The 47330-nt window shown below is 67.1% G+C and carries 40 protein-coding genes and 1 pseudogene; 12 read left to right on the forward strand and 29 right to left on the reverse strand.

Annotation, left to right across the window (positions count from 1 at the left end):
* The first annotated feature begins 29 nt into the window (after nucleotides 1–29).
* Nucleotides 30–830: an IclR family transcriptional regulator gene (locus C9424_RS08440; protein ID WP_116766428.1), complete on the forward strand. Its 801-nt coding sequence runs from the start codon at nucleotides 30–32 to the stop codon at nucleotides 828–830.
* Here C9424_RS08440 and C9424_RS08445 read toward each other — a convergent pair.
* The 3 genes from C9424_RS08445 to C9424_RS08455 are packed head-to-tail and all read right to left on the reverse strand — an operon-like array spanning nucleotide 827 to nucleotide 2834.
* A complete protein-coding gene (locus tag C9424_RS08445; protein ID WP_116766429.1) occupies nucleotides 827–1603 on the reverse strand; it encodes an IclR family transcriptional regulator in 777 nt (258 codons plus the stop codon). The genes C9424_RS08440 and C9424_RS08445 overlap by 4 nt on opposite strands.
* A 32-nt stretch (nucleotides 1604–1635) precedes the next feature.
* On the reverse strand, nucleotides 1636–2388 hold the full coding sequence (locus tag C9424_RS08450; RefSeq protein ID WP_116766430.1) for a cyclase family protein: 753 nt from the start codon (nucleotides 2386–2388) through the stop codon (nucleotides 1636–1638).
* Entirely contained in the window at nucleotides 2385–2834 is a 450-nt protein-coding gene (locus tag C9424_RS08455; protein ID WP_116766431.1) for a hypothetical protein, read from the reverse strand. Before C9424_RS08455 ends, C9424_RS08450 begins: the two co-directional genes overlap by 4 nt.
* A gap of 205 nt (nucleotides 2835–3039) precedes the next feature.
* Here C9424_RS08455 and mmuM point away from each other — a divergent pair, with 205 nt between their 5' ends.
* A complete protein-coding gene (gene mmuM / locus C9424_RS08460) occupies nucleotides 3040–4008 on the forward strand; it encodes a homocysteine S-methyltransferase (protein ID WP_116766432.1) in 969 nt (322 codons plus the stop codon).
* Between the two features lie 25 nt (nucleotides 4009–4033).
* Here the strand turns inward: mmuM and C9424_RS08465 are convergent, their stop codons facing one another.
* From C9424_RS08465 to C9424_RS08495, 7 genes are all read right to left on the reverse strand, one after another.
* Complete coding sequence (locus tag C9424_RS08465) at nucleotides 4034–5542, reverse strand: NAD-dependent succinate-semialdehyde dehydrogenase (RefSeq protein ID WP_116766433.1); 1509 nt, start codon at nucleotides 5540–5542, stop codon at nucleotides 4034–4036.
* A 19-nt stretch (nucleotides 5543–5561) separates the two neighbouring features.
* On the reverse strand, nucleotides 5562–6395 hold the full coding sequence (locus C9424_RS08470) for an HpcH/HpaI aldolase family protein (RefSeq protein WP_202615814.1): 834 nt from the start codon (nucleotides 6393–6395) through the stop codon (nucleotides 5562–5564).
* On the reverse strand, nucleotides 6380–7165 hold the full coding sequence (gene hpaH, locus C9424_RS08475) for a 2-oxo-hept-4-ene-1,7-dioate hydratase (RefSeq protein ID WP_116766434.1): 786 nt from the start codon (nucleotides 7163–7165) through the stop codon (nucleotides 6380–6382). The genes C9424_RS08470 and hpaH overlap by 16 nt, the downstream gene beginning before the upstream one ends.
* Before the next feature lie 104 nt (nucleotides 7166–7269).
* Nucleotides 7270–8358: a 3,4-dihydroxyphenylacetate 2,3-dioxygenase gene (hpaD, locus tag C9424_RS08480; RefSeq protein WP_116766435.1), complete on the reverse strand. Its 1089-nt coding sequence runs from the start codon at nucleotides 8356–8358 to the stop codon at nucleotides 7270–7272.
* Between the two features lie 49 nt (nucleotides 8359–8407).
* Complete coding sequence (gene hpaE / locus C9424_RS08485) at nucleotides 8408–9922, reverse strand: 5-carboxymethyl-2-hydroxymuconate semialdehyde dehydrogenase (protein ID WP_116766436.1); 1515 nt, start codon at nucleotides 9920–9922, stop codon at nucleotides 8408–8410.
* A gap of 12 nt (nucleotides 9923–9934) precedes the next feature.
* The gene (locus C9424_RS08490; protein WP_116766437.1) at nucleotides 9935–10630 is read right to left on the reverse strand and encodes a GntR family transcriptional regulator; all 696 of its coding nucleotides are present in this window, start codon (nucleotides 10628–10630) and stop codon (nucleotides 9935–9937) included.
* Complete coding sequence (locus C9424_RS08495) at nucleotides 10623–12095, reverse strand: fumarylacetoacetate hydrolase family protein (RefSeq protein ID WP_116766438.1); 1473 nt, start codon at nucleotides 12093–12095, stop codon at nucleotides 10623–10625. The genes C9424_RS08490 and C9424_RS08495 overlap by 8 nt, the downstream gene beginning before the upstream one ends.
* Before the next feature lie 225 nt (nucleotides 12096–12320).
* On the opposite strand from C9424_RS08495, the gene C9424_RS08500 reads away from it, so the two are divergent.
* Nucleotides 12321–14231: an FAD-binding monooxygenase gene (locus C9424_RS08500; RefSeq protein WP_116766439.1), complete on the forward strand. Its 1911-nt coding sequence runs from the start codon at nucleotides 12321–12323 to the stop codon at nucleotides 14229–14231.
* Between the two features lie 140 nt (nucleotides 14232–14371).
* On the opposite strand, the gene C9424_RS08505 is transcribed toward C9424_RS08500, so the two are convergent.
* Nucleotides 14372–14833 (reverse strand): hypothetical protein, encoded by a 462-nt coding sequence (locus C9424_RS08505; protein WP_116766440.1) that lies wholly within the window; start codon nucleotides 14831–14833, stop codon nucleotides 14372–14374.
* 392 nt (nucleotides 14834–15225) lie between these two features.
* On the opposite strand from C9424_RS08505, the gene C9424_RS08510 reads away from it, so the two are divergent.
* Nucleotides 15226–16044, forward strand: coding sequence for a GAF domain-containing protein (locus tag C9424_RS08510; RefSeq protein WP_116766441.1), 819 nt, complete (start codon nucleotides 15226–15228; stop codon nucleotides 16042–16044).
* 20 nt (nucleotides 16045–16064) lie between these two features.
* On the opposite strand, the gene C9424_RS08515 is transcribed toward C9424_RS08510, so the two are convergent.
* Nucleotides 16065–16658 carry an NADPH-dependent FMN reductase gene (locus C9424_RS08515; protein WP_116766442.1) on the reverse strand — a complete coding sequence of 198 codons (594 nt, stop codon included), beginning with the start codon at nucleotides 16656–16658 and terminating at the stop codon, nucleotides 16065–16067.
* A gap of 266 nt (nucleotides 16659–16924) precedes the next feature.
* Between C9424_RS08515 and C9424_RS08520 the strand changes: the two genes are divergently transcribed.
* Entirely contained in the window at nucleotides 16925–17404 is a 480-nt protein-coding gene (locus C9424_RS08520; protein WP_116766443.1) for an Hsp20/alpha crystallin family protein, read from the forward strand.
* A gap of 56 nt (nucleotides 17405–17460) precedes the next feature.
* Here the strand turns inward: C9424_RS08520 and C9424_RS08525 are convergent, their stop codons facing one another.
* A complete protein-coding gene (locus C9424_RS08525; protein WP_116766444.1) occupies nucleotides 17461–18510 on the reverse strand; it encodes an acetylxylan esterase in 1050 nt (349 codons plus the stop codon).
* Between the two features lie 188 nt (nucleotides 18511–18698).
* Between C9424_RS08525 and C9424_RS08530 the strand changes: the two genes are divergently transcribed.
* The 3 genes from C9424_RS08530 (at nucleotide 18699) to C9424_RS08540 (ending at nucleotide 23466) form a co-directional block, all read left to right on the forward strand.
* On the forward strand, nucleotides 18699–21662 hold the full coding sequence (locus C9424_RS08530) for an exo-alpha-sialidase (protein WP_116766445.1): 2964 nt from the start codon (nucleotides 18699–18701) through the stop codon (nucleotides 21660–21662).
* 299 nt (nucleotides 21663–21961) lie between these two features.
* Nucleotides 21962–22615 (forward strand): FadR/GntR family transcriptional regulator, encoded by a 654-nt coding sequence (locus tag C9424_RS08535; protein ID WP_237563362.1) that lies wholly within the window; start codon nucleotides 21962–21964, stop codon nucleotides 22613–22615.
* Nucleotides 22616–22683: 68 nt separating this feature from the next.
* Nucleotides 22684–23466: a glucosamine-6-phosphate deaminase gene (locus C9424_RS08540; protein ID WP_116766481.1), complete on the forward strand. Its 783-nt coding sequence runs from the start codon at nucleotides 22684–22686 to the stop codon at nucleotides 23464–23466.
* A 38-nt stretch (nucleotides 23467–23504) separates the two neighbouring features.
* On the opposite strand, the gene C9424_RS08545 is transcribed toward C9424_RS08540, so the two are convergent.
* From C9424_RS08545 to C9424_RS08580, 8 genes are all read right to left on the reverse strand, one after another.
* On the reverse strand, nucleotides 23505–24752 hold the full coding sequence (locus C9424_RS08545; RefSeq protein ID WP_116766446.1) for an N-acetylglucosamine-6-phosphate deacetylase: 1248 nt from the start codon (nucleotides 24750–24752) through the stop codon (nucleotides 23505–23507).
* Nucleotides 24753–24763: 11 nt separating this feature from the next.
* Nucleotides 24764–25450 (reverse strand): N-acetylmannosamine-6-phosphate 2-epimerase, encoded by a 687-nt coding sequence (locus tag C9424_RS08550; protein ID WP_116766447.1) that lies wholly within the window; start codon nucleotides 25448–25450, stop codon nucleotides 24764–24766.
* 52 nt (nucleotides 25451–25502) lie between these two features.
* The gene (locus C9424_RS08555; protein WP_116766448.1) at nucleotides 25503–26441 is read right to left on the reverse strand and encodes an ROK family protein; all 939 of its coding nucleotides are present in this window, start codon (nucleotides 26439–26441) and stop codon (nucleotides 25503–25505) included.
* Nucleotides 26442–26485: 44 nt separating this feature from the next.
* Nucleotides 26486–27415 (reverse strand): dihydrodipicolinate synthase family protein, encoded by a 930-nt coding sequence (locus C9424_RS08560; protein ID WP_116766449.1) that lies wholly within the window; start codon nucleotides 27413–27415, stop codon nucleotides 26486–26488.
* Between the two features lie 46 nt (nucleotides 27416–27461).
* Nucleotides 27462–28268, reverse strand: a complete 807-nt coding sequence (locus C9424_RS08565) for an ATP-binding cassette domain-containing protein (RefSeq protein ID WP_116766450.1) — start codon at nucleotides 28266–28268, stop codon at nucleotides 27462–27464.
* The gene (locus C9424_RS08570) at nucleotides 28265–30379 is read right to left on the reverse strand and encodes a dipeptide/oligopeptide/nickel ABC transporter permease/ATP-binding protein (RefSeq protein WP_116766451.1); all 2115 of its coding nucleotides are present in this window, start codon (nucleotides 30377–30379) and stop codon (nucleotides 28265–28267) included. The genes C9424_RS08565 and C9424_RS08570 overlap by 4 nt, the downstream gene beginning before the upstream one ends.
* A gap of 3 nt (nucleotides 30380–30382) precedes the next feature.
* A complete protein-coding gene (locus C9424_RS08575) occupies nucleotides 30383–31339 on the reverse strand; it encodes an ABC transporter permease (protein ID WP_116766452.1) in 957 nt (318 codons plus the stop codon).
* 111 nt (nucleotides 31340–31450) lie between these two features.
* Nucleotides 31451–33094, reverse strand: coding sequence for an ABC transporter substrate-binding protein (locus tag C9424_RS08580; RefSeq protein ID WP_237563363.1), 1644 nt, complete (start codon nucleotides 33092–33094; stop codon nucleotides 31451–31453).
* 209 nt (nucleotides 33095–33303) lie between these two features.
* On the opposite strand from C9424_RS08580, the gene C9424_RS08585 reads away from it, so the two are divergent.
* Nucleotides 33304–34218, forward strand: coding sequence for a DUF4862 family protein (locus tag C9424_RS08585; RefSeq protein WP_116766454.1), 915 nt, complete (start codon nucleotides 33304–33306; stop codon nucleotides 34216–34218).
* Nucleotides 34219–34315: 97 nt separating this feature from the next.
* Here the strand turns inward: C9424_RS08585 and purU are convergent, their stop codons facing one another.
* From purU to glyA, 7 genes are read right to left on the reverse strand one after another with little or no spacing between them, the layout of a single operon-like run.
* Entirely contained in the window at nucleotides 34316–35188 is an 873-nt protein-coding gene (gene purU / locus C9424_RS08590) for a formyltetrahydrofolate deformylase (RefSeq protein ID WP_116766455.1), read from the reverse strand.
* 3 nt (nucleotides 35189–35191) lie between these two features.
* Nucleotides 35192–36607, reverse strand: coding sequence for an L-serine ammonia-lyase (locus C9424_RS08595; protein ID WP_116766456.1), 1416 nt, complete (start codon nucleotides 36605–36607; stop codon nucleotides 35192–35194).
* Nucleotides 36607–37242 (reverse strand): sarcosine oxidase subunit gamma, encoded by a 636-nt coding sequence (locus C9424_RS08600; RefSeq protein ID WP_116766457.1) that lies wholly within the window; start codon nucleotides 37240–37242, stop codon nucleotides 36607–36609. The genes C9424_RS08595 and C9424_RS08600 overlap by 1 nt, the downstream gene beginning before the upstream one ends.
* On the reverse strand, nucleotides 37235–40177 hold the full coding sequence (locus tag C9424_RS08605) for a sarcosine oxidase subunit alpha family protein (RefSeq protein ID WP_116766458.1): 2943 nt from the start codon (nucleotides 40175–40177) through the stop codon (nucleotides 37235–37237). Before C9424_RS08605 ends, C9424_RS08600 begins: the two co-directional genes overlap by 8 nt.
* Complete coding sequence (locus tag C9424_RS08610; RefSeq protein WP_116766459.1) at nucleotides 40174–40530, reverse strand: sarcosine oxidase subunit delta; 357 nt, start codon at nucleotides 40528–40530, stop codon at nucleotides 40174–40176. Before C9424_RS08610 ends, C9424_RS08605 begins: the two co-directional genes overlap by 4 nt.
* 14 nt (nucleotides 40531–40544) lie before the next feature.
* Nucleotides 40545–41765, reverse strand: coding sequence for a sarcosine oxidase subunit beta family protein (locus C9424_RS08615; RefSeq protein WP_116766460.1), 1221 nt, complete (start codon nucleotides 41763–41765; stop codon nucleotides 40545–40547).
* The gene (glyA, locus tag C9424_RS08620; RefSeq protein ID WP_116766461.1) at nucleotides 41762–43102 is read right to left on the reverse strand and encodes a serine hydroxymethyltransferase; all 1341 of its coding nucleotides are present in this window, start codon (nucleotides 43100–43102) and stop codon (nucleotides 41762–41764) included. The genes C9424_RS08615 and glyA overlap by 4 nt, the downstream gene beginning before the upstream one ends.
* 142 nt (nucleotides 43103–43244) lie before the next feature.
* Here glyA and C9424_RS08625 point away from each other — a divergent pair, with 142 nt between their 5' ends.
* The gene (locus C9424_RS08625) at nucleotides 43245–43916 is read left to right on the forward strand and encodes a GntR family transcriptional regulator (protein ID WP_116766462.1); all 672 of its coding nucleotides are present in this window, start codon (nucleotides 43245–43247) and stop codon (nucleotides 43914–43916) included.
* Here C9424_RS08625 and C9424_RS08630 read toward each other — a convergent pair.
* Nucleotides 43913–45418: a PucR family transcriptional regulator gene (locus tag C9424_RS08630; RefSeq protein WP_116766463.1), complete on the reverse strand. Its 1506-nt coding sequence runs from the start codon at nucleotides 45416–45418 to the stop codon at nucleotides 43913–43915. The two genes, C9424_RS08625 and C9424_RS08630, sit on opposite strands and share 4 nt — an antisense overlap.
* A 153-nt stretch (nucleotides 45419–45571) precedes the next feature.
* On the opposite strand from C9424_RS08630, the gene C9424_RS08635 reads away from it, so the two are divergent.
* Nucleotides 45572–47116: a purine-cytosine permease family protein gene (locus C9424_RS08635; protein WP_116766464.1), complete on the forward strand. Its 1545-nt coding sequence runs from the start codon at nucleotides 45572–45574 to the stop codon at nucleotides 47114–47116.
* A 50-nt stretch (nucleotides 47117–47166) separates the two neighbouring features.
* A pseudogene (locus C9424_RS08640) lies at nucleotides 47167–47330 on the forward strand (creatininase); the annotation flags it as partial.

Raw genomic sequence — 47330 nt, forward strand, 5'->3', positions numbered from 1 at the left:
GTAGTTATCGGGCGGAAGGAGCATGGAGCATGGATTCTTCCTCGGAAGCGTCGTCCATGGCCCAAGGGCTTCGAATAGTTCGGCTGGTCGCAGACCGGGAGAAGTGGGGCAGGCGGCTTCTCGGCGTTTCCCAGCTCGCATCCGAGCTGGACATGGAACAAAGCCGTGTCTCCCGGCTGACGCAGGAATTGTGCGAGCTGGGACTGCTGGAACGTGTCGAACGCGGACCTTTCCGAACCGGCCCGCGCTTTTTCAGCCTTGCCGCAGCGCTGAATGCCGGCTGGGTCCGCGAATCAAGAACCGAACTTGAGGCCTTGGTGGCTTCTTTCGGCCTGAGAGCGAGAGTTTCCGTCCGCGAGGGCTTCCGCGTCATTCTCCTGCGTGCCTCCAGCAATGACGCGGTCCCCGGAAGCTTCGTGAAACCCGGCATGGTGACGCCCGTATGGTGTACCGGGTCCGGCCGGGCGCTGCTGTGGGACGAGCAGCAGCCAGCCGTTCAAGCCCTCCTCCAGGACGTCAACTTCATCGGAGTGGGCGGTCCGGGAGCGGCACATTCGCCCCAGGAAGTCGCCGAACTGATGGACCGCGACAGGGCCCGGGGCTTCATTGTCGCGGAGGAAGAATTCGAGCACGGAGTCTACGAACTCGCTGTGCCGGTCCGCACTGCTGAGGGATCCATTCTTGCCGCGCTCAGCGTCCTGGGCAGCCGGGCTGAGATCGCGTCCGGCATCGATGACATTGTCAAGGCCCTCACGGCCGCGGCCGAACGGCTGGGATCCTGCGAGGGCCGCATCCGGGGCGCCGCGGGCCGGAAGGACCGTGCCGGCTAGAGGTGGTTCTCCGGTACCGCATGGCCTAGCGCCGACTCGAGCCACTTTCCCCAAGACCTGAGAGCTGTGGCGCAGAACTCCCGCTTTGGCTCCAAGCGTGCCTTTGGGCCCACGACCTGAAGGGCTGCCACCACGTCGCCTTTGAAGTCGTGAATCGGAACGGCCAGGGAGTACAGCCCTGGCTCGGCTTCCTCGTCGACAATGGAATACCCCCGGTGCCGCGCACCGCGCAGTCGTGTCAGGAAGTCCTCGACGTCAAGGGGAGTATTGGGGCCATGGCGCACAAAGGGAACGCCGGAGAATATGGTTTGGACCTCGGCGTCCGACGCTTCCCACAGCAGTGCCTGGCCGGCATCACTGCAAAAGGCCGGGTAGGGCCGGCCAAGCCAGGAACCGACCATGTTGCTGCTTTCCGGAACACGCTCACCGATGGTGACCGTACTGTCGCCGCGCAGAATGCCAAGGAAGCATCCCTCATCAGTTTCACCCGCCAGGCCTTCCAGGGCGGTCACACCATCGGTCTGCAGCCGTTGGTCTGTCAATAGCTGTGCGTCTGTCAGCAGCGACCAATCCAGGGTGTAGGACCGGTGGTCTCCGCGTGCCAGAAACCCCTCCTGCTCGGCGGTCCGCAGGCTGCGCGAAACCTGGCTGCGGTCCTTACCCAGGTCGGCTGCTATGTCAGCGACCGTTCCGCCGGGCAGGCCTCCTGCGCTGCGGGCGCCCACCGCTAGGACAGCCATGATTCCCCGGCCCATGCTGGACGTCTTAGACATGGAACCGATTCTAGTCAATGGACGAACGTGTCCTAGTGGATGGCGAAGACCCGGGCCGGAAAACCGCTGCCTTGCAGCGGCTTCGGCCAGCTCGCAACGAGGGCTGCGCCCGCTTCCGGAAGTCCCTCCAGATTTGCCATCAGCTCGATCTGCCACCGGTTCTGCGCCAGGACATACGTCTCCAGGCTGAAATCCTGGCGGGACGTCGCACTCCCCGGGTCCGTGTCCGTCTGTTCATGGCCGACTGCAGTCACCGAGCGCTCCTCGATCAGGAAAGAGAGGACTTCCTGCGACCACCCCGGCGTGTGGCTGACACCCTCATCATCCCTGTTTGCCATGGCGCCAGTGTCGGGCCAACGGTGACTCCACCCTGTCCGCAATGCCACAAAGGACCCGGGCGCGATGGCACCATTGCGGCGCTCCCACGCCTGAACGTCCTCGATCGTGGGGGTGGCGTCCGCATTGGCGGTGACCCGAGAGGTGATGTCCAGGACGACCAGCGGAAGGACCATCTCCTCGACAGGGATCTGGTCCAGGGTTCGTCCCCCGCGGATGAAATGCGAGGGAGGGTCAACGTGTGTTCCCCATTGGCCGATGATCGAATAACGGTGAGCGGTGAACCCGTCGCCCCTGTCCAGATCGAAAACGGTCTCCCGGGTTTCGTCGGGGAATGCCGGGAAATGCGGCTGGCCGGGGTGAAAGGCGTGCGTGAGGTCGGTAAAGGACCTGCCTGCGAGCAGCGACTGCAAGCCGTCCCAAAGTCCGGTCGTTGCTGCTTCAATCATGATGCGGCCTCGCACTCAAGGACTGCCGGAAGGGCAGTGCTGGAGACGCTGATGGGCCCTGCCAGTTCGATGACCGGTACTTCCCAGGGGTGGATCTCCACGATGTGCTCCAGGAACCGTTCCACGGCAGCGTCATCGAGCGCGGCATCGAAATACGTCGTGCAGACAAAGGTAGGCGAAATTGTCCGCTGGCCCACTTGCCCCAAAGTAGGGTTGGCGCCTTCCGTGCAGGTGAATCCCTCGAAACCCAGGCCGGATTCGAAGACATGCCGGTAGTTGCCAAAGTCCCCTAAGTCGGGGGAATCCGACAAAGCCTGTAGCAGGGCCGCGATGCCCGCTTCATCCGTGAATGCTTCCACGTCGCCAGTCGCGAGCCGTGAGAAGGTTTCCGGCGCTATGGGCCAATGCACGCGCAGCTTGCGGACTGATTTCATTTCAATTTTCACGGGAAGCCTCTTCCTGAGCGGGTCGCAAAACGTGTTTGACAGCCATCGTGGCATAGAGTGATGGTCATTACAAGCATTAAAAAATGCTTATTACGCACACTACTCGGACGGAGGTCGCTACCTTGTGCTACGTTTCATTGCCGGACCAAGAGGTGCACGCCCGGCCGGCAGGCAAGAACGACCCGAACCGCTTGGAGCCCTAACGATGCCCACTGATACCAAGCTTTCACGCATGCTCGACGCCGGAGCGAACCTGACGGTGGACGGTGCACTCGCCACCGAGCTTGAAGCGCATGGCTGCGACCTGGGAGACCCCTTGTGGTCGGCGAAAGTCCTTCTGGAGCAACCCCAGCTCATCAAACGCGTACACCGCGATTACTTCCGCGCCGGAGCCGCCGTCGCCATCACGGCGAGCTATCAGGCCACACCCCTGGGTTTTGCACGGCGCGGCATTGGCGAGGAAGAGGCCCTGGAACGGGTGGCATTGAGTGTGCGCCTGGCCGACGAGGCGCGCCGCGAGTATCTGGCCGAAAACCCGGATTCGGGCCCCCTGCTGATTGCAGGATCGGTCGGGCCCTACGGCGCGTACCTCGCGGACGGATCCGAATACCGGGGTGACTACGTTCTCAGCCGAAACGAGTTCCTGGAGTTCCACCGGCCTCGGATCGCGGCGCTGGTGGAGGCGGGAGTGGACCTCCTTGCCTGTGAGACGCTGCCTTCACTGGCTGAGGCCGAGGCCCTGTTGACACTCATAGGGGAGTTCGACGTCGAATCCTGGCTCTCCTTCACGCTCCGGGACGGAGGGCACATCAGCGACGGTACGCCGCTGGCTCACGTGGCAACGCTCTCCCGGGCGCAACCGCTCGTGGCGGCAATCGGCGTGAACTGTGTGCCGCTGGAGCTGGTCTCGCCTTCCTTGGAGGCACTGGGCAAAGCCACCGATACGCCCCTCATCGCCTATCCAAATTCGGGCGAAAGCTACGACGCAGTCACCAAGACATGGCGGCCGGCCGCGACGGCGCACCCCCTAGCGGGACCCGGTAGTAAACAGCCCTCAAGCCTTGCGGAAGGAACCCCCATCTGGCGTGAACTTGGCGCCCGGCTCGTTGGCGGGTGCTGTCGAACTACCCCGGCGGACATTGCCGCCGTGGCCAGGCTGTCAGTAAGTCCCTAAAGGGGCCGGCAATGGCTGCCCCGCGTCATCCCTTGGCAGCCCAGGGGTCGGCGATGCCGATGTATTGGGTGGTGGTGTATTCGGCGATGCCTTCGGAGCCGCCCTCGCGGCCCAGGCCGGATTGTTTGACGCCGCCGAAGGGGGCGGCGGCGTTGGAGATGACGCCGGCGTTGAAGCCAACCATGCCGAATTCGATCTGTTCCGCGACGCGCAGGAGCCGGTTGAAGTCGCGGCTGTAGACGTAGGAGGCCAGTCCGTATTCGGTGGCGTTGGCCAGCCGAATCGCGTCCTCTTCGGTGGCGAAGGTGGTCACGGGGGCGACGGGGCCGAAGATTTCCTGGCGGAGGATTTCGGCGTCGTTGGGGACGTTGGCGAGCACGGTGGGCCGGTAGAAGTAGCCGGGACCGTCCACGGGGGAACCGCCGGTGACCGCTGTGGCCCCGGCGTCGACGGCGGCGGTCACCAGGGCGTGGACGTCGTCGCGGGCGCCGGCGTCGATGAGCGGGCCCACCGTGGTGTCCGGTTCGGTGCCGCGGCCGGTGGTCAGGGCGCCCATGGCGGCGGCGAACTTGCGGGTGAATTCCTGGGCCACGGATGCCTGGACGAGGAAGCGGTTGGCGGCGGTGCAGGCCTCGCCCATGTTGCGCATCTTCGCGGCCATCGCGCCCTCGACCGCGGCGTCGAGGTCGGCGTCCTCGAAGACGATGAACGGGGCGTTGCCGCCGAGCTCCATCGAGGTGCGCAGCACATTTTGGGCGGCGTCGGCCATGAGGCGCTTGCCCACCGGGGTGGAACCGGTGAAGGAGACCTTCCGGAGCCGGGAATCGGCGAGCAGCGGCCCGGAGATCCCGGCGGCGCTGGAGGAGGCCACAACGTTCAGGACCCCGGCGGGCAGGCCGGCGTCGAGCATGGTCTTTGCGAAGAGCTGGGCGGTCAACGGAGTGAGCTTGGCCGGTTTAAGGACCATGGTGCAGCCGGCGGCGACGGCGGGCGCGACCTTGCGGGTGGCCATCGCGAGGGGGAAGTTCCAGGGCGTGATGAGCAGGCACGGCCCCACGGGCTTTTTCTGCACCAGGATCTTGTTCCTGCCTTCGGGGGTGGTGAGGTAGCGGCCGTAGTCGCGGACCGTCTCCTCGGAGAACCAGCGCAGGAACTCGGCGCCGTAGGCCACCTCGCCGCGGGCCTCGGCCAGCGGCTTGCCCATTTCCAGGGTCATGAGCAGGGCGAAGTCCTCGGCGCGCTCGGTCACCAGGTCAAAGGCGCGGCGCAGGATTTCGGCGCGTTCACGGGGTGCCGTCCGGGCCCAGGCGGCCTGGGCCTTGTCGGCGGCGTCGAGCGCGGCGAGGGCGTCCTCGCTCGTCGCGGAGGCGAGCGTGGCGAGGACCTCGCCGGTGGCGGGGTCGTGGACGTCGAACGTGCCGCCGTCGGACGCGTCACGCCACTGGCCGTTAATCAGCAGGCCGGTAGGCACGGAAGCGAGCAGAAATGCCTCGCGCTCGGGTGAGATGGCAGGGGTGATCGCGGAAACAGTCATGAGGAGGTCCTAAAGGGAGTCAGTAGCTGGTCGGGGTTTCGGCAGGGCCAATCACCGGGTCCGGCGGGATGTATTGGGCCGCAAGGGCTTCGGAGCCGCGGGCCAGCAGGGCGACGTCGGCGCCCACCAGCACGAAGGCGGCACCGGCGGCCAGGTAGGCGCGGGCCGTGGGCGGGTTGAAGGCGTTTACGCCGGCGGGTTTTCCGGCCGCTGTGGCGGCGGCAATGCAGTGTTCGACGGCGGCGCGCACCCGGGGGTGTTCCTGCTGGCCGAGCAGTCCCAGGGAGGCGGCGAGGTCGGAGGGGCCCAGGAAGATCGCATCTACGCCGTCCACAGCCAGGATCTCCTCCACGGCCGCGACCGCGGCTTCGGATTCGATCTGCACCGTGAGGCTGACGGTGTCCGAGGCGCGGGCGAGGTAGTCCGGGACCCTGTTCCAGCGCGCGGCCCGGGCCAGGGCGGAGCCGACGCCGCGGACCCCGTGGGGCGGGTAGCGGGTGGCGGCCACGGCGGCTTCGGCGTCGGCGGCCGAGTTCACCATGGGGATCAGCAGGTTCTGCACGCCCAGGTCCAGGTACTGCTTGATGAGGACGGTGTCGTTCACGGGCGGCCGGACCAGGACCTGGACCGGGTAGCCGTGCACGGCCTGCAGCTGGGCGAGGATGGATTCGAGTCCGTTGGGGCTGTGTTCGGCGTCGATGAGGAGCCAGTCCAGGCCGGAGCCGGCGCAGAGTTCGGCCATCAGGGGGCTGCCGGAGCAGACCCACATTCCGGCCAGGGGGCGGCCGGCAGCGCCGGTTTGGTTGCGCAGGGCGTCCCGGAAGGTTTCATCTGGTTTTACTCGAAGCGGCATGTTACGACTCCCAGGGGTCCGTAGTCGGCGTGGACGGTATCTCCCTTGTACACCCAGAGGGGCCGGGTGAAGGAGCCGGCGAGGATGATGTCGCCGGCCTTCATGCCGTCTCCGTGGGCGGCGATCTTGTTGGCCAGCCAGTGCACCCCGTTGGCGGGGTGGTCCAGGACGCCGGCGGCGACGCCGGTTTCCTCGACGGTCTGGTTCTTGTAGAGGATGGCGGAGACCCAGCGGAGGTCGACGGCGTCGGGCTTCACCGGGCGGCCGCCGACCACCATGGCACCCATGGCGGCGTTGTCGGCGATGGTGTCCACGATCGTCCGGCCCTCCATTTCGATCCGGGAGTCCAGGATCTCCAGGGCCGGGACCACGTAGTCGGTGGCGTTCAGGACGTCGAAGATGGTGCAACCGGGGCCGGCGAGGTCCTTCTTCAGCACGAACGCCAGTTCCACTTCCACACGGGGGTGGGTGTAGCGGTCCCAGCCCACGGAGCAGCCGGTTTCCAGGACCATGTCATCGAAGATGGCGCCGTAGTCCGGCTCGGTGATGCCGGTCGCGGCCTGCATGGCTTTGGATGTGAGCCCGATTTTGCGGCCCACGAGCCTGCGCCCGGCGGCCTCGTTGCGGCGCCGCCACAGCTGCTGGACGGCGTAGGAGTCCTCCACCGTCATGCCAGGGTAGCGGGCGGTCAGGCGGGCGACAGGGGTCCGGGACCGGCCGGCTTCCAGCAGTTCGTCAGCGATCGCCTCGATCGTCGCGGGGTCAAGCATTCGGGTGCTCCTCAGGTTCTCGGGCGGTATGGGGGGACGGCCGGGGCCGGTCCCGCGCCTGTCGGAGGCGGGACCGGCCGCGCGGGCCAGGGTTTACAGCCGCGTTAGAGCTGGGCGCCGAGCTTGAACCCGGTCTTCTCCCCGGCGTGGCCGTCCTCGTCCTTGCGGGTGTAGGAGAACCCGTCGGCGCCCACGGTCACGGCCATCTCGCTCTTTTCCTCGCGGACGATGACGGGCTGGGGGTTGCCGTCGAGGTCCAGGACCAGGGAGGCCTCGGTGTACCAGGACGGGACCACGGGGTTGCCCCACCAGTCGCGGCGCTGGTTGTCGTGCACGTCCCAGGTGATGGTGGGGTTGTCCGGGTCGCCGGTGTAGTAGTCCTGGGTGTAGATCTCCACGCGGTGGCCGTCCGGGTCCAGGATGTAGAGGTAGAAGGCGTTGGAGACGCCGTGCCGGCCGGGGCCGCGCTCGATCCTGTCGGAGATGCGCAGGGCGCCCATCTTGTCGCAGATCTGGATGATGTTGTGCTTCTCGTGGGTGGCGAACGCGACGTGGTGCATGCGCGGGCCGTTGCCGCCGGTCAGGGCGGTGTCGTGCACGGTCTGCTTGCGGTGCATCCAGGCGGCGTAGGTGACGCCGTCGGAGTCCTGGATGTCTTCGGAGACGCGGAAGCCGAGGTCCTCGAGGTACTTGCGGCCGCGCGGTACGTCGGGGGTGACCTGGTTGAAGTGGTCCAGGCGCACGAGCTCCCCGGCGGAGTAGAGGTCGTAGCGCTGGGTGAGGCGTTCCACGTGCTCCACCTCGTAAAAGAACTCGTAGGGGAAGCCCAGCGGGTCCTCGACGCGGACGGAGTCGCCGATGCCCTTGGTGAAGCCGTCCTTGCGGCGTTCGGTGCGGCAGCCCAGTTCCTTGTAGTAGGCCTCGGCGGCGTCCACCTCGGCGGGGGACTTCACCCGGTAGGCGAAGGCCGCGACGGCGGCGATGGGTCCCTTGCGGAGCACCAGGTTGTGGTGGATGAACTCCTCAAGCGAACGCAGGTAGATGGCGTTCTCGTCTTCCTCGGTGACGTGCAGGCCAAGGAGGTCCACGTAGAAGGCGCGGGATTTGGCGAGGTCGGTGACGACGATTTCCATATAGGCGCAGCGGACGATGTCCGGTGCCGGGACCGTGGGGGTGGGGACGAAGTTGGTCATGGTGTTCTCTCTTCTTTGAAAGGGGTCTGCTTGGCGCTGGCGTGAAAGCTTAGGCGCCGAATTTCGGGGTATGAACAGGGCCCAGGGTGATGTGGACGGCCTGCTGGTCGGTGTAGAAGTCGATGGAGCGGTAGCCGCCCTCGTGGCCCAGGCCCGAGGCCTTGACGCCGCCGAAGGGAGTGCGGAGGTCGCGGACGTTGTGGCTATTGAGCCAGACCATGCCGGCCTCGACGTTCTGGGAGAAGTTGTGCGCTCGGGTCAGGTTCTGAGTCCAGATGTAGGCCGCGAGCCCGTACCTGGTGTTGTTCGCCAGGGCCAGGGCTTCGTCGTCGGTGTCGAACGGGGTGATGGCGACGACGGGGCCGAAGATCTCCTCCTGGAAGATCCGCGCCTCCGGGGCGACGTCGGCGAACACCGTGGGGGCGATGTAGTTGCCCTCCGGGAGGTGGTCCGGGCGGCCGCCGCCGGCCAGCAGCCGGCCTTCGGACTTGCCGATTTCCACGTAGGAGGCCACCTTGGCGTAGTGCTCCGGGTGGACCAGGGCGCCGACCTCGGTCTTGGGGTCGTGCGGGTCACCGACCACGATGTTCCTGGCGCGGGCCGCGTACTTCTCGCAGAATTCCTCGTACACGGCGCGCTCCACCAGGATGCGGGAGCCGGCAGTGCAGCGTTCCCCGTTGAGCGAGAAGACGCCGAACAGGGCGGAGTCGATCGCGGCGTCGAGGTCGGCGTCGGCGAACACGACGCACGGGGACTTGCCGCCGAGCTCCATGGACAGGCCCTTGAGGTTGGCCGCGGCGTTGCGGAAGATCGTCTGGCCCGTGGTGGTCTCGCCGGTGAAGGAGATCAGCGGCACGTCCGGGTGCTTCACGAGCGCGTCGCCGGCTTCCTCGCCCAGGCCATTGACCAGGTTGAACACGCCGTCCGGGAGCCCGGCGTCCTTGAAGATCGTCGCCCACAGCGAGGCCGAGAGCGGGGTGAATTCGGCCGGCTTGAGCACCACGGTGTTGCCGGTGGCCAGCGCCGGGGCGAGCTTCCAGGACTCGAGCATGAAGGGCGTGTTCCACGGCGTGATGAGGCCGGCGACGCCGATCGGCTTGCGGTTGACGTAGTTGATCTGGGCGCCGGGGACCTTCATGGCGTCGTCGAACTGGGCCACGATCAGGTCCGCGAAGAAGCGGAAGTTCTCGGCCGCGCGGAGCGCCTGGCCTTTGGCCTGGGTGATCGGCAGGCCGGTGTCAAAGGTCTCGAGCTCGGCGAGGCGTGCCTCCTGGGCTTCGACGGCGTCGGCGATCCGGTTCAGGACGCGGGCCCGCTCGCGGGGCTTCATCTTCGGCCATGGGCCGTTGGTGAACGCTTTGCGGGCGGCGGCGACGGCGAGGTCGATGTCTTCCTTCTGCCCGGCGGCGGCGGTGGCGTAGTTGGTGTTGGAAACCGGGTCGAGGACATCGAAGGTCGCCCCGCCCACGGAATCAACGAATTCGCCGTTGATGTAGTGCTGGATGTGGGTGGGAAGGTCCTGCGGAACGTAATGGGTCCGGGTTTCTGCGGCAGGGAACGTCATTGTTGTCTTCCTTTACTGCTGTGCGGTCTGCGGGGTCGGGTGGTCGTGGGCGGCCGCCTGGGCAAGGTACGCGTCGAGGGTGGCGGATCGGTGGAGTCGGGCGGCCTTTTCGATCGCGTCCGGGCTGGCGCCGGACTCGATGAGTTGCAGCAGGGCTTCGTGCTCGTCGACCGAGTCGTGGGCGCGGCCGGGGACGAAGCGGAACGTGGAGGACCGCAGGGACGCGAGCCGATTCCAGCCCCGGTGGACCAGGTCCAGGATGTGCGGATTGGGGCAGTGCTCGAACAGGACGCTGTGGAAGTCCTGGTTCAGTGCGGTGAACCGGACGGGATCGAAGTGTTCCAGGCAGTCGCGCATCTCGGCGTTCACCGCCCGGGCCCGGGCCACGTCCGCCTCCCCGATCAGCGGAGCCGACAGGGCCGTGGCGGCGCCCTCGACAATGCTCAGGGTCTGCATCGTGTAGAGGTACTCGGTCGGGTCGATCCCGGAGACGGTGGCGCCGACGTTCCGTTCAAACGTCACCAGGCCCTCGGCCTCGAGCCGGCGGATAGCCTCACGGACCGGAACCACGCTGACGCCCAGGTCCTCGGCGATCTTCGCCAGCACCAGCCGGTAGCCGGGGGAGTAGGTCCCGTCCACGATCCGGGCCTTGACGGCCGCATAGGCCTGTTCGGACTTGCTGACTGTCGTAGTGGCTGTGTCAGCCATGGGCTTTGCCTGCTTCCCATTGCTCGTAGCGGGTCCGCCACGCGGCGTTGAGCGGGTAGAGGCCGTCCACGCTGTGGCCCTGCTGCACCATTTCGAAAATGAAGACTTCCTCGCGTTCCTGGGCGATGGAATCGTCCGCGAGCTCTTCGGCCAGGGCCGGCGGGATCACCAGGATGCCGTCGGCATCGGCCACGATGATGTCCCCGGGCTGCACGGTGGTGCCGCCGCAGGCGATGGTGATGTCCGTGTCCCACGGGATGTGTCGGCGACCCAGGACGGCCGGGTGCGGGTTGGCATAGTAGGTGGGCATGTCCATCGCGGCCACCGCGGAGAAATCACGCACGCCGCCGTCGGTGATGACGGCTGCGGCGCCGCGGACCTGGGCGCGCAGGGCCAGGATGTCGCCGATGGTGCCGGTGCCCTTTTCGCCGCGGGCTTCCATGACCAGGATCTCTCCCTCGTTGACGGAATCGATGGCCTTCTTCTGGGCGTTGAAGCCGCCGCCGTGGGCCTTGAAGAGGTCCTCGCGGTTGGGGACGTAGCGCAGGGTCCGGGCCAGGCCGACGATCCGCTGGCCCGGGCGGGTGGAGGTGAGGCCGTCGATGCTGACGTTGTTCAGGCCGCGCTTGCGCAGCTGCGAGGACAGGGTGGCCGTGGACACGCTTTCCAGCTTCGCCTTCAGCTCCGGGGACAGGATGGCCGCCGGGGCCGGCAGGCCGGCCGCTTCACGCGAACCGTAGGCTTCCTCCCGCTGGAGATCATCAGTCCTGGGCCGGGCGCCGAAGTCCGCGAACGGCGTCGTGCCTTCCGCCACCCGGGTGACCAGCCGGCCGGTGGTCAAGTCAGCGCTGCTGACTTCCACCTCGATGACGTCCCCCGGGCTGGCCACGGATGCCCCGGCCGGGGTGCCGGTGAGGATGATGTCGCCCTCTTCGAGGGTGAGGAGCTGGGAGAGGTCGGCGACGAGCCGGGCGAAGGGGAAAAGCAGCTCCGCGGTGGTGTCGTCCTGCACGAGGTCGCCGTTGTGCCAGGTGCGGACCCGCAGCTTGGCCGGGTCGACGGTGTCGGCGGCAATCAGGCCCGGGCCTACGGGGGTGAAGCCGTCGCCGCCCTTGGACCGGAGGTTGGAGCCCTTGTCCGCATAACGGAGGTCATAGACGCCGAGGTCGTTGCTGGCCGTGACCCACTCGACGTGGCTCCAGGCATCCTCGATGCCCACGCGGCGGGCGGGCTTGCCGATGATCAAGGCGATCTCGCCCTCATAGCCGAGGAGTTCGCAGCCGGCGGGGCGTTCCACGGTTGACGGGGCTCCTGCCGAACCGACAGCCAGGGAGGACGACGGCTTCAGGAAGTAGGACGGCTGCTCTGGGGTGCGGCCGCGCTGGGCTGCCCGGCTGGGGTAGTTGACATGCACCGCGATGACCTTGCGGGCCGCGGCCAGGATGTGGTCGGTGACCTGTTCCAAGATTTACTCCTCATCGAGTACGAAATCGTATACGATAACTATCACTCGACAGCTGGGGGTACGTCAACCCCCTGTTTTCCGGGATTTTTCAGGACACTTGTAACCCATGTCATATCTGCCGTACAGTTTTGGATCAAAGGTCCATTTCGATTATCGAACACGAAGTTCTGATATCGAACACAATAAGCAGCAATTGACCGCCACACAACGAAGTGAGGAAAGCCCGTGCATTTCCACCACCACGGTTACGTATCCGGTGACCCGCGAGTCCAGCCGGCCGCCGGCGTCGGCATCGACCGGCCCACGCAACTTCCAGACGAGGTCGACGTGCTCATCGTCGGCACCGGGCCCGCGGGCATCGTCGCAGCCGCCCAGCTGTCCCAGTTCCCCGGCGTCACGACCCGGATCGTGGAGCGCCGCGGCGGAAGGCTCGCCATCGGCCAGGCCGACGGCATCCAGGCCCGGAGCGTCGAGACCTTCCAGGCCTTCGGCTTCGCGGAGCGGATCATCGCCGAGGCCTACCGCATCACCGAGATGGCCTTCTGGAAGCCGGACCCCCGGAACCCCGCGAACATTGTCCGCAGCGCCCGCACCCTCGATGACCCGAGCGGAATCAGCGAGTTTCCGCATCTCATCGTGAATCAGGCCCGCGTCCTGGATTACTTCGGCGAGTTCATGGCGAATTCGCCCACCCGCATGACGCCGGACTACGGCTACGAGTTCGTCGGCCTTGAGGTCGCCGGTGAAGGGGAGTACCCCATCACCGTGACCCTCGTCCACACCGCCGGACCCGACGAGGGCCGGACGCGTACCGTCCGGGCGAAGTATGTTGTCGGAGCCGACGGCGCGCGGAGCAAGGTGCGGGACTCGATCGGCTGCACGCTCGCCGGCGACCAGGCCAACCACGCGTGGGGCGTCATGGACGTGCTCGCCTCCACGGACTTCCCCGACATCCGCCTCAAATGCGCCATCCAGTCCCATGACGGTGGCAGCATCCTGCTCATCCCGCGCGAGGGCGGCCACCTCTTCCGCATGTACGTCGACCTCGGCGAGGTCGCCGAGGATGACAACGGGGCCGTCCGCAAGACCACCATCGAGCAGATCATTGCCAAGGCCAACGCGATCATCCACCCGTACACGCTCGACGTGCGCAACGTGGCCTGGCACAGTGTGTACGAGGTCGGCCACCGCCTCACCGACCGGTTCGACGACGTCCTCCCGGAGGAGCTCGGCACCCGCACGCCGCGCGTGTTCATCACCGGCGACGCCTGCCACACGCACAGCGCCAAGGCCGGCCAGGGCATGAACGTCTCCATGCAGGACGGCTTCAACATCGGATGGAAGCTCGGCCACGTGCTCGAGGGCCGCAGCCCGGTCAGCCTGCTCTCCACCTACTCAGCCGAGCGCCAGGTTGTCGCGAAGGACCTCATTGACTTCGACAAGGTGTGGTCGACGCTCATGGCCAAGAAGCCCGAAGAGTTCGAGAGCCCCTCTGAGCTCGAGGACTTCTACGTGCGCACCGCCGAGTTCCCCGCCGGCTTCATGACCGAGTACTCGCCGTCGATGATCGTCGCCGAGGCGGCGCACCAGAACCTGGCCACCGGCTTTCCTGTGGGCAAGCGTTTCAAGTCCGCCCCGGTTGTGCGCGTCTGCGACACTAATCCGGTCCAGCTCGGCCACCAGGCCACGGCGGACGGCCGGTGGCGCATCTACGTCTTCGCCGACGGGGCAGCGCCAGGACAACAGTCGGGAGCACCGTCGCCGACGACGGACCTGGCCGCGTGGCTTGCCAGCGCGCCGGACTCGCCGCTAGCCGCCACGCCGGAGGGCGCCGACGCCGACGCCTGGTTCGACGTCAAGGTCATCTACCAGCAGGACCGCACGGGCATCGACATTGGCGCGGTGCCGGCGGTGTTCAAGCCGGAGGTCGGGCCGTTCAAGCTCCCGTACCTTGAGAAGGTCTACGGCACCGATCCGGCGTCGGACATCTTCGAGCTGCGCGGCGTCGACCGCGGCGGCGTCATCGTGGTGGTGCGCCCGGACCAGTACGTGGCCAACGTCCTGCCGCTGACGGCGACGGCGGAGCTCGCCGCGTTCTTCGCGCCCGTCCTGCGCTCCCGCACGCGCATCGGCTGATCCGTGGCCCCGACAAAGTAATCAACTCCGTTTGAACGGCAGGCTGCAGTCGCAACGCAGCCTGCCGTTCCTGTATCCCCGTGGACCTTTCGCCCGCTTGACCGCCAGGCCAATGCCGTCTGCCCCGCGCCGTCAGCGCATTAGCACTTGACCTCAGCCCGGAGGTCAGTGATGGCGGCTTGGACGTTCGCGGCATCGTCGCGGAGGGAATTAGTCGCCTGGGTCAAAGTTGCGTCGTCAGGCACCGCTTTGACGGCGTCGTTGAACTTGGCTTCGGCCGCCTTGACGGCGTCCGCCCGTTGTTGGGCGAGGTCACCGGTCGCCTTGACGAGATCGTCGTAGGTCTTCGTGACTTGTTCCTGGGCCGAACGGACCTGCTCGATCGTGGCATCAGGTGTCAGCGTGTCCTTGAAGTTTGTCAGCGCCGCGGCGTGGGCATCGGCCGCAGCGCAGACCTGTGACGTGCTCGGCGGCGGGCTTGAGGCGGACGCGGGCGCGCTGGAAGTGCCCGCGGGTGTGCTGGCGGGGCTGCATCCGGTGAGCAGTGCGACGGCGGTCCCGAGTGCGATGGATCCGAAGAGAATTGGGTGGGGTTTCGACATTGGAAGATCCTCTCCCCGCTGGGTGTCGCCTCCGCGCATCGGAGGCCATATTTCATCGTGTGCCCCGACGCGGGCATGGACCTCATCCGCCGGGGGTGAAATGGGGTGTCGCCCAACCAAAGCCCCGGCAGGGCACAATGGCTCTTTTGGGACCGGTCGGCCGCGGGTAAGAATGGTGGTGCCACGGCGGAAGGGGTCGTCCGCGACTGGTGTTGAAGCCGGGGCAGGCGGTCCAGGGCGGCACGCAAGTGCTGCCCTGGGCCGCCGCGGCGCGGCCGTTGAAGGGGATCTTGGGCGCTGACAGATTGGGTGGCGCCGCGGTGCCCGCGCGGACGTATGCTGTTTTCATCGGTTCAGCAGTGAGCTGCGTGCTTCGATCTCGAGCGTGGAACATGACCCAAGGAACTGCAGCAGACGGCAGGCGGGATCCGCATGCCGCGTTCTGGGACGTGCATTTCAACGACCCGGATATCGGTGCATTCCTCGGCGAAGTCGTCACGGGGCTCGTCCGCGACATCGGCGGTCCCGGCCGTGGGATCAGCTGGGCGATCACACTCCTCCGGTCCGGGGAAACCATCACGCTAATCGCGGGCAGTGCACTGTCGCGGGCGGCGGACGAAGCGCAGCGCTCCTTCGACGACGGGCCGGCGCGCGCGGCGGTTCGCAGCGGGGAATTTGTGATCATGGGGGACACCTCTTTGGAGCGCCGCTGGCCCGGCTATGCCAGCACCGCAGCTGCCGAGGGAGTCCGGTCGCTCGTATCCGTTCCGCTGGTACCCGCGGAGGGCTTCCGTGCCGCGGTGAACCTCTATGCTCCGGGGCCCCATGCTTTCACCAGTGCGGACATCACTGCAGCGGTGCGGCTGGCCCGCCAGGTGTCCGGGGCGCTGCTCCTGGTCCAGCAGATGATGCTCAGGTACGCCGGGAGTGCCGATCTATCCTCGGCACAGCTTTCCCGGGTGCTGGCCGGCCTCGCTTTAAGGACGCTGGTGCGGGACTACGGGTTCAGTGAAGAGGGCGCCCTGGACTATCTTCGGAGCGTCGCGGGCGGCCCTGCGCGGGAACCGGCCGGCGGCACGGTCCATGTCCTCGTTCCCGTTTCCGTCCCGGGTCCGGAAGCGCCCCAGCCCAACCCGAATACCCCGGTGCCACACGCCGGGGACTCTCCGCCCGTCCGTCGTCGGCGGCGGAGGGTGGAGAGCCCGGCCTAGGCAAAGGGCCCTGCACGGGGTCAGGCGGCGATTCCGGGTTCGTCGCCGTGGGACTGGTCCGGGCGGAGGACCTTCAGGGCGCCGGCCCAGGCGATGACCTGATTGAACAAGATCTGCAGAGTCTTCTCCGCGGCCGCAGTAGGGATCAGGGTGCGGTAGTTCTCGAACTCCGTGGCAAAGGGCAGTGCCACCTGGGCCCGGACGTCTGCCAACTGCAGCTCGCCGGCAACTCCCCTGAGGTGTTCGACGGCGCGGATGCCGCCGCTGCTTCCGTAGCTGACGAACCCGGCCGCCTTGTTGTTCCACTCCTTGTACAAGTAGTCCAAGGCGTTTTTCAGTGCCCCGGGGATCGAGTGGTTGTACTCGCCGGTGACGAAGATGTAGCCGTCGAATCCGGCGACCGCCTCGGACCAGGCCTTCGTGTGCGGGTGGCTGTACCGGCCGAAGGAGGGCGGCAGTGGCTCGTCCAGGATCGGAAGGCGGAAATCGGCGACGTCGAGGACCTCAAAGGTGGCATCGCCGCGTTCTGACGCCCGTGCAGTCACCCAGTCGGCGACGGCCTTTCCGAGGCGTCCGGGCCGAGTACTGCCCAGCACGATAGCGATGCGAATCATGGCGGACTCCTTTCCGGAGGTTGTGTCTTCCCCACTACAAGAACAACAACCCGGACGGCGCGATGCTTCCGCAGCCGCCGCCGGCCCGTGCTCAGGGGCAGGAATTTGCAGGATAGCGGTCGCGCGCCCCGCTGGCTGATTCCGGGTGGTGCCGTCGGGTTCTTGGGGTGGGTCTTTAGTCCCTGCCCGGCGCCGGTCCGCGGGCGTCTACTGGAGGTGTCGGCCCGTATAGGGGCAATCAACCGCAACTCTCCGGAGGATCTGCCATGTCTGATTTGCATAAGTGGTCACCGTTCCACCGCTGGCCGGACACATCCCGTACCAGCCCGTTTGACGCGTTCCGCAGGTCACCGTCGGATCTGATGGACTTCATGGACCGATTCTTCCAGGAAGAAAACCAGCCGATGCCGATCCGCGTCGAGGAGTTCCTTGACGGCAACACCCTTGTTATCCGGGCCGAAGCGCCCGGGCTGGATCCGGACAAGGACATCGACGTCTCGGTGGTTGACGGAGCCCTCCAGATCCGCGCCGAGCGCAAGGAAGAAAAGGAAGAGAAGGGCAAGGACAGCTACCGGTCCGAGTTCCGGTACGGCTCTTTCCTCCGCACCCTGCCGCTGCCCGCGGACGTGAAAGAGGAAGACATCAAAGCCACCTACAAAGACGGAGTCCTCGAAGTCCGCACGCCTGTACCGGAGCGCGCCTTGGCCGAGTCCAAAGCGACCAAACTGCCCATCACCCGGGAATAACCCGGCCAGCGCAGCCCCCGGACGGCTTGCCCGGGAGCTGCTAGCAAGACAAGCACTTAGCGGCCCAGAAGTTCCGCGACGTAGCGGAGCTGGCTAACCCAGTGGTGTTCCTGGCCGCCCTCGTGGTTGTTGAAGCGGTACACCTCAATGGCCTTCGCCGGGACAGCCCGCGGGGCTGCCTCACCCATACGCGCGCCCGGCCCTGCCGCCTCGCCCGTGCCATAGGCGTTGTACGCTGCAAAGACGGTCGACGGCGGGCAGACGTCGTCCATCAGCGCCACCGAGAACAGCGCCGGCGCCGTGGCGCGCCGGCCCAGGTGCACGCCGTCGAAATAGTTCAGGACCGCAAGCGCGGGCTCGTAACGGTCCCGGTGGCGGGCCAGGAAGCCGGCGACTTCCAGGTAGGGCCCGCGCGGGGCGATGTCGACGGCGCGCGGAAAGTCCTGCAGGAACGGCACATCGGCCATGGTGCACAAGACGCCGTCCAGGCGCCCGGCCGCCAATCCGGCGGCCGCGATGGCCAAGCCTCCGCCCTGGCTCAGGCCGGCCAGCAGCACCTTCGAAGCATCCACCTCGGGATGGTTCTGCACGGCTTCGATGGCCCGGAAGGCGTCGACGAAGACGCGGCGGTAGTAGTAGTCCTCCCGGGAGGAGAGGCCGCGCGTCATCAGCCCGGCGTAGGCAACGTCTCCGGCCGACGGGTGCGGATCCGCGCTCTCGCCCAGGCTGCCGCCGTAGCCCTGGCCTCTGGTGTCCATGATGAAGTGCGCATACCCGGCCTGCGCCCACTTGGTGTCCTGCTGGACCAGCCCGCGGCCGCCCGAATAGCCGACGTACTGCACCACCACAGGCAACGCCCTCCCGGCGTCGCGGTTTGCCGGCAGGTGCAGCCAGCCCTTGATCCGGGCCCCGCCGAAGCCCGCGTAGGAGACGTCAAAACTGTCAATGACGCTCAGGTGGTTCTCTGCCGGGGCATAGACGGCGTCCAGCGGGAATTGGCGGGCCTCGGCAATGGTCCGGTCCCAGAAGTCGTCGAAGTCTTCGGGTTCGACGGCGGATGAGGTGTAGTTGCGCAGCTGATCCAACGGCATGTCGAAGAGGGGCATGAGTTCTCCAGATGTGAGGCGTACGGTCCGAAGGTGATCCTACGTCCGATCACCAGATTTCCCCCACACGATGGATATGTGAGCCACTACACATTATGGTTGTAGGACGTTCTATATCGAATGTGGGATGCGCTGATGTTCCGGTTCGTTGAGCGCTGACAAGTCTCCGTACCAATGAGAGGTTAGATGTGAAGTCACGCACGAAAGCCCGCGTTCCCCGGCCAGGGGCATGTGCCGTCGCCGGCATCCTTGGATTGTGCCTGGTCGCCGGATCCGGTGTGCCGGCAAGCGCCGCTCCGATCCCGCCAACGACGCCGACCGACGGTCCTGGCGCGTTCTCCGAATCGAATCTCGCCGCAGATCGCACTCCCAGCAATTTCTTCTACCGGATCCCTGCGCTGACGTACCTCGGCGGCGGGGTAGTTCTGGCGGCATGGGACGGCCGGCCCGGGAGCTCGGCCGATGCGCCAAACCCAAACTCAATCGTGCAGCGGCGCAGTACCGACGGCGGGCAGACGTGGGGCCCGCTTCAAGTGATTGCCGCCGGTCATGTCGGTGACGCGACAGGCCTGAAGTTTGGCTACAGCGATCCGTCGTACGTTTACGACTCTGAAGCCGGAAAAGTCTTCGCGTTCTTCGTCTACTCCAAGGACCAGGGTTTCGGTGCCAGCGTCTTTGGCAATGACGACGCCGACCGCTCGGTGATCTCGTCGGCGGTTGTGGAGTCGGACGATGGCGGGCAGACCTGGAGCTCCCCTCGACTCATCACCAACGTGACCAAGCCCGGGACGAGCCGGACGAACCCCCAGCCGGGCGACGTCCGTGCCAACTTCGCTGCCTCGGGGGAGGGGATCCAACTGAAATACGGAATCCACAAGGGACGCCTCATCCAGCAGTACTCCGGACAGGTCCAGCAGGCCAATGGCACGCAGGCATTCCAGGCCTACAGTGTCTTCTCCGACGACCACGGCGCCACGTGGCAGAAGGGCACCCCGGTGGGCGCCGCGATGGACGAGAACAAGACGGTTGAGCTTTCGGACGGCCGGGTCATGCTCAACTCCCGTGACAGTGCCAACGGAGGGTATCGAAAAGTTGCCGTCTCCGACGACGGCGGCGCCACTTACGGTCCCGTCACCCAGGACACCGAACTGCCGGACCCGGCCAACAACGGCTCGATCGCCCGAATGTTCCCCGATGCCCCGGCGGGATCTGCCGACGCCAGGAAGCTGATCTTCACAAACGCCAATTCCAAGACAGCGCGGGAAAACGTCTCCGCCAGGGTCTCCTGCGACGACGGGGCGACATGGCCCGGCGTGCGCACCCTCCGCTCCGGATTCTCGGCCTACTCCACCGTCACCCGCCTGGAGGGCGGACAGTTCGGCGTGCTGTACGAGGCCAACTACACCGACAACATTCCCTTCGCGAAGTTCAACGATGAGTGGCTCAACTACGTCTGCGCCCCTCTCGGCGTCGCCGCACAGACCGTGACCCCCGGCGCAACCAAGGCTGTCGCCGTCACGGTGACAAACCAGGAGAGCGCCGTGCTCTCCGGAGCGTCCGCCACGATTCTCACCCCCGCGGGCTGGTCTGCAACCACCGTGCCGGTTCCCGACGTCGCCCCCGGCACCTTTGCCACGGTCAGCGTGAACCTGACCGCCCCGGTCGGGGCTTCGGGTGCGCAGAATCTCACCGCAGCGTTCACCGCGGCCGACGGTAGGGTTGCCCAGTCTGCGTTCGTTGCGACGGCGCCCCAGGCCCAGCAGATCGGGCTGGGCATCACCGGCACGGCCCCGGACCGCGATGTCATCAACTCGCCCTACGCCGCCGGCGACGTGCTGTCCTATTCGTTCACCGTCAAAAACACCGGCACCGTGACCTCGAATGCCGTCCCCGCCGCCGGCAGTTTCGAGGCAGGCTATCTCCCGCCGACCGCGCCGAACTGCCGGTACAACAACCTCCCGGCCGGCTCCAGCTACAGCTGCACCACGGCCAGGCACACCGTGACGGCCGAGGACATCTCACGCGGCTACTTCACACCCCAGGCGACGTTCACGGTGACAGCATCCGCCACGCCGACCCTGACGCAGACGGTGGTGTTCAACGGCTCCGCAGTCCCGCTGCGCGACGGATTGCCCGCGGCCGACATTACCGGGCAGCGCAGCGACGCCGGCAGGGATCTGACACTGCAGCCCTACACTGCCGGGGAGCAGGTGCCCTACACGTTTGCGGTCGTAAACAGCGGTCCGCTGACCACCACGGTTACGCCGACTGCCGGAAACTTCTCACCGCTGGTCCCTGAAGGCGCCGGCAACTGCCGGTGGCGCAACCTGGCGCCGGCCGGAAAATACAGCTGCACCACGCCGCGGCACACCGTGACCCAGGCCGAAGTGGACCAGGGCTTCTTCGTGCCCCGCACGTCGTGGACGCTTACGGCAGCCGGACAGAGCCCGCGGGTACTCGACGTCGACGGCGGCGAGGTGGACCTGATTGCCAGGAACGCCCTGCTCGAAGGCACTGCCACGGCCTCCTGGGAGGATTCGAACGACGACGGCTACGCCAGTCCCGGAGAGAAAGTCACCTTCACTTATACCCTCGGCAATGCCGGAAACGTCGGGCTGACCGCGTTGGAGGCGCCGGAGATGGGCATGTCCGAACCGGTATTCGCCTCCGGCTCCACCGTCACCAGGAGCCAGGACTACATCCTGACGGCTGCCGACGTCGCTGCCGGCGAACTGTCCGCCGCGACCTTCACCGCAACTGCCAGGAACGGGGCAAAGAGTGTCGAACTCAAGGTCACGCGGGGGGCACTCGCCCTGCTCGCACAGCCCGCGCGGCCCGAGGCCACGCCGGGCCTCCGAACCCAGGATCTCGACGGTCTGGCTGCCCCGACGGACCTGGGCACCGACGCAAAGTACCGGACCGGACAGAAAATGACCCTCCGGAACCTTGAGCACGGTCAGTGGTACTACGTCTACCTCAACAAGAGCCTCTACAGGCTTGGCTGGATGTTCCCGGGGAAGGACAACACCGTTGACATCATTCTGCCGGACGAGCTGAAGAACGGCCGCGACGACGTGGTGGTGCTCGATTCGCTCGGCCGGCAAGTCACCTTCGACAGGCTCCAGATCACGCCGAAGGGCCAAAAGCTCTAAGGGTCAAGGGCTCTGGGTCTGGCAGCCCCAAAGGGTGCAAGGGTGGCGGGCTCCGGAATTCGGGTCGGAACCCGCCACCAACGTGCCGCCCGGCGCCTCTTTCGCAGGCGCCTCGCGAAAATTCTCCACACTCGCGGCAACAAAAGGACATTGGACGTCCCATCTCCTGTAAGCTGGAGGTAGGAGTGGCCGATCCCGGCTGCGGCCAGAAGGAGAGTGTCGTGAGCATCGAATCCCGAGTAGTGTCGCCGGCCCGTTTCAGCGCTCAAATCAGGTCCCATGCGCTGCAGACACGCATTATGGACCTCATCCTAGAACAAGGGTTGGACGTTGGGGATGCACTCCCCACCGAAAGCGAGCTCTCCGCGGTTCTGGGCGTCGGGCGCAACACTGTGCGGGAGTCGCTGAAGGTGCTTCAGGCGCTGGGCGTGATCGAGATCCGCCACGGCTTTGGCATGTTCGTGGCACCGAACAACTTCACCGCACTCACCGATGGCCTGGCCTTCCGCGGGCGGCTGTCGCTGCGCCACAGGGGCGAGGAAGCGATGGAGCTCATCGACGTGCGGCAGGCGCTCGAATCGGGCCTCATTGGCTCCGCGATCGACCTCATGACCGACGAGCACCTCGGCCAGCTCCGCGGCACCCTGGAGCAGATGGAAGCAGCCGCGGCTGCCGGGGAAGCGCTGGCCGAACTGGACGCGGAATTCCACCGTGGCCTCTACGCGCCCCTGAACAACGAGCTCCTGATTAATCTCATGGACGTGTTCTGGAAGGTGTACCGCCAGATCCACCAGGCCCTGGGAACCGGCCCGGTCAACCTCCCGGAGCAGGCTCGTATGCACCGGGAAATTTTCGAGGCCGTCGCCGAGAAGAACAAGACCCTGGCCTCCGAGCGCCTGCAGCGCCACTTCGACGGCATCCGCCAAAAACTCAAGGACGTCGCTGCCCGTTAGCCGGACCGCCGACCAGCTCGTGCAGGCGGGCCGCGACGCATTAGGAACCACAGAAAGCGCCACTCATGATGGAAATCTTTGTAGTGCCCGACGCCGAGGGAACCGGGGCCGTTGCTGCCGGCATCCTGGCCGCCGTGATCCGCAGCCGTCCCGACGCCGTTCTCGGCGTGGCCACCGGCGGCTCGCCGCTGCCGGTGTATGTGGCCCTTGCCGGCCATGGGCTGGACATGTCCGGTATCCGCGGCTTCGCGCTGGACGAGTACGTCGGGCTGCCGGCGGGCCATCCGGAGAGCTACGCCGAGGTGGTTCGCCGCGAAGTGACCGAACGGCTGCACCTTGTCCCCGCCAACGTCTTCGTTCCCGACGGCGGCGCCGAGAACCCCGACGTCGCTGCGCGTGACTATGACCGCGCGATCGCCGAGGCCGGCGGAATCGACGTCCAGATCCTGGGGATCGGACACAACGGGCACCTGGCCTTCAACGAACCGGGTTCGGCCCTGGATTCCCGGACCCGGGTGGAACTGCTGACCGAGCGCACGCGCCAGGCGAATGCCCGCTATTTTGACAGCCCTGACGACGTCCCGGAGCGGTGCATCACTCAGGGCCTGGGAACCATCCTTGAAGCCCGGCAGCTACTGCTGGTGGTCAACGGGGCGGACAAGGCCGACATCCTCCGCGAGGCACTTGCCGGTCCCGTTTCGCCCGAGTGCCCGGCCTCGGTACTGCAGTTGCACCCGCATGTCACGGTGGTGGCGGACGAGGCCGCGGCCGCCCGGCTTACGGACGTCCCGGCAGGATCCCTCCGCGGGCCCGGAATAGTCAAGGTGCGTGCCGGGGCAGCCGTCGCCTAAGACCGAATGCCACCCTGCGCGGCGGCATCCGCACCCGGTCAGGCGGACGCGTCCAGAATCCGGCCGCCGCGCAGGACCCTCACCAGTTCGAAATCCGCGTCGACGGCGAGGATATCGGCGCGCATTCCTGTCCGGAGGGCGCCGATCTCGTTTTCCAGGCCCAGGACGCTGGCAGGAACCAGGGTCGCCGCCAGAACGGCCTCCGCAGGATCCACCCCTGCCGCGACGGTGGTACGGACAACCTCCAGCAGGGTCGCCGTGCCCCCGGCGAGGGCGCCGTTGCTTCTCAGGGTGGCTACGCCGTCGTGCACCACCACCGCGGAGGGTCCCAGTTCGTAGTCGCCGTCGGGCAGTCCTGTGGCCGCCATGGAGTCCGTCACCAGCGCGATATTCGCGGCCCCAACCACCTCGAACACCATCCGGACCGTCTCCGGGTCGAGGTGGACGCCGTCGCCGATCAGTTCGACCACGACGGTGCCGGCGGCCGCCAGCCGCAGGCTCGCGCCAGCCGGCCCGGGGCTCCGGTGATGCAGCGGCGGCATGCCGTTAAACAGGTGCGTCACCGTGGGCCGGGCCTGCGGACCGAACCGCCCGCCCGCTGCGGCGCTGCCGATGAGGTCGGCGGCTTCCGTCAGCGAGGCGGCCGCCAGCCGGGCGTCGGCGTCGGTGTGGCCCAGCGAGGGGGTGACGCCGTGGTCCGCGAGCATCCGGAGCAGTTCACTGGCGCCGGGCAGTTCGGGGGCGTACGTCATGGTCCGCAGGGTTCCGCCCGCGGCCTGAAGCATGTGCCCCAGGAGTTCAGGATCGGGGTCCCGGAGCCAGAGCGGATTCTGGGCGCCGCAGCGGGCGGTGGAGAGGAACGGGCCCTCGGAATGGACGCCTGCGATGAGTCCCTCGGCCGCCAGGACCTTGAGGATGCCGAGCGACCGCAGCAGCTCCTCGCCGGAGGCGGTGACGAGGCTAGCGAGCAGGCTGGTGGTCCCGCTGCGGTGCAGGAAGTCCACGGCCTCCCGGCAGGCCTGGCTGTCCCCGGTGGGGAATCCGCCGCCTGCCGCCCCGTGGCAGTGGATGTCCACGAGCCCGGGAAGCAGTGACGCGCCGGGCGGCAGCGGGAGCTCCGCCGCGCCCGGGAATTGCGCGGCGTCAAAGCCGCTGCCGGGTCCGGCGTAGGCGATCCGGCCGCCGGACACTGCCACCACGGCGTCCGCGGTAGCGGCACCGTTGCTGAGGAGGGCGCCACGGAGGAGGTAGGCGGGAGCAGAGGCGGGGTCGCGGGATTCCGGCATCGGGACAGTCCTCAGGAGTGCAGTGCGGTGGCGAACCAGCCGCTGATGGTGGCCGGGTGGGTGATGGCGGTGCCGACGACGACCGCGTAGGCGCCGGCGTCGAGCGCCTGGCGGGCCTGGTCCGGGGTGTGGATGCGGCCTTCGGCGATGAGCGGCTTCCCAAGGCCGGCGGCGGCGATCTGCTCCAGCAGTTCGAGGTCGGGGCCGTGGGTTTTCGGGCGTTGACCGTCGTAACCGGCCAGCGTCGTGCCGATCAGGTCCGCGCCGGCGTCGACGGCGGCTGCGGCGTCATCGTAGGAGGCGCAGTCCGCCATGACGAGGGCGTGGGAGTCTGCGCGGAACCCGGCAACTGTGGCGGCCAGGCTCAGCCCGTCCGGGCGGTGCCGGCGGGTGCCGTCGATCGCCACTACGTGGGCGCCGGCGTTGGCCACGGCGAGGGCATGCCGCAGCGTCGGGGTGATGAAGACGCCGTCGTGGCCGTCCTTCCAAAGCCCGATGACCGGGACCTCGACGGCGGCGCGGGTGTGCTGGACGTCGGCCAGCCCCTGGACCCGGACGGCCGCGGCACCGCCGATGACGGCCGATGCCGCCATCTGCGCAGTGGTGCGGGGATCCCGCATCGGCTCCCCGGGGTAGGCCTGGCAGGAAACGATGAGCTGGGAGCGGAGGGATTCGAGGCCCGTGGGGGTCAGGATCATGGTGCCTGGTTTCTGTGTTTCTCGGCGGTCCGGTGTGAGCGGACGGGAACGGTCAGTTGAAGACTAGCTGTGCGGCACCGACGATGGCTGCGGAGTTTTCCAGCGTGGCCCGGAGCACCGGCACGCGGACCAGCGGGTCCAGCAGTTCCCGGCGCAGGGCGGCTTTCATGGGATTCCACCAGAGGTCGCCGGCGTCGGCCAGTCCGCCGGAGATCACCAGGACTTCGGGGTCCAGGACGTTGGCCAGGCCCCCGGCCGCCTGGCCGGCGGCCTCGGCGGCGGTGCGGACAGCGTGGCGGGCCGCAGGGTCGCCGTCGTGCGCCAGCGCGAACACCGCCCGGGTGTCCGGGACGGCGGGGGATCCGCCCAGGCGCAGGAACGCCGCATGGATGGCCGGACCGGAGGCCGCGGCCTCCACGTGACCTTCACCGCCGCAGGAACAGGGCAGTGCGCCGCCGTCGGCATACGCGTAAGGGGAGGCGATGTGCCCGACGTGACCGCCGACATACCGGTGGCCGAGGACCGGCCGGCCGCCGAGCACCAGGCTGGCGCCAACGCCGGTTCCGAAGGCGATCAGCAGCGAGCTCGCCGTCCCGGCCGCCGCCCCCTGCCAGGCCTCGCCGAGCGCGTGGGCATGGACGTCGTTGACCGCACGGACCGCGCCCGGGGGGATCCCCAGCCGCCGTGCCAGGCCTTCCGTGAGAGGGGTCCCGGCCCAGCCGTGGATGGCGTCCGTTGCCGAGACCACCACACCTCGACCGGCGTCGATCACGCCTGCCGAGCCGACCCCCACTCCGGTGATGGAGAATCCATCCGCCGCCGCCCGCAACCTGAGCCCGGCCACCAGAGCCGCGGTGGCGTCCAGGACGGCCTCGCCGCCGGCGCGGCTGAGCGTCGGAGTGGTCTCCGAGAACAGCAGTTCGCCGTCCGCGGAGACCACCCCGGCCGCCGTCTTGGTGCCGCCCAGGTCAATCCCGATAGCGTGCGCCATGTTCCTCCTCAGTCCTGTGTCCGTGCGGGCGTGGCGGCCGGTGCCTAGACCAGGCCGTTGCGTTCGAGGATGACCTTGATGGCGGTGGTCTCGTCCTCGTTCAGGGACGGCATGGGCGTGCTCATGGTGTTGGACTCGATGATGCCCATGAGCTGGAGGGCGGTCTTGAAGGCGCCAAGCCCGGCCGCGCCGCCGGAGACCCGGCCGTTGGGGGTGTAAACGATCTCGAAGAGGTCGGCGAGGCGGTCCTGCTCGGCGGTGGCCTTGGCCCAGTCGCCGGCGGCCGCGGCATCCATGAGGTTCCGGTAGCCGCGGGGGTCCACGTTGCCCAGGCCCGGGACGACGCCCTGGGCTCCGCCGAGGAGGGCGCCGTCCACTACGACCTCGTGGCCGGTGAAGATGTCGAAGTTGGGGATGTCGCGGGCTGCCAGCAGGAGTTGGCGGAAGCCGACGTCGTCACCGGAGGAGTCCTTGACGCCGGCGATCACGCCGTCCCGGCCGAGCCGCACCAGCAGGTCCGTGGGGAGCTTGAAGTGGGTGCGGACCGGGACGTCGTAGGCGAAGATCGGCGTGCTGACGGCGTCATGGATGGTACGGAAGTGGGTTTCCGTCTCCTCCGCGTTGCCGATCGCGTAGTACATCGAGGTCACGACGATCGCGTCGGCGCCGAGGTCGATCACCTTCCGGGCCTCCTCGATGACGCGGTTGGTCGTCTGCTCGTTGGCGCCGACGATCAGCGGCACGCTCGCTGCGCCAGCAGCAGCATTCTCAGCCGCGATGGTGCTGACGACGAGTTCGCGCTCGGCGTTGCTCAGGTAGGGGACTTCGCCGGAGGAGCCCAGGACAAAGAGGCCGGACACGCCGCCGTCGATCAGGTGCCGCGTGAGGTTCTTCAGCGAATCGGTGTCGATGCTGCCGTCGGCGTGGCGGGGGGTGACGACCGGGGGAATAACGCCCTGGAATTGGGTAGACACAGGTAACTCCAATGATGGTTTGTTGAAACGGGGAAAGGGGAAGGAATCAGGGGTGCAGCAGGCTGGGCGCGGCGCCGAGCAGTTTCTTGGTGTAGTCGTTGCTCGGGTTGTCGAAGACCTGTCCGGCGGGGCCCTCTTCCACGATTTCGCCGAAGTACATGACGCAGATCCGGTCCGAGACATAGCGGACGGTCTGGATGTCGTGGGAGATGAAGACCATGCCGAGGTTCAGTTGGGTCTTCAGATCCGAGAGCAGGTTCAGCACCTGTGCCCGCACGGAGACGTCCAGCGCCGAGGTCGGCTCGTCCGCCACGATGATGTCCGGATCCAGGGCCAGGGCCCGGGCGATGGCCACGCGCTGGCGCTGGCCGCCGGAGACCTGCGAGGGCGTGACCTCGGCGGCGGAATACGGCAGTCCGACGAGGGCCAGGAGGTCCTTGACCTTTGCGGCCCGGGTGGCCGCGGTGCCGATCCCGTGGATCTGGAGGGGGTCGGTGAGGATGTCCTGGATGGTCATCCGGGGGTTCAGTGCCGTCGACGGGTCCTGGAAGACCACCGACACGGCGCGGCCGAATTCCCTGCGCAGGGCGGCGTTGCGCTTGATGGCGGGCTTGCCGTGGAACAGCACCTCACCCGAGGTGGGCGCCTGCAGCCCCACCAGTACGGACGCCAGGGTGGACTTGCCGCAACCGGATTCACCCACGATCCCCACGGTCTCGCCGCGGCTGATGGTGAAGTCCACCCCGTTGACGGCCTTGACGATGTTGGGGCGGAACAGGCCGCCGGTACGGGCCCGGTGGTGGACCTTGACGTTCTTGAGTTCAATCACGGGCTTGCCGGTTGATGTGCTCACTTGGCGTCCTCCTTGAGGTGGCTGGCCCAGTAGTGGTCGCTGTCTTCGTGAACTGGCGTCAGGACGAGCCGCTGGTCCGGGTCGGCGTCGGGCCGCAGTGAGCGGGCGGCGAACCGGTCGCCGGCGGCGAAGTCCCGGGGCGAGGGCACGGTACCGGGGATCTGGTGCAGCCGCTCGGCGTCGGCCTCGATGGAGAGGACAGCGCCGAGAAGTCCGCGGGTGTATTCGTGCTGGCGGTTTTGCAGCAGCGCGGATGCCTGCGCGGATTCCACCACCTGCCCTGCATACATCACGGTGATGCGGTGCGCGAGCGAGGCCACCAGCGCGAGGTCGTGGCTGACGAACACCATGGCGAAGCCCAGCTGCTCGCGCAGCTCGTTGAGCAGTTCCACGACCTGCTGCTGCACGGTCACGTCCAGCGCGGTGGTGGGCTCGTCCGCGACGACGATCCGCGGCGAGCGGGACAGGGCCATGGCGATCAGGACGCGCTGGCGCTGGCCGCCGGAGAGCTCGTGCGGGTAGCTGGCGAGCGTGCGGACGGGATCGAGCTTGACCAGTTCCAGGAGTTCGGCGGGGGTCTTGCGGCCGCCGCGGCGGGTGAGCTGCTGCAGCTGGTCCTTGATCTTCATCGAGGGGTTGAGCGAGCTCAGCGCGTCCTGGTAGACCATGGCGATCTGCTGGCCGCGCAGGCCCTCGTAGGCTTTGTCGCTGCTGTTGCCGGTGGCTGGATCCAGCAGCTCCTTGCCGTCGAAGGTGATGGAGCCGGAGATCCTGGCCGTCTTGGGCAGCAGGCCCATGATGGCCAGCGAGGTGATGGACTTGCCGCAGCCGGATTCGCCGACCAGTCCCATGGTTTCGCCCTCGCGGACGCTAAAGGAGACGTTGTCCACGATTGCGGTGTCGCCGAAGCGGCCCGGGAAGCGGATGGACAGGTTCTTGACTTCCAGGACGGTGCGGGCCGAGTCCGGGACCTGGGGGAGGCGGTCCGTGCGGGCGGCCTCGACGGCGGTGAGCAGCTTCAGTTCCCTGTCCAGCACGCCATCCAGTCCTCGGTCCAGGAGGCCGCCCAACAGGGCGTGGTCCACGTTCTTTCCCTGCGGAAAACCGGCCTCCGGGACGGCGTCGCCGGCGGCGTCGCGGACGCCGTCGAGCTCATGTTGCTCCGCCACGGAGCCTTGGGCCACGGACGTGCCGATCTCGGCGTCGACGGCGGCGACAGGGGAGGAGAAGCCGTCGTCGTCCTTCACGACGGGAGCCTTGCGGAGCTTCGGGTTGACCATGGCATCGGTGAGCCCCTCGGCCAGGATGTTCAGGGCGAGGACCGTGAGCAGGATGGTCAGGCCGGCGAAGGTGGTGGCCCACCAGCCGCCGGAGAGGACGAGGTTGCGGCCGTAGGAGATCACGTTGCCCCACGACGGGGCGGGGTCCTGGACGCCGGCGCCAAGGAAGGACAGCGAGGCCTCCAGGATGATCGCGTCCGCGACCATCACCGTGGCGAACACCAGGACCGGGGCCGCGGTGTTGCGGACGATGTGCTTGAGCAGGATGTACGAGCGGCCGGCGCCGATCACCCGGGCGGCCCGGACATAGTCTTCGCCGTACTGGGAGAGCACGTTGGCGCGCACCACCCGGGCGAGCTGGGGCGTGTAGATCACGGCGATGGCCACGATGATGGTGGGCACGGTGTTGCCGAAGACGGCCAGCAGCACGGCGGCCAGGGCGATGCCGGGGAAGGCCATGAGGATGTCCATGAGGCGCATGATGCCCTCGTTGACGCCCTTGCTGGAGGTCGCGGCGAGGGAGCCGAGCAGGGCGCCGGCGAGGACGGCCAGCGAGACCGCGCCCAGGCCGATCATCAGGGAGGACTGGGCACCGTAGAGCAGACGCGAGAAGATGTCGCGGCCCAGCCGGTCGGTGCCGAACAGGTTTTCCCCGCCGGGCGGGGTCGCCGGAATGAAGGATTCCAGCGGATCGTGCGGGGCGATGACAGGCGCGAAGACGGCGGCAAGAGTGATGACCACCAGGAAGACGAGGGCGAGCCGGGAGCTCCACGGGAGGGCCTTGAAGCGGACTCCCGGGGCGCTGAGGCGTTCAGCGAGTTTGCTGCGCATGGGTCAGACCGTCCTGATTCGAGGGTTGATGAGCAGGTACAGAAGGTCGACGGCGATGTTCACCAGCACGAAGGTGACGGAGATGGTCAGGACCACGCCCTGCACCAGGTTGACGTCGAGGTTGGTGATGCCGTTGAGGATCAGTTGGCCCATGCCGGGCAGGGCAAAAATCATTTCGATGACGACGGCGCCGCCCAGGAGATAGCCGACCCGCAGCCCCAGCACGGTCACCGGGGTGACCAGGGCATTGCGGAGCACGTTCCGCGAAACGACCTCCCAGTAAGGGACGCCGTTGCCGACGGCGGTGCGGACGTAGTCGCGGTCCAGTTCCTCGACCATCGAGGTGCGGACCACGCGGATCAGCGAGGCCGCGACCGGAATGCCGAGGGCCAGGGCCGGGAGCGTCATTGAGTTCAGCCACCCGCCGAAGCCCGATTCCGGCGCCGCGATGCCGCCGGAGGGAAAGGCGGGGTCGGTGCCGAGCGCGAACCACTGGATCAGCAGGATGCCGAGCCAGAACGACGGCGTTGCGACGGCGGCGATCGAGAAGACCCGGACCATCTGGTCCGGCCACTTGTCCCGGTACAGTGCGCCGGCGATCCCGAGCGGCAGGGACACCACGACGGCGATCAGCACGCCGAGGAAGGTCAGCTGAAGGGTCAGCGGGAAGGCCGCCGCGATCATGGCCGCCACTGATTTCGCCGGCGGCGTGGTGACGCCGAGGTCGAACTGGAGCAGCTTGCCCAGGAACCGGAAATACTGCAGGACCAGGGGATCATTGAGCCCGTTGCTCTCGCGGTACTGTTCCTTGGCTTCCTCGCTGGCTCCGTCGCCGAGGGCGCTGCTCGCCTGGTCACCGGGGGCGGCCTGCAGGACAAGGAACACCAGCAGGGTAATGCCCAGGATCATCAGGGGCAGCGCCGCAAGCCTGCGGCCCAGCAGGCGCAATATTGTGACCAATGTTGTCTCCGGAATTCGTGGAAGGTTGTCCCGGCCTCAGCCGGCACGGGTGGCAAGACATGCCGGTCCGGACGGGTGGGGGACCCGTCCGGACCGGCGGTGGGGGAGGAATCAGGCGGTGCGGCCGACGCCGACGAAGCCGACACCCGTGGTGGGCAGCGGCTTGAAGCCGCTGAGCTTCTTGGCATCCCAGGCGCTGGGAAGCTGTCGGTGGAAGACCGGGTAGAGCGGGAGCTCTTCGGACACCAGATCCACAATATCGCCGGTCAATTTCTTCGCATCTGCCGGGGCTGACTGACCGGCCTTCGCCATGAGGTCAACGAGCGTCGCGCGTTCCGGCGTGGCGGCCCAGTAGGCCCGGCCCTTCATCCAGGTGTCGCCGGCGTAGAACCAGCTCAGCAGCAGATCGGCGTCGTTTCCGAAGACGGAGGGATCGCCCGGGGCGGCGACGACGGAGAAGTCGGCCTTGCCCACCCGGTCCGTGTACAACGCGCCGGACTGGAGGTTCTTCAGCGTGACCTTGACGCCGGGGATCTTGTTCCAGGATTCGAGCATCAGCGGGGCCACATCCTTCACCCATGCCGTATCGGTGGTCAGGAGCTCGAATTCCAGGTTGGTGACGCCGGCCTGCTTCAGCAGGTCCGCGGCCTTCTGGGGGTCGTAGCCGTAGACGTTCTTGGCCTTGACGTAGTCGGGGTGCCCTTCCTGGAAGTAGGAGCTGGAGGCTTTGGCGTTGCCGAAGAGGGCCTTCTTGATGATGGAGTCCTTGTCCAGGCCGAAGTGCAGGGCCTGGCGGACCAGCTTGTTGTCGAACGGGGCCTTGGCGCAGTTGAACATCAGGAACAGCATGCCGAAAGACTGGACGGATTCCACCGTGGCCTTGGACTTCAGCCCCTCGATGTCCAGGTACGGGACGTCCTCGATCGCCTGTACACGGCCGGACTGCATCGCCGTGACACGGGCGGCGGCGTCGGAGAGCAGCAGCCAGGTCATGCCCTTGGCGAGGGCGGGCATCGGACCGTTGTAGTCGGGGTTCGCCTCGAACAAAATCTTGTCGTCCTTGACGGCAGAGATCAGTTTGTACGGGCCGGAGCCGACGGGCTTGGCATCGAACGCCTTGAGCTGGTCGGAGCCCAGCGGGAAGTTGGCGAGTGCCTTGGGGACGATCTTGACGACCGAAATGCGCGAGGGGAAGGCAGGGAAAGCGTACTTCAGTGAGAACTCGACAGTCTTCGCGTCAATGGCCTTGACGTCCTTGATGAACGGGATGAACTGCGAGAACAGCGACTTGTTGGCCGGGTCCATGACGCGGGTGAAGGAGAAGACGACGTCCTCGGCGGTGACCGGGGTGCCGTTGTGGAACTTGGCGGCGTCGCGCAGGGTCGCCTGGTAGGTGGTGGGGTTGACCATTTTGGGGTCGGCGGCGGCGAGGGCGTTGTACGGCTCGCGGGTGGCGGGGTGGAGTTCCACCAGGCCCTCGTAGACGTGCAGGTTGGCCGCCAATGGAGTTGCCCCGGAGCTGGACAGCGGGTCAAAGCCGGTGGACAGGGCGTAGGAGATGCCTGCCTCGATGATGAGGTCCTTGTTGATCGGAGCGGTGTTGGCTGCCGCTCCCGCCGTCGTGCTGGCGGCCCCGCCGCACGCAGACAGGGAAGTGGCGAAAGCCGCGGCCACGCCCAGCGCGCCCGACAGCTTGAGGAAGCTCCGGCGGCTGGCGTCATTGACCAGCGGCAAGTTCTTTGTTGTCTTGCTCATGATTTGCCTCACCATTCGAGTATATTTATCGGATGTAGGACGTCCGATGCTTGTAGGAAAAACTGTAAGGGCCATCACACCGGCCCGTCAAGCGGTGACGGACGCGACTGCGGAAGGCCCGTGAGAGGGCCTCCGGCCGGCCCGTCACGTCGCCTTGCGGCGAGCTCCGGAGCCAGACCCGGTCCGCGTTCCAACCAAAGGAGAGAATCATGTCACTGATCGTCGGCGCCTATCCCGCCCAGCCGGAGGGCTTCACACAGAGGCAGTTTTTCGAAGCGATAGCGCAGATCCCGGCTATCCGCGGCCTTGAGGTTCCCTACCGGGCAACCGGCGGCGATCCCTGGCCGACCGGAGCTCCCGCCGGGTGGTCGGCCGTGGTCACGGCGATTCCGGGAACCATGCAAAGGGTGGGCCTGGACCGGCACTTCGGCCTCGCATCGGTGGACCCGGACGGGCGGCGGGCGGCCATCGACTTCACGGCGGGCGTCAGGGAGTACGTCACCGGTCTGCGGGATCAAGGACATCAAGTGGAGGCGGTGGCGCTGCACTCCGCGCCGCCGTGGCGGGGCGCGGCGCCGGCCTTCGCGGAGTCCCTGGCGGAGATTCTGGACTGGGACTGGTCCGGCACGGCCCTCGTGGTGGAACACTGCGACGCTCCCCGGCAGGGGCGGGATCCCGAAAAGGGGTTCCTCTCCATCCAGGCGGAGGTCGACGTCGTCCGTTCGCTCAAAGTCCGGGGGTACGGGATTGGCATGCTCGTAAACTGGGCGCGGTCCGTGATCGAGACCCGGCAGAGCCGCACGGCCTCGGAGCACATCGCCTATGCCCGCGACGCGGGGGTTCTCAGCGGCCTCATGTTCTCCGGCTGCTCCGGCGAAGCGACGGAATTCGGCTATCCATGGATTGATGCCCACCTCCCTGCCGTCGAGGTCGAGGGAGCACCGGTAAGTTCGTTGCTCAACGCCCGGGAAATCGCCCGGTGCCTGCGCGCCGCCGGCGAACTGCCGATCACGGGCTTCAAGGTCGGGCTCCCGCAGGACGCCGTGTCGGCCGAGGACCGCGCGTCGCTGCTGCGCCAGATGTGCGCGCTGATGACGGACACCGTCGCGGCCGGCCGCTCCTGACCTGCCCCCGCACGCTCCTGGCCTGCCCCCCACAGGCGAGGGGGCAGGCCAGGAGCCACCGGGCGGCCGCGAACCGGAGGCCGGCGCGGCGCGGAATTTAACGCAGCACCACTGTTCGGTTGCCCTGGAGGAAGACGCGTCCCTCGCAGTGCCAGCGGACGGCATTGGAGAGGGCCTTGCACTCGGTATCGCGGCCGGCAGCCACGAGTTCGTCGGGCCCGTAGGTGTGATCCACTTCCACGACCTGCTGGGCGATGATCGGTCCTTCGTCCAGCTCCGCGTTGACGTAGTGGGCGGTGGCGCCGACTGTCTTCACACCCCGGGCGTGCGCCTGGTGGTAGGGCTTCGCGCCCTTGAAGCTGGGAAGGAAGGAGTGATGGATGTTGATGGCACGACCATCCAGCCGGCGCGTGAGGTTGTCGCTGAGGACCTGCATGTAACGAGCCAGCACCACGAGCTCGACGTCGAGGCCGTCCACCAGTTTCAAGAGTTCGTCCTCGGCCACCGCCTTGGTCTCCGCCGTGACGGGAATGTGGGAAAAAGGGATCCCGTGCCATTCCACGATGCCCCGGTGGTCCGGATGGTTCGAGGCGACGCCGACGATGTCGATGGGCAGCTCGCCGATGCGGGCCCGGAACAGCAGATCGTTGAGGCAGTGCTCGAATTTTGAGACCATGATCAGGACCCGCCGCTTGGTGCCCTGCCGGCGCAGCTCCCAGTGCATGCCGAATTTTTCGGCTACCGGCACGAAAGCGTCGCTCAGCGACTCCAGGGTGGCCGGATCCCCGGCCGAGGCAAAGTGGATCCGCATGAAGAAGTGGTCGTCCGGCTGCGAATCGAATTGCTTGCTTTCCAGGATGTCGCAGCCCTGTTCCAGCAGGAATCCCGACACGGCGTGGACGATGCCGCGCGTTTCCGGGCAATCGAGTGTCAGAACGTATTCAGGCGCGCTGCTATTTGATGTCTCCACGGTTCAGCACTCCACGACGTTCACGGCGAGGCCTCCGCGGGAGGTCTCCTTGTACTTGGTCTTCATGTCCGCTCCTGTTTCACGCATGGTCTTGATCGCCTTGTCCAGCGAGACTTTGTGGCTGCCGTCGCCGTGGAGGCACAGGCGGGCGGCGTTGATGGCTTTGACACTGGCGATGGCATTGCGTTCGATGCAGGGGATCTGCACCAGCCCGCCGACGGGATCGCAGGTCAGGCCGAGATTGTGTTCGATCCCGACTTCGGCGGCGTTTTCCACCTGTTCCGGGGTGCCGCCCAGCACCTCGCACAATCCCGCCGCCGCCATGGAACACGCCGATCCCACTTCACCCTGGCAGCCGACCTCGGCCCCGGAGATCGAGGCATTGATCTTGAACAGGATCCCGACGGCGGCCGCCGCCAGGAGGAAGCGGATGACGCCGTCGTCGTCGGCTCCGGGGACGAACTTGACGTAATAGTGCAGCACGGCGGGCACGATTCCGGCGGCGCCGTTGGTGGGGGCCGTGACGATCCTGCCGCCCGCGGCGTTCTCTTCGTTGACCGCCAGGGCGAACAGGTTCACCCATTCCATGGCGAGCAGCGGGTCGGCGGGCACCTGGGCCAGGGACGGGGTCCGGGCGTCTGTCTCGGCGCTGACGGCGGTAGCCGCCAGCGTCCGGAACAGGGACGGGGCACGCCGTTTGACGTTCAGCCCGCCGGGCAGGATTCCCTCGGCAGCGCAGCCGTTGTCCACGCATTGGCGCATGACCGCCCACAGCGCCAGGAGCTTCTCCCGGAGCTCGGCCTCACTGCGCCAGACGAGTTCGTTGGCGAGCATGACGTCGGAGATGGACATGTGCTCGCGCCGGCAGATCTCCAGCAGCTCGTCGGCCGTGCTGAAGGGGTAGGGCAGCACGGTGTCGTCGGCCACCACCTGGTCGGCGCCCTGGGCTGTGCCGTCAACTACGAAACCGCCGCCGATTGAGTAGTAGCTGCGCTCCTTCAGCACCGCCCCGGAGTGGTCCAGCGCCCGGAAGGTCATGCCGTTGGGGTGGGCCGGCAGCGACATGCGGCGGTGCAGGACCACGTCCTCGTCCCAGTTGAAGTCCACCCGGTGGTCCCCGCCGATCCGCAGCTCCGCATCCAGGGCCGCGGCCGCCACCTGGTCATCGGCAGTGCCGGTGTCCACGGTCTCCGGGTCCTGGCCCTGCAGGCCCAGGACCACGGCCTTGTCCGAACCGTGCCCCCGGCCTGTGGCACCGAGCGAACCGAACAGTTCGGCCTGCACCCGCGTCGTCGAGGTCAGGTGCCCGTCGCTTTTCAGTCCGTCGGCAAAACGCTTGGCTGCCCGCATCGGGCCGACCGTGTGGGAGGAGGACGGCCCGATGCCAACAGAAAACAGGTCCAGGACGCTGAGCGCCATCAGGGGACCTCAGGAGTCGCAAATTCGCGCATGGCGTCCAGGAGCCAGCGGCCCAGGAACTCCGCAAAGGATGCCCGCGGGAAGATCCGGTAGGTCTCCTCCCCGGTCTTCCACAGAATGGCGGGGATGCCGCCGATTTCCGTGGATAGGGCCGTCCCGGCCTTCAGGACGCGTGGGTGCAGGTCCAGGGCGCAGCCCTTTTCCAGCACGGCCCGGGCCCGCGGACCGGAGAGCTCGAGCGTGGTGCGGTTGGCGGAGAGGTCCACCACCTGGCCTTCGCCGTCGCCCAGTGATTCGGTGAGCGTCCGGGGGAGCTCGCCGCCCAGGCTTTCGTGGGATTCGGCGGGCGCCACGAGCAGGAATTCTGCCGGACCCAGCCACAGTACCGCGGTGTCGCCGCTGCTGCGGACCTCCCCGGAAGCGGCCGGCAGGCCGCCGGTGAGGGCGCCCAGCCGCTGCCCGGCGTCGCCGGCCGGATTGATCCGGAGCCCCGCCATGGTCAGGAACGGCACCTCGCGCAGCTCCACGACACCTGTAACCGATCCCGCTTCAAAAGCTGCGGCCAGGAGCGCTGCCGGACTCTTCCGGAGGGTCTGGATCTTCTTGGAATTTTCGAGTGCTGCTGTGTCAGCCATCTTTGCGGGTCCCTTCAGAGTCAAAAAGTACGGTTTCTGCGACGACAACGTCCACGAGTTCGTCTCCGGCGGCAGCCACCAGGGTTTCGCCGATGCGGTTGCGGCCGTTCTTGATCAGGGCCAGGGCAAACGACCGGCCCAGCGCGGCGCTGTGGTAGCTCGAGGTCACGAACCCCTCCATCGGGACGGGGCCGTAGGCAGGGTTGACGGTGATGCCCTGTTCCACGAGCTGGGTGCCTTCGGGGAGGCGGATGGTGCCGTCCACGGGAAGGACGCTGACCAGGTGTTTCCGATCGGTGCGGGCGGCGTCCGTGCGGGTGTAGGAGCGCTTGCCGATGAAGTCCTTGACCTTGGAGACCACCCATTCCATGCCGGCGTCCTGCGGGGTCACGGTCCCGTCGGTGTCCTGGCCGACGATCGGGTAGCCCTTCTCGGCACGCAGCACGTGCATGGTTTCGGTGCCGTACGGGGTGATGTTGAACTCCGCGCCGGCCGCTGCCACGGCTTCCCAGGTGCTCAGCCCGTACCAGGACGGGACGTTGATTTCGTAGGCCAGTTCACCGGAGAACGAGATCCGGCAGATCCGGGCCCGGACGCCGGAGGCGAGGGTGGTTTCCTTGAAGGTCATGAACGGGAAGGCCTCTGCGTCCAGGCCGCCGTCGGCCGCCAGTTCCGGTGCCAGCTTCGCGATGACGGCGCGGGATTTCGGTCCGACGACGGCGATGGTGGACCACTGCTCGGTGACGGAGGTGCAGTGAACGTCCAGTTCCGGCCATTCGGTCTGCAGCCATTCCTCCAGCCAGTCCAGCACCTTGGCGGCGCCGCCGGTGGTGGTGGTCATGAAGAAGCGGTCCTCGTCCAGGCGCAAAGTGACGCCGTCGTCGAAGATCATCCCGTCCGGGGTGCACATGACGCCGTAGCGGGCCGAGCCCGGGGCGAGCTTCTTGAACGCGTTGGTGTAGATGCGGTTCAGGAACTCGCCCGCGTCCTTGCCGCGGATCTCGATCTTGCCCAGCGTGGTGGCGTCCATGAAACCCACGGACGCCCGGACGGCCGCGCATTCGCGCAGGACCGCGGTGTCCATGCCCTCGCCATCCTGCGGGTAGTACCACGGCCGCTTCCACTGCCCGACGTCTTCGAAGAGCGCTCCCTGGGCGACATGCCAGGGGTGGATGGAGGTCAGGCGGGCGGGGTCGAAGAGTTCGCCGCGCTGGCGGCCGGCCAAGGCTGCGAACGCCACGGGGGTGAACGGGGCCCGGTACGCGGTGGTGCCGATTTCCCCAATGCCCGCCGTTTCCCCGCCGCCGTGCTTCAGCGCAGCGGCGATGACGCCGATCGCGTTCACGCCGGAGGTCTTGCCTTGGTCGTTGGCGGTGCTGATCGAGGTGTAGCGCTTCACGTGTTCCACCGAGCGCATGCCGGCCCCGGTGGAGCGCAGGACGTCGGCTACCGACTGGTCGCGCTGGAAGTCGACGAAGTGGTGGTGCCAGTCCTCCGGGCCGCCCTTCTGCCCGGGAACCAGCCAGAGCTGGCGGGTCGGGGCGGACGCGCGCGGCGCCGCAGGGGCGACGGGCTCGACGGCGGAGCTAAAGCCGGCGGCGATGCCGGCCGCGGCCCCGGCGGAGATGCCCTCGGCCACGCAGTCCTCGAGCTCGAAGCTGCCGCGGCCGGAGCCGGCCACCTGCTGGTTGGGAACCACGCTGTTGGGGACGAACGCCGCGAGGTCCTCGTCCCAGCGGAGTTTGCCCTGGCGCTGGGAGTGCAGGTGCACCACCGGTGACCAGCCGCCGGAGACGGCCAGCAGATCGCATGCAAGCTGTTCGACGCCCGAGGTGAGCTCCCCGGCGTCGTTGATGCTCCGAACGGTGACGCCGAGGAGGCGCTCCTGCCCGGTGGTGTTGGCGACGGCGCTGCCGATCAGCACCCGTGTTCCGGCCGCGGCGGCTGCCGCGGCGGTTTCGCTCAGCTGCGGACGGGCGTCGACGACGGCCTCAACCTTGATGCCGGCGGCGCTCAGGTCCGCGGCCAGGGCGTAGGCGCTGTCGTTGGTGGTGCTGATGACCACCCGGGACCCGGCGGCGACGGCGTAGCGGTTGAGGTAGGTGCGGACCGCGGAGGCGAGCATGATGCCGGGGCGGTCGTTGTTCTCAAAGACCAGGGGCCGTTCGTGGGCGCCGGGAGCCAGGACGACCTGCTTGGCACGGATGTGCCAAATCCGCTGGCGGGACACGCCGGGCGCGGCCGGGGTCAGGAGGTGGTCCGTCCGGTTCTGGGCCGCGATGACGTAGTTGGAGTCGTAAGAGCCGAACGCCGTGGTGCGGTTCAGCACAGTGCACTCGGCCGCGGAGATCAGTTCGGCTTCAACATTGGCCACCCATTCCAGCGCGGGCTGGCCTTCGATGGTGTCCGTGAGGGCCGGATCGGTGGATCCGGACAGCAGCGATCCGCCGAGTTCGGGCTGGTCGTCGATCAGGATGACCCGGGCGCCGGAGCGGACGGCTTCGCGTGCCGCGGCGAGGCCCGCCGGGCCGCCGCCGACCACGAGGACGTCGGTGTGGACGTACTTCTTGTCGTATTCGGCGTGGTCCTCGGCCGGGTCGAGCTTGCCGAGGCCGCTAAGCAGTTCGGCGCTGAGTCCGTCCACGAGGGACACCGTGGTGGCGGGGAGCATGGATTCGGCCACGTGGCCCGGGAACCGGGCGGCGATCTTGACCAGGGCGTTGGATTCCTCGACGCCGGCGGACATGATGCCGCGGGGCCGCCCCTCGTAGAGGGAGTCACCAGCCCGGTGCCGGCCGTTGGCCAGCAGGGCGGAGGCGAGGGTGTCGCCGGGGTGGCCGGTGTACGCGCGGCCGTCCAGGGTGAAGCGCCAGGTGACGCTGCGGTCGATGCGTCCGCCGGTGCCAAGACGCGCGGGCTGCGGCTGAGCGGTCATTTGAGTGTTCCTTCCGGGGAAGCGGGGATGACGGTGGGGGCTGTGGTTCCGGCGGCTGCGGTTTCCTTGGCTGCGTTTTCCCTGTCGGGACGTGGCTGGCCCATCGGGTACACGGCCTGGATGTCGTAGGTGACGGTGTCGCGGAGCGTGTTGAACCACTGACGGCAGCCGGTGCTGTGCTGCCAGCGCTCGGCGAAAGCGCCCTTCGTGTTGTCGCGGTAGAACAGGTACTCGGCCCATTCGCGGTCGGTGAGCTCTGCCGGGTTTTCGGGGTAGGGCACGTGGGCCTGGCCGCCGTAGTGGAATTCGGTCTCATCCCGGGGGCCGCAGTTGGGGCAGGAAATCAGGAGCATGTCCGTACCTCTTTCTAGTGAGCCACGGCGGCGGCGCCGTGTTCATCGATCAGGGCGCCGGTTTCGAAGCGCTCGAGGGCAAAGGGCTTGTTGAGTTGGTGCGGTGTTCCGGTGGCGATGGTGTGCGCGAAGGTCAGCCCGGCGGCCGGTGTGCCCTTGAACCCGCCGGTTCCCCAGCCGCAGTTGACGAACATGTTTTCCACCGGGGTGGTGCCCACGATCGGGGAGGCGTCCATGGTGGTGTCGACGATCCCGCCCCAGGTCCGGAGCACGTGGGCCCGGGCGAAGATCGGGAAGAGTTCGACGGCGGCGGCCATCTGGTGTTCGATCACGTGGAATGAGCCGCGCTGGCCGTAGCCGTTGTAGGAGTCCACGCCGGCACCCATGACGAGCTCGCCCTTGTGTGCCTGGGAGACGTAGACGTGCACGTGGTTCGACATGACCACCGTCGGGTGGACGGGCTCATGGAGTTCGGAGACGAGCGCCTGGAGCGGATGGGATTGGATAGGGAGCCGGAATCCGGCCATTTCCGCCAGCACTGAGCTGTGCCCTGCGGCGCAGAGACCGACCTTTTCGGTGTGGATGGTGCCGCGGTTGGTCTTGACGCCCACCACCCGGTTGCCGTCCTTGAGGAAGCCCGTGACCTCGCAGTTCTGGATGATGTCGACGCCGAGTTCGTCGCATTTGCGGGCGAACGCCCACGCGACGTGGTCGTGCTTCGCGATCCCGGCGCGCGGCTGGTATGTGGCACCCATGACCGGGTAGCGGATGTTGTCGTTGATGTTCAGGATGGGGCAGAGTTCCTTGACCTGCTGCGGGTCCAGCCACTCGGCGTCGACGCCGTTGAGCTTGTTGGCCCCGACCCGGCGGATGCTTTCGCGGACGTCGCCCAGGGTGTGGGCCAGGTTCATGACCCCGCGCTGGCTGAACAGGAAGTCGTACTCGAGTTCTTCCGGCAGGATCTCCCACAGCTTCAGGGCGTGCTCGTAGATCGCCGCGCTCTCGTCCCAGAGGTAGTTGGAGCGGATGATGGTGGTGTTCCGGGCCATGTTGCCGCCGGCGAGCCAGCCCTTTTCCAGGATGGCGATGTTGGTCATCCCGTGGTTCTTGGCCAGGTAGTACGCCGTGGCCAGACCGTGGCCGCCGCCGCCCACAATCACGGCGTCGTAGGAGGACTTGGGTTCCGGATTGCGCCAGAGGAAGTCCGGGTGCTCCGGAAGGTGTTCGGTGGTCATTGTGCTGCTCCAATCAGTTCTGCTTCAAGCCCGGTCGCCGCTGCGCTGGTGCCAAGGTGCGGGTAGAGGGGGAATTTTGCGGCCAGGGCGCTGACGCGCCCGCGCAGTTCGGCGACGGTTTCGTCGCTGAGTTCGTTGTCCGGGGCCCGTGCGGTCAGGGCGGAGGCGATGATGTCCGCCACTTCGGTGAACTCCTCGGCACCGAAGCCGCGGGTGGCCAGGGCGGGTGTGCCGATCCGCAGCCCGGAGGAGACCATCGGCGGGCGGGGGTCGAACGGGACGGCGTTGCGGTTGACGGTGATGCCGATCCGGTGCAGCCGGTCCTCGGCCTGCTGTCCGTCCAGTTCCGAGTGCCGCAGGTCCACCAGGACCAGGTGCACATCGGTGCCGCCGTTGACCACCGAGATCCCGGCGGCCGCGACGTCGTCCTTCAGGAGCCGGGAGGCGAGAATCCTGGCCCCTTCGAGCGTGCGGTTCTGGCGTTCCTTGAACCCGGCGGACGCCGCGATCTTGAAGGCCACGGCCTTGGCCGCGATCACGTGTTCCAGCGGGCCGCCCTGCTGGCCGGGGAACACGGCGCTGTTGATCTTGCGCGCATACTCCTCCTTGCTCAGGATGACCCCGCCGCGCGGGCCGCCGAGGGTCTTGTGCGTGGTGGTGGTGACGACGTCGGCGTAGGGGACGGGGTTCGGGTGCAGCCCCGCTGCCACGAGGCCGGCGAAGTGTGCCATGTCGACCATCAGGTAGGCGCCCACGAGGTCGGCGATGCGCCGGAACTCCGCGAAATCCAGTTGCCGTGAGTAGGCGGACCACCCGGCAACGATCAGCTTGGGCCGGTGCTCGAGTGCCAGGGCCTCGACCTCGGCCATGTCGACCAGGTGGTTGTGCTCGCTCACGTGATACGGGACCACGTTGTAGAGCTTGCCGGAGAAGTTGATGCGCATGCCGTGGGTGAGGTGGCCGCCGTGGGCCAGGGCGAGCCCCATGATGGTGTCACCCGGTTCCAGGAGGGCGAACATGGCGGCCGCATTGGCCTGCGCGCCGGAATGGGGCTGCACGTTCGCCGCCTCCGCGCCGAACAGGGCCTTCACCCGGTCGATGGCGAGCTGTTCGATCACATCGACGTGTTCGCAGCCGCCGTAGTAGCGCTTGCCCGGGTAGCCCTCGGCGTACTTGTTGGTCAGGACCGAGCCCTGTGCCTCCATGACCGAGGCGGGGGCGAAGTTCTCGGATGCAATCATCTCCAGGGTGGACTGCTGGCGTTCCAGCTCCCTTGCCACCGCCTGTTCGACCTCGGGATCGACTGCGGAAAGTCGCTCGTTCAATTGCTCAACCACGGATGCTCCTTTGAAATACCATTGTTGCTGTGACTGATATATCAGTGTGGGGTCAATGGTATGATCGGGATCACAACAGAGTCAATAGCTGAAGCCAAATGGAACCGGGCTTCCGCTTAGAATCCAGGAACGGAGCCGCGCCGTGAATGCACTTCCTGCCCTGCCGCCCGCAGAGGACGAGGCCATATCCCAGGCGGAGGCCGCCTACCGGCAGCTGCGCGACAAGCTGATCATGCTCGAGATCCGGCCGGGTGAGCCCATCAATGACGGTCAGCTCGCGATCGAGCTCGGGTTCGGCCGCACGCCGGTGCGCGAGGCGATCAAGCGGCTGGAGGTGGACCACCTGGTGGTTTCCTATCCGCGCCGGGGAACATTTGCCACCAGTGTGGATTTCACAGAGCTGGCCGACGTCTCGGAGATCCGGGAATTGCTGGAACCGCTGGCGGCACGCCGTGCGGCCGCCCGGGCCAGTGTTGCCATGCGCCGGGAACTGCTGCATGTCGCCGATGTCATCGCGGAGCTGGACCCGAGTCCGGGGGAGTCCCGGGACCTCATGCGCTACGACCTCACCGTGCACCGGCTGATTTACCGCGCCGCCGGCAATCCCCATCTCGAAGACACGCTGATCCGCTACGACAACCTGGCGACCCGCATCTGGTGCCTGGTCCTGGACAAGGTGCCCTCCGTCAGCGGCCACATCACCGAGCACGTGGAGCTGCTCAAGGCGGTGGCTGCCGGGGAGGCGGACAAGGCGGCCGAGCTCGCCCTGCACCACGTCACGAGTTTCGAAGAGACCATCCGCAAGGTGCTCTAGGGAGTCCGTCCCGGCCGGCGCGGTACCGGCCCCGCTGCGGCCGCCGCCGCAGCTATGTGGATGCCAAGCAACCTGCCGGAAGTGCGCAGGTCGTCGCCGCCCAAGAGCGCCTGGATTTTGCTCAGCCGCTTGTGCATCGTCTGGCGTTCAATGTTCAAGGAAGCGGCCGACGCCGTCGTATTGCACCCGGAATCGAGCCAGCACAGCAGGGTGGCCATTAAGGCAGTGCCATGCTTTCGGTCCCACTCCAGCACTTCCCCCAGCGCCGACTCCACATAAGAGTCCATGAATGCCGGGTCCGGGACCGCGGCCAGGATGCGGCGGCCCAGGAGGTCCATGGCATCAGCAACCTCGCCCGCCGCAGGCATCCCAAGCCGCATGGCTTCCTGCGCCTCGACGTAGGAGTCGTGCGCGCGGAAGTCCTCGCTCACGTTTGGTCCGAAGGCGCCGCAGGTGTCCGAGCCGGCCGCGGCGTCCCGCGCGGCCCGGATCAGCGCTTCACGCGCCGCTCTTGCGCCTGTCCGCGGCAGGGCGAGCAGCACCGCGCGTTCGCCGTCCCACAAGTGGGACTTCACGTGCACTCCACGCATGTGCAGTGCACGTTCCACGGCGGAGAAATTGGCGTCCCTGCTCTCTGTGCGGAAGACAGCCATGACCGCTGCCTGACCGGGCTGGAGCCCTGCCTGCAGCCACAGATGCCGGATGGTCGCGGCGTCGCCGCCCTCGATCACGGATTCCAGCAGCCGCGCGTCGGCCACCTGGGCCGGGGTGGGGCGGAATGCCTGTGCGAGGGCCAGCGCCAGAATGCCGGACAGGCGGTCGGCCGCGAGCTCCAGGAGCAGCGGATCATCCGACCGGGAGCGGAGCGTTAACTGTGCCGCAAGCTGTCCGCCCACCACGATCCCGGCCATGGCCCGGGAGCCCGCGTCGTCGACGGCATTGCCTGCGTGGCCAAGGAGGACTCCGTCGGGGGCCACGAGGGAAACCTCCGCTTCCAGTGCGGTGGCCAGCAGTTCGAGAATGGTCGGAAGGTGGGGACCCCGGTCGGTGATCTGGCGCGCGATCTGCCGGGAGGCGTCGTCGACCACCAGGTGGGCGGCCGCCTGCTCATTGACCACCAGCCGGTTGACGGCCTCGGCGATGTCCACAAAGGGTGCCACCGAGCGCAGTTCGATCAGAGGCAGGCCGCTCCGGTCCGCCGCGGCTATCAGCTGCTCCGGCAAAGCGGCGGGCTGACCGGCGGTCTGCAACGCCAGGGCCGCAACGTGCCGTGCTGAAAGGCTGCGGATGTAGTCCTCCTGCTCCTTAGGGCCCAGCGCCAGCAGCGTCTCCCCGCCGGAGAGCAGCAGTTCCCCTCCGCGCAGGAGCGGGGCAATCTCGAGCACCTCGCTGGAATGCACCCACCGGACAGCCCTCTCCAGCGTCCCGGGCACGTTGCTGCGGAGCAGCGGATCGGCGGCAAGCATGGGCGCGGAAGCGAGTACTTCTGCAAGCGTAATCATTTGGGCCCTTTTACTACGCGATGTCTTGGGGTGACATTTAGTCGTCTGTTACGCGGTCAGTGTAAGCATAATGTCTCTATGTTGTGGCATGGGTCACCCATAGGCTGGATGAACTCCCGTTCTGCATTTCAACGTAGTGAATTGAGACACAGCATGAACCAAGCTCAACAAGGCTCGCACGAGGCGGCGACCGTCGAGGTTGAAGACGTCTTGCAGCCCATCCCGGAATCCGCACGGACGACCAAACTTTCCGGACAGTTCTGGATCTGGGCCGGGGCCAACGTCGCTCCAATCAACTGGATCCTCGGAGCCCTTGGCATCCAGCTCGGCCTTGGCCTGGGCGACACTCTTCTGGTGCTGATCGTCGGCAATCTCATCGGCATGGCCGGCTTCGGGTTCTTTGTTATCCTCGGCCAGCGGACCGGGGCCACCGGCATGCTGCTCGCCCGCGGCGCGTTTGGCCGCCGCGGGGCCTACCTGCCGGCCGCAATCCAGGCCACCATCGCCATCGGCTGGTCAGCAGTCAACACCTGGGTCATCCTGGACCTGATCCTTGCACTCTTCGGCATGATCGGCTGGGTCGACCCCCACGAACGCAACATCATGGTGCGCATCATCGTCGCCGCAGTCATCATGACCGTCCAGGTGGCCATCTGCTACCGCGGATACCGTGCCATCTCCAAGTTCGAGCGGATCACCATGCCGCCCACCATCCTGGTCCTGGTCGGCATGTCGATCGTGGCCTGGACGCAGCTCGACATCAACTGGAGCTACGCCGGACCGGCCGGAGCCGTACTGGAGGGGCTGCCGCGTATCGCGGCAATGTCCTCGATCATGACCGTCATTGGCATCGGCTGGGGAATCGGGTGGTTTACCTACGCGCCGGACTACTCCCGTTTCGTCAGTCGCAAGGTCAAGCCTGCCAAGTTGTTCATGGTCAGCGTGCTTGGCCAGTTCCTGCCCGTCGTCTGGCTCGGCATCCTCGGCGCCAGCCTCGCCACCAAGAACGGACAGGCCGATCCCGGTGAGCTGATTGTCTCCAACTTCGGCAGCCTGGCCATCCCGGTCATCCTCTTGGTCATCCACGGACCAATTGCCACCAACATCATCAACCTGTACACCTTCGGCGTCGCCTTCCAGGCGCTGGACGTCAAGATTTCCCGGCGCAAGCTGTCGATCATTGTGGGGGTGCTGTCCATGTTCGCGGTCATCGGCTTCATGTTCGCGGAGGACTTCGCAATGATCCTTGACTCCTGGCTCGGCGCCATTGTGGCCTGGGTGGCCACTTGGGGTGGCATCATGGCGGTCCACTACTTCATCTTCGAGCGCCACCACAAGGACTTCTCCTACCTGTTCACGGATTCGAAGACGACCGCGCTGAAGGCAGTGAACCCGTCGGCATTCATCGCGTTCTTCGCCGGCATCCTGATGACCTGGATGTTCATGTACGGCGGAGTCCCGGCCCTGCAGGGTCCCATCGCGACGGCCATGGGCGGCGTCGACTTCTCCTGGCTCGCCGGAACTGTCACCTCATCCGTCCTCTATTTCGCCCTCGGCTACCCGCGCTTCCGCAAGCGCATCCGGGCCGGTGTGCCCCTGGGCATCCGACTCGACCTGAAGGAAGAAGCAGTGCTGGCCGAGCACGGCGACGCTTGCGAAGACAAGCACCCCGTCCAGGAGCCGGCCCGGGTCGCCTGAAAACCGGAAACGCCAACCCTAAAGTCCATCCACACGTAAAGGAATAACCAGTGACAATCTCCACCACCGCCCCTGCATCAAACATTTCCGAGCTGGAGCGTCTGAAAGTTCTGCACAACGGGCAGAAGGAAAAGCTGACCTTCTCCAACGCTGAATTTGAGCGCCGGCTCGGCGGATTGCGCCGGATCATGGCAGAGAAGGACCTGGACGCCGT

Source organism: Arthrobacter sp. H-02-3, assembly GCF_003097355.1.
Classification (GTDB): Bacteria; Actinomycetota; Actinomycetes; order Actinomycetales; family Micrococcaceae; genus Arthrobacter; species Arthrobacter humicola.

What these genes read in the sequence shown, in the direction of transcription:
- C9424_RS08600 (WP_116766457.1), bottom strand. Translation starts at nt 37,242, where the DNA reads ATGGCTGACACAGCAGCACTCGAAAATTCCAAGAAGATCCAGACCCTC.
- C9424_RS08515 (WP_116766442.1), bottom strand. Translation starts at nt 16,658, where the DNA reads ATGATTCGCATCGCTATCGTGCTGGGCAGTACTCGGCCCGGACGCCTC.
- C9424_RS08615 (WP_116766460.1), bottom strand. Translation starts at nt 41,765, where the DNA reads ATGACCACCGAACACCTTCCGGAGCACCCGGACTTCCTCTGGCGCAAT.
- C9424_RS08490 (WP_116766437.1), bottom strand. Translation starts at nt 10,630, where the DNA reads ATGGCTGACACAGCCACTACGACAGTCAGCAAGTCCGAACAGGCCTAT.
- C9424_RS08440 (WP_116766428.1), top strand. Translation starts at nt 30, where the DNA reads ATGGATTCTTCCTCGGAAGCGTCGTCCATGGCCCAAGGGCTTCGAATA.
- C9424_RS08450 (WP_116766430.1), bottom strand. Translation starts at nt 2,388, where the DNA reads ATGATTGAAGCAGCAACGACCGGACTTTGGGACGGCTTGCAGTCGCTG.
- C9424_RS08535 (WP_237563362.1), top strand. Translation starts at nt 21,962, where the DNA reads ATGGACCTCATCCTAGAACAAGGGTTGGACGTTGGGGATGCACTCCCC.
- C9424_RS08570 (WP_116766451.1), bottom strand. Translation starts at nt 30,379, where the DNA reads ATGCGCAGCAAACTCGCTGAACGCCTCAGCGCCCCGGGAGTCCGCTTC.
- C9424_RS08445 (WP_116766429.1), bottom strand. Translation starts at nt 1,603, where the DNA reads ATGTCTAAGACGTCCAGCATGGGCCGGGGAATCATGGCTGTCCTAGCG.
- C9424_RS08595 (WP_116766456.1), bottom strand. Translation starts at nt 36,607, where the DNA reads ATGGCGCTCAGCGTCCTGGACCTGTTTTCTGTTGGCATCGGGCCGTCC.
- hpaH (WP_116766434.1), bottom strand. Translation starts at nt 7,165, where the DNA reads ATGCTTGACCCCGCGACGATCGAGGCGATCGCTGACGAACTGCTGGAA.
- C9424_RS08635 (WP_116766464.1), top strand. Translation starts at nt 45,572, where the DNA reads ATGAACCAAGCTCAACAAGGCTCGCACGAGGCGGCGACCGTCGAGGTT.
- C9424_RS08465 (WP_116766433.1), bottom strand. Translation starts at nt 5,542, where the DNA reads ATGACTGTTTCCGCGATCACCCCTGCCATCTCACCCGAGCGCGAGGCA.
- C9424_RS08555 (WP_116766448.1), bottom strand. Translation starts at nt 26,441, where the DNA reads ATGGCGCACGCTATCGGGATTGACCTGGGCGGCACCAAGACGGCGGCC.
- C9424_RS08605 (WP_116766458.1), bottom strand. Translation starts at nt 40,177, where the DNA reads ATGACCGCTCAGCCGCAGCCCGCGCGTCTTGGCACCGGCGGACGCATC.
- mmuM (WP_116766432.1), top strand. Translation starts at nt 3,040, where the DNA reads ATGCCCACTGATACCAAGCTTTCACGCATGCTCGACGCCGGAGCGAAC.
- C9424_RS08520 (WP_116766443.1), top strand. Translation starts at nt 16,925, where the DNA reads ATGTCTGATTTGCATAAGTGGTCACCGTTCCACCGCTGGCCGGACACA.
- C9424_RS08580 (WP_237563363.1), bottom strand. Translation starts at nt 33,094, where the DNA reads ATGAGCAAGACAACAAAGAACTTGCCGCTGGTCAATGACGCCAGCCGC.
- C9424_RS08585 (WP_116766454.1), top strand. Translation starts at nt 33,304, where the DNA reads ATGTCACTGATCGTCGGCGCCTATCCCGCCCAGCCGGAGGGCTTCACA.
- C9424_RS08545 (WP_116766446.1), bottom strand. Translation starts at nt 24,752, where the DNA reads ATGCCGGAATCCCGCGACCCCGCCTCTGCTCCCGCCTACCTCCTCCGT.
- C9424_RS08610 (WP_116766459.1), bottom strand. Translation starts at nt 40,530, where the DNA reads ATGCTCCTGATTTCCTGCCCCAACTGCGGCCCCCGGGATGAGACCGAA.
- C9424_RS08510 (WP_116766441.1), top strand. Translation starts at nt 15,226, where the DNA reads ATGACCCAAGGAACTGCAGCAGACGGCAGGCGGGATCCGCATGCCGCG.
- hpaD (WP_116766435.1), bottom strand. Translation starts at nt 8,358, where the DNA reads ATGACCAACTTCGTCCCCACCCCCACGGTCCCGGCACCGGACATCGTC.
- C9424_RS08630 (WP_116766463.1), bottom strand. Translation starts at nt 45,418, where the DNA reads ATGATTACGCTTGCAGAAGTACTCGCTTCCGCGCCCATGCTTGCCGCC.
- C9424_RS08550 (WP_116766447.1), bottom strand. Translation starts at nt 25,450, where the DNA reads ATGATCCTGACCCCCACGGGCCTCGAATCCCTCCGCTCCCAGCTCATC.
- C9424_RS08540 (WP_116766481.1), top strand. Translation starts at nt 22,684, where the DNA reads ATGGAAATCTTTGTAGTGCCCGACGCCGAGGGAACCGGGGCCGTTGCT.
- C9424_RS08525 (WP_116766444.1), bottom strand. Translation starts at nt 18,510, where the DNA reads ATGCCCCTCTTCGACATGCCGTTGGATCAGCTGCGCAACTACACCTCA.
- hpaE (WP_116766436.1), bottom strand. Translation starts at nt 9,922, where the DNA reads ATGACGTTCCCTGCCGCAGAAACCCGGACCCATTACGTTCCGCAGGAC.
- C9424_RS08470 (WP_202615814.1), bottom strand. Translation starts at nt 6,395, where the DNA reads ATGCCGCTTCGAGTAAAACCAGATGAAACCTTCCGGGACGCCCTGCGC.
- C9424_RS08505 (WP_116766440.1), bottom strand. Translation starts at nt 14,833, where the DNA reads ATGTCGAAACCCCACCCAATTCTCTTCGGATCCATCGCACTCGGGACC.